We start from the raw sequence: 57333 nt of genomic DNA, 5'->3' as shown, positions 1-57333 counted from the left end.
GCCGACCAGGCAGAAATTGAGTGCGTATATGAGATAGCACCCCAGTACGGCAGCGGGGGTGAGCCTGAGCTGTGGTGCTGTGTAATCGGCATCGCCACGCTTTCTGGCGCGATAGCGCGCCAGCCAGGCGGCGATGCGCGGCGCCAGCATCAGCGCGACGGCGGCACCCAGGGTGACGGCCACGAACAGCGGCAGCCGATACTGCATGATGCTCCAATGGGCCATCGAGCCGGGGGGCGCCCATAGCAGGGTGATGGCACTGACGTGCGAGCAGGCGACCAGCATCAGCAGCATCTCGTAGGCCATCGAGAACAACAGCGCCGATAGCGGGATGTCCAGTTGCCGTGCCAGCGCGACCCGCCCGATATGCTGTGCCACATTGCCGGGCAGATACTTGCCGAACTGGGTCGTGGCCATGATCGCCAGCAGACGGGTATAACCCGCGCTCTGTTGCATGGTTCGCAGCAACCACTTCCAGGCCACCACGGTGGTGGGAATCAGCAGTGCGTACAGCGCGATCAGGCCGAGCAGCGCCAGCAGCGTGGAGCCATTCAGTAAGGTGGACAGGTGCTTGCCCGCCAGCGCGCGGTGAGCGTAAAGCACGAAATACACCCCCGCGCCGATGGCCAGTACCAGCCCCAGCACTTTCAGGAGCAGCGCTTTCATCGGACACGTGCCCGCAGCAGATAGCCGTTGCCCAGGGGCAGGCGACAGGTCAGCGCCTGCGCAGCGAAAGCCGCATGCAGCGCCAGGCGTCCAGGAAGCGAGCGCATCATCGGATACCAGCGCAAGACGTGATTGCGCTCGATGCCGCTGCGGTCGCTGTTGGCCTGGTGGTCACCCAGGTCCTGATCGCGTTCGGGCAGTCGGCGACGTATGCCGCGTGCCTGCATCTGTTCGGTGAGGTTGCCCAGCGGGAAGCCGAAGCACTCGATGTGTTCGATCTCAAGGCCGGCAGCCTGGATGGCCTCGATCAGGCCGGCACGTGTATAGCGCCGGTAGTGGCCGGCCCAGACATCGGCAGCGTTCCAAAGCCGTGGATGCGCCGGTACCGACATCAGCAGGGTACCGCCGGGAGCCAGCCACGAGGCCCACTGCCGAAGCGCCTCGTGGTGATGCTCGATGTGCTCGAGTACCTCGAAGGCCATGACCAGCGGGAACGTGCCCTCCCACGAGGATGACGGGGCTTGCGCTATGTGAATGTCGTGCCCGGTTTCTGTGGCCACCTTCTCGATGAGTTGGCGTGCCTGGGCGGAGGTTTCCAATGCGGTGCACTCAAAGCCGCGACTGGACAGTTCCTGCAATAGCATGCCGGCGCCGCATCCGATTTCGAGCACTTTGCCGGGTGCAAAGCGCTGCAGCTGCCTGAGAATGCGGCGTCGCCGCAGCAGGTAACGTGGCGCCGGAACCCAGCCGTTTTCGGGAGACGCGGGACCGAGGAGAGGCGTGTATTGCATGGGTTCAATGTTCCATTGGCAGGCGTCGCTCAAGCAGCGACATGCACTGCAGACCGATGGCCTCGGGCGTGATGTCTGCCTGTATCCGTGTATGGCAATCGAGCTTTGCCTGATTGCCTCCTTCCTTGAGCATGGCACGCGCGGCGTCGGCAAGCGCCTGCGCGTCCCCGGCGGGGATAAGCTGCGCGCAGGGAAATGCGTCATCCAGCAGTTCCCGGATGGCCGGCGAGTCTCGCGTGATCAGCGGGCGCCCCATGGCCACGATCTGGAATACCTTGTTGGGAATGACGCTGGCAGCCTTTTCCGAGCATCCGAAGATGCCCAGGCACACATGCGCCTGCTCGATGCGCCCGGGCAGTGCTTCATAGTCTACCCATGTATCCCAGCTCACGTTGGGCAGGGGCTGCTCGTCGAGCATGGCCCTGATCTTTTCGGCCTCCTGGCCGGTGCCGATCAGTTGCCACTGGATGCGATCGCCCCGTGTGATCCGTGCCGCCTGGACAATGGTTTCGATGCCATGCAAAGGGATGAACTGCCCGTAGAAAAGTATTCGCAGGGTCTCAGCATCGGGCGTATCGACGGTTTCCGTTGTTGTCTCCGCCGCGTGCGTACGCGGGGTAAAGCAACCGGTTTCCGTGCCGACCCACACCGAGCCGGCGTGTCCATTGGCCAGTCCGAACAGCCGTTCGACGCGTCTGGCATGGGCGGCGGTGTCGAGAAACACCAGGTCCGCCCGGCGCACCGCGAAGCCCTCCACGGCATGCAGCACACGCGCTGGCAGACTGCCCTTGCGCCAAAGCTTGCGGTCTTCGACCACCGTGTCATAAAGGGACATGAACATGTCCCACGCCAGCGGGATGCCGCGCAGACGCGCTATGGGGGCGGCGATCAGTACGTCCAGTACCCCCGGGAAACCGATCAGCAACACGTCCGGCTTGGGGGCGAAGGCCAGTGACCATACCAGCCGGGGGTAGGCGCCGAGCCAGCGCACTGCCAGACCAAGGCGCCGCCACAGGCCACGGACCTGGGATTTGTCGCGCACGCCCTGCCATATGTTGGCGTGATGCCGGCATACCGTGGCACCGGCAAGGCCCAGCCCATCCAGCAGGATGCGGGTTCTGGGCTTGCCGGTATCGAAGGTGCCCCAGCAAAGGATTCGCATCAGTGACGACTCTGGGGCAGAACCTGGGTTCTCACCCGAGCGCGGCCTCGAGCTCCGGGATCACCTTGAACAGGTCACCAACCAGGCCGATGTCGGCGATCTCGAAGATCGGTGCGTCGGCGTCCTTGTTGATGGCGACGATGGTGCCGGCGTCCTTGATGCCAGTCAGATGCTGGATGGCGCCGGAGATGCCGAAGGCCATGTACAGCTCGGGGGCGATGATCTTGCCGGTCTGGCCCACCTGCATGTCGTTGGGCACATAGCCGGCATCCACCGCCGCGCGCGAGGCACCCACGCCTGCGTTGAGCTTGTCGGCCAGCTTGAAGATGATCTCGAAGTTTTCCTTCGAACCGACGCCGCGGCCGCCGGAGATCACGCGTGGTGCACTTTGCAGGTCCGGGCGATCACTCTTGTCCTGCTTCAGTTCCACGAAGCGAGTGTGCGAGGGCAGCTCGGCGTCCACGCTCAGCGCCTCCGCCGGGGCGGCGTTGTCGGCGTTGCCGACGGCGGGCCACGAGGCGGTACGCACAGTGGCGACCACGGTCTGGTCGGCCGGGGCCTCGACGGTAATGATGGCGTTGCCGGCGTAGATCGGGCGCGTGAAGCTGTGGCTCGACTCCACGCTCATGATGTCGCTGACCTGGGCTACGCCCAGCAGTGCGGCCACGCGCGGCATCAGGTCCTTGCCGCTGGTGGTCGAAGCGCCGAAGACGTGGCTGTAACCCTCGGCGGCCTTGGCGATCTGCGGCGCGGCCGTGGCCGCCAGCAGGTGCGCGTTTTCGGCGCGCTCGACCGTCAGCACGCGGCTGACGCCATCCAGCTTGGCGGCCTGGTTGGCCACCTCGCCGGCCTGTTCGGCCAGCACCAGTACGTCGATGTCGCCACCCACGACCTTGGCCGCCGCCACGCAACGCGCGGTGGCCGGATTGAGCGCACCGTCCAGGTGCTCGGCAATGACAAGAATCTTGCTCATGGCTTTATCCTCGATTCGGTAGTCTGGCCTGCGGGTGGGCGCGGGCGCCGTGCGGCTGCTGCAGCGCGTTCACACGCAGGGCCGGGCAGGCTGCTTACAGCAGGCCCTTCTGTTTGAGTGCGTCGATCAGCTCGGCCGCATCGTTGACCATCACGCCCTTGCTGCGCTTGGGCGGCGGCGCGTAGTGGGTGGTCGTAAGGTGATCACCCGAGGTCACACCCAGCGAGTCGAAGTCGATGGCGTCGATGGGCTTGGACTTGGCCTTCATGATGTCCGGCAGCTTGATGAAGCGCGGCTCGTTCAGGCGCAGATCGGTGGTGACCACGGCCGGCAGCTCGGCTTCGATGGTCTCCAGCCCGGCATCGACTTCGCGCGTGACCGTGGCCTTGCCATCGCCCACCGACAGCTTGCTGGCGAAGGTCGCCTGCGGGCGGCCCCAGAGCGCGGCCAGCATCTGGCCGGTCTGGTTGGCGTCGTCATCGATGGCCTGCTTGCCCAGGATCACCAGACCGGGTTCTTCCTTTTCGATCAGCTTGAGGAAGGTGCGCGCCGCCGTCAGCGGCTGCAGCGGTGCGTCGGTGGTGACGTGGATGGCGCGGTTGGCGCCCATGGCCAGGCCGTTGCGCAGGTGCGCGGTCAGGTCGGCCGGACCGATGCCGACGATCACCACTTCCTCGGCCACGCCCTGCTCGCGCAGGCGCAGCGCTTCTTCCAGCGCGATGTCATCGAACGGGTTGGCCGACAGCTTGACGCCCTCGGTCGCCACGCCGGAGCCGTCCGGCTTGACCTGCACACGCACGTTGTAATCCACCACGCGCTTGTAGCCGACAAGGATTTTCATCAGCGATTCCTTTACCTGGGGGCGCCAGTAGTGTGGCGCCATGTATCAAACATCTATGGTAACCCGAGCATGCGGCTATGCCGAATCGGCATGGCCAACGGATACGGTGTTTACTCTTTATCTGTTCAGCTAGGTTTTGCCATGGCAAAGCGCCGATGAGCGGCTCTAGTCACCACTGCTGGTGTGCCGGTGGTCAGGCCGTGGCGAACGGTACCGTGCCGCGCCCGGTATAGGCGTCGTCCACGGTGAGTCGTTCAGCCCAGCTACCGGCCTGCCAGGTGCCGTCGGCCAAGCAGGCCAAGGGTATTTGAATGTGGTCGCGATCAAAGCTCAATTCGATCGTGTCGGCGCCGGTAACTGCACAGACATCACGGACGAACGCTTCGACACCGTCGTGAATACGTGAGATGACCGCCCATGTGGCGGGCGATGGCCCAGTATCCACATACACCGGTCGTGGCCCATCGGCGGCCAGTTCCATATGAGAAAATTGTCCTTCGGGCGCTGTGAGCACGGCCTCCATGAGCAGGTCGTGGCGCAGAATGGCCGGTACCGGCTGCGCTGCATCGGTGCGCGCGTCGTACAAGCGCGCGCGTGCCCAGCCTGCGTAGAGTTGTGTTTGTGTAATGCCTTGGTTCACGGCGAAATAAGCGCCGCCGATGGTTTGACCTGTCAATCGGGCCAGGTTGGTCTGGATCGATCCCGCGTAACCTAAGTCGGCCACGATGACGTTTCCCGTGCCAGCATGCTGGCGCCAGTAAGCCATATAGGCTCGCCGTTCTAGGTCGGCGATGTTTCGTATGTCCTTGAACAGTGGCCGTAACATCTCCTCTACCTGTTCGCGCATGTCCGGCAGGAAGATCTCCTGATCACACTGTCGGCCTTGCAGCGTGCTCCGCGCGAGGTCGGCAATGGCCGCACCGAGTCGGTGACGCAAGAATCCTTCCAGTGATCCGGTATACGGGCTTTGCAGCACACTTTGCAGATCGTCCATCTCGCGCAAGGATGGTGTGGTAGTGCCGCGACGCGAGGCCAACAGATAGCTTGCTTTTATCGACCCCAGAGATGGCGCGGCTTCTTGCAGCACGCGGAAGATGCGTTGCAGCAGGACGCCTTCGCGGCTGAGGAACAGAATGTTGGTGTCCACTTGGTCTTGTGCCAAGCGCGCGAGCCAAGCGACGTAGTCAAGTATCAACGGGCCGTAGACCACGTACCCGAGAGTCTGCGCATCGTCGATCCGCAGGGTATCGCTGAAGGCGGTCGGATGGGTGTCGGCAAGTTCACTGAAACGGTTGGAAAGTAATCCCAGCCACAGCTGGTCTTGCCAGCGTCGCTCAACGGCCGCCGGTGGGCGCAAGCGGCGTAGTGGAGGTGCTACTTGCAATAGCGCGGCGGGGCGTAGCACATGCACCGGGTGGATGAAGCCCAGCTGTTGCGGCAGTTGCACATCGGCATGTTCGTTGTCGCCGATATGCAGCCATTGTTCGGCGGCGAGGTCTTCCTTCTCGGGAAGCTGCTTCCAGGCTTCGGCGGTATCTTTGCGCCAGCCCGTGTCGCAGGACACGTAAAGTTGCTGCAAAGGTTTGCTGACCGTCGTCGGCAGGATCGCTTTCAAGGTTTTGGCGTCGAGATACATATCGGACACGGCGATCAGCCGCCTGTCAGCGGGAATGGCGGCCAGAGCATCGAGTAGCGCGACGCGCGGACGCATCAACTGTTTTTCCAGCGCAACCTCGAACGCATACAGTTCGTCGATCGGGACGTGTTTGATCTCCGGCAGCGTGGCCATGGCGGCGTAGATGGTGTCCAGATCAACATCTTGCTCGGCTTTGGCGCGTGCCAGGGCTTCAGCGCGCTCGCGAAGTTCCATGAAACGAGGTATGCCGAACTTCGCCTGGATGCGATGTGCGGCATACACCCGGGCGCCCCACGGGGACAGGAATGGGCGCAGGACGAGGGTGTCGAATATGTCCAGTGAGATAACGCGCGCATCGATGCATGCGTAGGCGATTTTTTCCTTGAGCGGTTGTTCGACGTAATTGCTCCAGGACTTAAGCCCCTCTGCTTGCAGTGCCAGTGATCCGTCGGCCGGCAGCACTCCCGTGAGCAATCCCTGGTGGCGCGTGACCATGCCCAGCATGCGTTCGAGGGTGTGCTGCAAGGTGCCATCGGTCTGGCCTACTTCTTCGGGGAAGTCCTCAAGCGTCAGTTGCAAAGCAAACAGCGGGCGTAGTGCCGCAACACGGGCCCAAAACATGGAGCCTGCGGGAAAATCGATGTAGGAATGGGCGTCGATACCGATGCCAAGCCTCGCCCCCAGTTGCCTGGCGTGCGTCAGGTTGCTCAGCCAGGTGTGCGCCCACAACGGCACCGAGGAAGACCCATCGGGATACACCATGCCAAGGGCTGGATTGGCTTGCAGCAAACCGAGAAGGGCTGTGACTCGTTGTTGTGAACCGAGCAGTGCATCAAGCATGTGTCGACGCCACTGCGATTGCTCACGGCCGGTGTAAAGCGATTTTTTCGTATGGATGTGACAAATCGCGTCCAGGGCGAGTATCTCGTCCCGGAAGGTCACAAAAAAAGGCGCCAAGTCACGTCCGCGATTGGGGACCACGCGCACGTGTAACTGCTGCACGGCATCGAGTTTCTGCAGGCGCTCAGTCACCTGTTGCTTTGCCAATGCATCCACTACCGACACTAGCAAAGTGAACGGTTGTGGAATGTGGCTGAGGTAGTGGGCCAGTTCGTCGGTCAAATCCGGATAGAAGATATGCGCCATGACGCCCACGCGAAGCGTGATGGCGCCCGCTGAGGTGGCAGGCGCCAGTTTGAGTGTCTCCGGCGGGGAGGGGGGCGGTATTAAACGCGCCCTTGAGGCGCGAAGCCGGTCGGCAAAGCCCTTCCATCCGATGGCGCGCAGCACGCGAAAGGCACGTCGGGCCACCGCATGCGTGCCACGCCATCCGCCACCGTGCCGGTTGATCGTCTCGCGCAGATAGGACCAAATCCGTTCAAGTGGTTGGATCATCGTGACTGTGAGTCAGTTAAAGATTCTGGTAGTTCGGCCCCGAGCCGCCTTCGGGGGTGACCCAGTCGATGATCTGGTACGGGTCCTTGATGTCGCAGGTCTTGCAGTGCACGCAGTTGGCGGCGTTGATCTGCAGGCGTTTGCCGGCGCCGTCCTCGTCGTCGACGATCTCGTAGACGTTGGCCGGGCAAAATCGCGTGCAGGGATTGCCGTACTCGACCGTGCAACGCTCGATGCAGATGCTGGTGTCGGCCACCTTCAGATGCACCGGCTGGTTCTCGTCGTGCTCGGTGGCGGCAAAGTACACCGAGGCCAGGCGGTCGCGCGGCGCCAGCTCGCGATTGACGTAATCGCGCGAGGAGGAGGTCACCTCGTCGAGCTTCTTCAGGGCCTTCCAGTCGGCGTGGTTGCTCAAGGTCCAGGGACTCTTGCCACCGGTCACCGTCTCCCAGGCGGCATTGGCCATGCCGAAATTCAGGCCCTTGTTGAAGCCGGGGCGGATGTTGCGCACTTTTTTGAGCTCTGCCATCACCGGCGAGGCACGCAGCGCTGCATCCCAGCCGGCAGACGAGCCGTGGCTGGCGAAGTGCTCGGCGGCCAGCATGCCCGAACGCATGGCCTGATGGGTGCCCTTGATCTTGGGCACGTTGAGCAGGCCGGCGCTGTCGCCGATCAGCAGGGCGCCCGGCATTTCCACCTTGGGCAGCGACTGGTAGCCGCCCTCGACCAGCGCACGCGCGCCGGCCGAGACGATCTGCCCGCCTTCGAGCAGCTTCTTGATCATCGGGTGATGCTTGAGCTGCTGGAAGGCCTCGAACGGCGAAAAATTCGGGTCCTGGTAGTCCAGCCCGGCAACAAAACCGATGGCGACGCGATCCTTGTCCAGGTGATACAGGAAGCTGCCGCCGTAGGTGTTGCTGTCCAGCGGCCAGCCCAGCGTGTGCACGATCTTGCCCGGCTCGACACGGCCTTCCGGCAGCTGCCACAGCTCCTTCATGCCGATGCCATAGGTCTGCGGGTCGGCATTCTTGTCCAGCTCGAAGCGCTTGATCAGCTGCTTGGAAAGATGCCCGCGGCAGCCTTCGGCCAACACGGTGAGCTTGGCGTGGATGTCGATGCCCTGCGTGTAGCCGGGTTTTTCCGAGCCGTCGCGCGCCACACCCATGTCGCCGATGCGCACGCCGATGACCTTGCCGCTGTCATCGAACAACGTTTCGGCGGCGGCAAAGCCAGGGAAGATGTCCACGCCCAGTGCCTCGGCCTGCGGCGCCAGCCACGCGCACATGGCACCCAGGCTGACGATCACGTTGCCGTGGTTGTTCATCTGCGGCGGTGTCGGCAGCTTGCGCGCACCGGCCTTGCCGGTGAGCTGCCAGAACTCGTCGCTCTTGGCCGGCACGCAGATCGGTGGCGGGTTGTCGCGCCAGTTCGGCAGCAGCTCGTCCAGCGGAGCTGTTTCTATCACCGCACCGGAAAGGATTTGCGCGCCGATGGTGGAGGCCTTTTCGATCACACAGACGTTGAGCTCGGCGTTGAGCTGCTTCAGGCGCATGGCGAAGGCCAGGCCGGCCGGGCCTGCGCCCACGGTGATGACGTCGTATTCCATGATGTCGCGATCGCTCATCGTGGGGCCTCCTCCTGCGGTCTGACTGATGCCGATGATGATGCATGATGGCCACGTCATGCGTGAGCGTGCCGTGGCCGAAGAGCGACGATTGTCGATGTTCGCGTCGTGCCCGGCAAATGCGCTGCAGCATCCGGAGGTGTCGCAACCTCCAGGTGAGCGCGATGAGTCGACTGTGTTACCAATGAATACCCATGGTCGAGCCAAGCGCGTTGACGCGTTTCATCGGCTGCTAACACCGGCCCGGTGCATAATCGGGACCGTCATGCTTTAAGAAGGAAAGGGAACGCATGAGCGCTATGTCGCCGCTTGAACCGATTGATCTACGCCGCGCCAGCCTGTGCCAGATGCTGCACTGGCTGGCGCTTGGGCGGACCACGCCGCAGGCGCTGGCCGATGCCTATCAGGAGGCGATCGATCGCTTCAATCCCTCGCTCAATGCCTTTGTCGATGTGCGCGCCAGTTTGTTGCAGGAGCAGGTTGACGGTGCCGAGCGTCGGCGTCGCGGTGGCGTGATCGGACGCCTGGACGGTGTACCGCTGGCAATCAAGGACAATTTCGACATGGCCGGTTGGCCGACCCGCGCCGGGCTGCCGGCGCGCGAGACCCCGGCCAAGCACGATTCGCACGTGGTGGCACGGCTGCGCGCCGCCGGCACCGTGTTGCTGGGCAAAACCAACATGGACGAAGGTGCGCTGGGCGCGACCACGCTGAACCCGCACTTTGGTCCGACCCACAATCCGCACAAGCACGGTTATGTCGCCGGCGGCTCGTCCGGTGGCGCGGCGGCGGCGGTGGCGGCGGGTCTGGCCGTGGCGGCGATTGGTTCGGACTCGATGGGTTCGGTGCGCATTCCGGCCAGCTATTGCGGTGTGTTCGCGCTCAAACCCACGCATGGCGAAATTTCCGCACGTGGCCTGGTGCCGGCGGCGCGTCGTCTGGATTCGGTGGGCATCCTGGCGCGCTGCGTGGACGACCTCACCGTGCTGCTGCAGGTGCTGGCCGGTTACGACGCCGACGATCCGCGTTCGCGTCATCGCCGTGTGGCGCTGTCGCCGCCGGACTGGGAGCCGGGTCGCCTGCGTACCGGCCTGATACCCAACCTCGCCGACATCGGCGTGGAACCGGCGGTGATCGAGGTATTCGAGAATGCTTTGGCCGGCCTGCCGTATGAACTGGGCGAGCGCCGCCAGGTCGATTTCGACGACTGGGATTTTGGTCGCGCGCGCCGCGCCGGCCTGTTGCTGATGGAAGCGGAGATGCTCGGCACCTTTGCCGAGGATCTGAGACAGACCGAGAGGCCGGTGTCGGAGACCTTCCGCGGCATGCTCGACTACGCGGCAGGAAAATCGGCCGCCGACTACGCTGCCGCCGATCGTGTGCTGGATATGGCCACGCTGAAGATGCGCCGGCTGTTTTCGCAGGTGGATGTTCTGGTCTTGCCGACCACGCCACAGGGAGCGTTTCCGATCGATGGTCCGGTACCGGCCAACCAGGCCGATCTGACCAGCTTTGCCAGCCTGGCCTCGTGTCCGTCGGTGTCGATCCCGATGGGCAAGTTGGCCAATGGCCTGCCGGTGGGCCTGCAGTTCGTGGGTCCGCGCGGTTCGGATCTGCGCCTGCTGGAACTGGCGCAGGTGTGTGCCGCCACGCTGGACGCGGCACCGGATTATCCGGTCGAACCGGTCTAAAGTCAGCGCCATGGAGCAGCAGGCACTGGAGCTTCCGTCGGGCGAAGAGCTTCGTCCGTCGCTGCCCGGCGCCCGCTTGCGCCTTTGGCCGCATTGGCTGGCACCGGCCGCGGCCAGCGAGCTTCAGCGCACACTGACCGACACCTTGCCGTGGTCTCGCCATCGCGTGCATGTATTCGGACGCTGGATCGATGCGCCGCGGCTCAGTTGCTGGGTCGGCGACGCCGACGCCGTCTACAGCTATTCCGGTGCGCGTTTCGAGCCGGTGCCATGGACGTCGGCGCTGGCGGCCGTGCGCGATCGGGTCAGCCAGACGTGCGGTGAAGCTTTCAACAGTGTGCTGGTGAACCTGTATCGCGATGGCGAGGATGCCATGGGCTGGCACAGTGACAACGAGCGTGAACTGGGCCCGGAGCCGGTGATCGCCAGCCTGAGCCTGGGTCAGCCGCGCAGTTTCCGGCTGCGTGCCAGGCACGATCACACCCGTAAGCTGGAACTGCGCCTGGGCGAGGGCGCCCTGCTTTGTATGGCCGGTGCCACGCAGCGGTTGTACCAGCATGCCGTGCCGCGCAGCCGCCGCGATGGCGGCACGCGCATCAACCTGACCTTCCGGCGCATTCAGCCCGCCGCGCGGATTTAGCGCAGTCGGCGCGCGCGCCTTGGCTTCGGCTGGCCGCCGACGCGATAATGGCGCTTTTACGCCAAAAGGCTCGCAAGGTCATGACCGACAAGACCGTCCTTAATGAAGCCCACCGCGCGCTGGGTGCGCGCATGGTCGATTTTGGTGGCTGGGACATGCCGCTCAACTACGGCTCGCAGATCGAGGAGCACCATGCCGTGCGCCGCGACGCCGGCATGTTCGATGTCTCGCACATGACCGTGGTCGACCTGAAGGGCGAGCGCGTGCGCGAGTTTCTGCGCCATCTGCTGGCCAACAACGTCGACAAGCTCAAGAAGCCGGGCAAGGCGCTTTACACCTGCATGCTCAACGAGCGCGGCGGCGTCATCGACGACCTGATCGTGTATTTCCTGGCCGAGGATTTCTTCCGTGTGGTGGTCAATGCCGCTACGCGCGAGAAGGATCTGAAATGGATCACCGAGCAGGCCAAAGCGTTTGAGGTGACCGTCAGCGAGCGGCCGGAATTTGCCATGATCGCCGTGCAGGGCCCCACGGCTCGCGAAAAGGCGCTGTCGGTGATGGACGCGGCCACCGCCGAGGCGGCTGCTGCGCTGGGTAAATTCGCCGCCGCCCAGGGCGCCGACCTGTTCGTCGCGCGCACCGGCTATACCGGCGAAGATGGTTTCGAGATCATCGTGCCGGCCGAACAGGCGGCCGCGCTGTGGCAGAAGCTGCTCGATGCCGGCGTGGCACCGTGCGGTCTGGGCGCGCGCGACACGCTGCGCCTGGAAGCGGGCATGAACCTTTACGGCCAGGATATGGATGGGGATGTCACCCCATGGGAGGCCAACCTCGGCTGGACCATTGCCATGGACGAAGGGCGCGACTTCATCGGTCGTGCGGCCCTGGAGAAGCAGAAGGCCGACGGCGTTCCGCGCCGCATGGTCGGTGTGGTCATGGACGACAAGGGTGTGCTGCGCCACGGACAGACGGTGACCACCGCCAACGGCGAAGGCGAGATCCTTTCCGGGGCGTTCTCGCCCACCCTGGGCAAGGCGATCGGCTTTGCGCGCATTCCGGCCGGCGAGCCCGGTGATGTGCGCGTGCAAATTCGCAATCGCGAGTTCGCACTGCGCATCGTCAAGTATCCGTTCGTGCGCGACGGTGAGCCGCAGCCGGGTATTTGATTTGACCCCTCCTCGCGGGGCGATATTTGCGTCTAGAATGACGTCCCGTGAACCCGTGCCATCTGTTTAAGGACTAAAAAGCCATGAGCGAGATCCCCGGCGACCTGAAGTTTCTCAAGTCCCACGAGTGGGCCCGTGTCGAAGACGACGGCCTGGTACGCGTGGGCATTTCCGAGCATGCCCAGGGCCTGCTGGGTGACCTGGTGTATGTGGAGCTGCCGGAAGTGGGTGCCCACATCGATGCCGGCGACGGCTGTGCCGTGGTTGAGTCGGTGAAGGCCGCTTCGGACGTCTATTCGCCTGTGTCCGGCGAGGTGGTGGCCGTCAACGAGACGCTCAATGACGCGCCGGAAACCATCAACGAAGACGCTTTTGGTGAAGGCTGGATCTTCCAGGTGAAGATCGACAACAAGGCCGAGCTCGATGACATGCTCGACCCGGCCGCCTACGCGCAGATGCTGGAAGACGAAGCGCACTGACGTCACTCTCTCCGCATGATGGAAAAAGCCCGGCCGTGTGCCGGGCTTTTTTTTGCGCGCTTGTCGTAGGCAGCACCATCGCGCGTTCAGCGCGCGGTGCAATGAGGATGCCTTTTGCCGGCCTGTCATGCATGGTGTATCGGCGGCCGGTGGAAAGCCCGTCTGCCGAATGCCTGGTCGTGGAATGCGGTAAGCGCATGGCGAGAACGGCCGATTCATCCCCGAGAAAAGGCTTTTACCATCAATACCTAAGATGATTTCATGCGGGCTCTTGTGTTTTCTTTTTGGACGTCCATACGTCCATGTTTCCAGCGATTCCGTGCCATCTTTTTACTGGGGTGAGAGGCTTCTGCGAAGCGCCTTTACCAGTACTCGCAAGGCCTTAATTTGTGTGGCGAAATTTATTGACACCACGTGTGTACAGGTCTAGCTTTTGCGCCCAATGATGGAGTGATTTAAAAAACGATGGCGGAAAAAAAATACATCAGGCCTTACGTTGAGCACGGCCAGAAGGCAGGGGCGGTCCGCAAGATCACCGTGTCGGTTCCTGTGCATGTGCTTCGACTGCTTTCCGATGAGCGTACGCGTCGACAGGTGAACAACCTGAGGCACGCCACCAACAGCGATTTGCTGTGCGAGGCGTTCCTGCATGCTTTTACTGGGCAGCCACTGCCAACTGATGAGGAGCTGAGACGAACCATGGCTACGACCAAGAAAGCCGTAAAGAAACCGGCGGCCAAAAAAACCGCCAAGAAGACCACTGCCAAATCCGCCACCGCGGCCAAGAAGACCGCCGCCAAGGCCACCACCGGTGCACGCAGCACCGCCGCCAAGAAGCCGGCCGCGAAGAAGGCCAGCACCAAGGTGGCTGCCAAGAAGCCGGCCGCAAAGAAGGCCACGGTGAAGAAGTCCGCGGCCAAGAAGGCGCCGGTGAAGAAGGCGACCGCCGCGGCCAAGAAGTCCACTGCCAGCAAGACCGCCGCCAGCAAGCCGGCCGCAAAGAAGGTTGCCACGACCAAGAGCGCGGCCAAGAAGACCACCGCGGCCAAGGCCAGCAAGAAGAGCACGGCTGCCAAGAAGGCTCCGGCGAAGAAGGTCGCTGCCAAGAAGCCGGTCGCGAAGAAGGCATCCACAGCGAAGAAGGCGGCGAGCAAGAAGAGTGTGGCCGCCAAGAAGAGTCCGGCCAAGAAAGCGCCTGCCAGCAAGAAGGCCACTGCCAAGAAAGTGACGGCCAAGAAATCTGCCGGCAAGAAGGCGCCAGCGAAGAAGGCCGCTGCCAACAAGCCGGTCGCGAAGAAAGCGTCCACGGTGAAGAAGGCCACGACCAAGAAGGCCGCCGGCAAGACCGCTTCCAGCAAGTCGGCGGCGAAGAAAGCACCGGCGAAGAAAGCTGCCGCCAAGAAGTCTCCAGCCAAGAAAGCGACGGTGAAAAAGACCGCTGCCAAGAAGGCGCCGGCAAAGAAGACGCCAGCCAAGAAGGCGGCGGTGAAGAAGACCACCGTCAACAAGGCCGCGACGCCAGCACCGGTGGCAGCCGCCTCCACGGCTGATCCGGACAAGACCACGGCTGCTTCGCGTGTTTCGCGTGCATCACGCTCGTCCCGCGTGCGCAGCCGCAAGAAAAAATAATTCGCCGCAAGGCACGCTTGCTCCCTTGGCTTCCTGCGGTTGCCCAGCGCAGGAAGTGATCTGACAAGGGATGACTATTCGCCCCGGATCTTCCGGGGCGTTTCGTTATCGGCCGGCGCAAAAAGCCACCTGGTTCGCATGCGGCGATAATTCCTATTGGCATTGCGCGGCAGGAACGGTACCTTCGGGTTATCCGCGCTGAGTGGGCTCACCACACAACGTTCCGGGGGGAGCAAACAGGGGGCGCGGGTATCAGTACATGGTGTTACGGCAACCTGTGGATACCCGAATGACAGCAAGCAAGCGAGGGCGGGCGAGCGGCGCCTCGACGCCCATGATTCTGGCCATCATCGCCATTCTGGTGGTGTTGGGTGTGGCCGCGTGGTTCTTGATCATCAAGCCCAACCGCGAGGCCGGCGCGCCGGCAATGAAACAGTCCAGTGCATCGCAGGGGGCGCCATCCAGTGCCTCGTCGGCGCCTGTGAATGTGGCGTCCCTGACTACCGACCAGCTGTTGGCCGAGGCGCGCAAGGCGCTCAACGACCAGCGTCTGCTGGCGCCGGCCGGCAACAATGCGTTTGAGTTCTACCTGAAGGTGCTGGAGCGTCAGCCCAACAATCAGGTAGCTCGGGATGCATTGCGTGAAACCTTCCCGTTTGGTGCCAACGCCGCGGAGCAGGCGATCAATCAGCGTGACTTCGGCGAAGCGCAACGGGAAATCGATCTGCTTTCCAAGGCCGATCCGGAGAACTACACGCTGACCATCCTGCGCTCCAAGCTCGATGCCCAGCGCAAGCTGCAGGATCACGAGCAACAGGCCGAAAGCGACAAGCTGGCACAGCAAAAGCGTCAGGCTGCCGCCCAGCAAGCGGCCGCCGAGCAGGCCGCGGCGGCCAAGGCTTCCGCGCAGCCGAGTCTGGCCGAGGCGCAGGCGGAAAAGGCGCGCCAGGAAGCGGCAGCGGCAGCGGCCCAGCGCAAGCGCGAGCAGGCCAGCGCCGCCAAGGCACCTGCCAAGCCAGCCCCGGTCAGCATCCAGGATGCGGTGCTGACTCATCAGGTGAAACCGCGCTATCCGACCGCCGCGGTGCGCTCCAGCCAGGAGGGTTGGGTGGATGTCGAGTTCACCGTGGGCACCGATGGCAAGGTCAACGATGCGCATGTGGTCGAGGCCAAGCCACATCATGTGTTCGACCGCTCGGCAGTCGATGCCGTCTCCAAGTGGCGCTACAAGCCGGCGTTGCGCAATGGCAAGCCGATGGCCGTAACCATGCGCCGACGCATCGTGTTCACGCTGGGCCGCCAGCGTTGATCATCGGTACGCGGTCCAGATAAAAAGCGGCGCCTTCATGGCGCCGCTTTTTTGTCCGTCAGGGTCTAGCGGGTCGAGGCGGGTGGCGCTGGCCCAGGCCCAGGCGACCTTCAGTGATGGCGGCGACCCAGTTGCTTGAGCCCGGCCCAGTCGCGGTGCTGCAGTCCCAGCATGTCGTCCAGCACCATTGGTACCAGCCCGGCCGGGACCACGCCGCGTGAGTTCCACATCGAGACGATGCCGACCTGGTCCTCGGGGATGAAGGCGATCATGGTGCGATAACCCTCCACCGCGCCGGCATGGAAGATCACGCGGTGGCCGGCGTAGTCGTACACGCGCCAGCCCAACGCGTACCAGGCCTTGCTGACGCGCGCGCGGCGCCATGGCGTGGCCCAGGTTTCCGAAGGCGTCTTGATGCCTGGTGCATGCAGTACGTTCAGCAGCGTGGCCGGCAGCACGTCGGGACGGTAGCCCATCTGCGCCAGCAGCCACTGCTCCATGTCACGCAGACTGGCGTTGACGCCGGCGGCCGGTGCGACGCGATAGTAGTTTTCGTTGGGCATGAACGGCACCCAGCCGCGTCGCGTGCGCCGATGCGGGCGCGCCCAGCTCTTGCTGTTCTCCAGCCCTTGCAGGCCGTAGGTGGCGGTGGTCATTCCCAGCGGCAGGAACAGGCGCTTTTCCACCTGGTGGGCAAAGAAATCGCCGGTGCGGGCGTAGATGACGTCACCGATCAGGCTGAAGGCGACGTTCTGATAGCCGTAGCACTGGCCCACCTGGCAGACCAGCTTCACCTTGTTGAGCTGGCGGACCAACTGCTCGTAAGGGACTTCGTCCTCCAGCTTGAGGTCGAAGGTGTTGCGCGGCAGCCCCAGGCGTTGTCCGAGAATATCGCCCACCGTGGCCTGCGCGGCCTGCTGCATGTTGATCAGCTTGAAGAACGGCAGCAAGTTGATCAGCTTGCTGTCCCAGCTCAGCCGCCCGTCGCGAACCAACAGGCCGGCGGTGGCGGTGGCGAAGGCCTTGGATAGCGAAGCCAGGCGGAACACCGTGGTCGGCTTGACCAGCTCACCCGAGCGGGTGTCGGCATAACCCAAGGTGCGCTCGTAGCGCACGCGGCCGTTGACCACGATGGCGGTGGCCAGTCCTGCCACCGCCTTGTGCCGTTCGATGATGCTCAACCAGCTGTTGTAGTCGTGCAGCACCTTGCGGATGCGCGCGTTGGGCAGCGCATGGTGATCGGGCTGGTTGCTGACGACCTTGGTTTGCGGCGGCGGCGGAACGGCCTGGGCGGGGATGGCGGCGGCGAATGCGCCGGTGACAAGAAGCAGTAGGGATGCGATGCGTGGGGCCATGCTGTGCTGCGTGCGGCGAGGCGCGAGCCCGCGCGTTGAGGTGGAGGGGCAGTGGATAACGCATCCGCGCCCAAGGGCGTGGACATGTTTTATCCATTGTCGGTCAGTTGACGGGCGCCGACAACGGCCCGCGTGGATACGGTCGGCCTGCCGTTCACGCATGCTAGGCTTTGCGCTCTCTATCAAGCGAACGATGGTTCATCAACGTGTCGTGGCGATCCCAGATCCGTGCCGGTGAGGAATCGACGCTGCTGATGTCGGCGGCGGCATTTTTCTGCATCCTGACCTCGTACTACATCATCCGGCCGGTGCGCGATCAGTTGAGCGGCGCGGTGGGCTCGGTGTCGTTGCCGCTGTTTTACGGGGCCACCTTTATCGCCATGCTGGCGCTGACGCCGCTGTTTGGCATGCTGGTGGCGCGCTTCCGGCGTGATCGGCTGGTGGCCTGGAGCTACAGCTTCTTTGTGCTTTGCATGCTGGCCTTCGTGCCGGCGTTCATGGCCCAGGATCGCATTGGTGCGCGCGAGCTGGGCGTGGTGTTCTTCGTTTGGAGCAGCGTGTTCAACCTGTTCGTGGTGTCGCTGTTCTGGAGCTTCATGGCCGATATCTGGAGCAGCCTGCAGGCGCGCCGGCTGTTTTCGATGGTGGCCCTGGGCGGCACCGCCGGGGCCATGGCCGGACCGACCATCACCTCGCTGCTGGTCGAGCGCATCGGCGTGGCGCCGCTGCTGGTGGTCTCGGCCGCGCTGCTGGGCTTGGCGCTTTGGCTGATGCTGCGCATTTCACGCCTGATCGGCTTGAAGCGACCGGCGCGCGATGAGGATCAGGCCATTGGCGGTTCGCTGTGGGCCGGCATCAAGCAGACGCTGACCCATCCGTTCCTTCGCAACATGGCGCTGCTGATGCTGCTCAGCGATGGCATCGGCACGATTGCCTATGCGCTGGTGGCCGATTACGCCAAGGCGCATTTTGTCTCCAACGCCGATCGCACCGCGTTCTATGCGCACATGGACCTGGCCATCAATGTCACCGCCGGGCTGATGCAGGTGACGCTGACGCGCTGGCTGCTGGTGCGCGCCGGTGCGGTGTGGGGATTGATGGTTACCTCGGTGGTCAACGTGGCGCTGATGCTGATGCTTGCCTGGTTCGGCAGCGGAGAAGTGCGCCTGTTCGGTATCGGGCTGTCGCTGCTGGCACTGGTGCAGGTCGGCACGCGCGCCATGGCCTACGGCATGGCCAAGCCGGCCAGCGACGCGTTGTATACCCGCGTGGCCCGCGAAGCGCGCTACAAGGGCAAGAACTTTGTCGAAACCACCGTGTGGCGGCTGGGGGATCTGTTGGTGACCAGTGGCCTGAGCGCCCTGCGCGCGGCAGGAATCACCGTCACAGCCACCGCAGCGCTGGCAGCAGGTCTGTCCTCGGTAGCCGTGTACGTGGCCCGCCAGGCCGGCCGCGCACCGGATCTGGCGCCGGACGAGCCGGCACCCGACGGCGCCGAACCCGCACGCTGACGTTCTTTCCAGCCAGGGCTCAGCCGGCGATATAGGTTTGCAGCTGGTCGATGGCCTGCGCCTGCGCATCGATCACCGCGCGTACCAGATCACCAATGGACACCACACCAATGACGCGTTCACCGTCCATCACTGGCAGGTGGCGAATGCGGCTGTCGGTGCAAAGGCGCATGCAGGCCTCGACGCTGGTGCGTGTATCGACGGTGATCGGCTGGTCGCTCATGATTTCACGCACGGGCGTGTCGGCCGAGGTGCGTCCGCTCAGGGCCACCTTGCGCGCATAGTCACGTTCGGAAATGACCCCTTCCAGCCGTTCGTCGCGCATCACCAGCAGTGCGCCCACATTGTGCTCGGCCATGCGTTCGAGCGCCTGACGTACCGGCGCATCGGGATCGATGGCATGGACGGCATGGCCCTTGAGGGCCAGAAGTTCGTTCAAGAACTGCATAGGTGCCTCCCAGGACGGCCGCGGGAACGGGCCGTTACAACGTGAAGTCTACTGCGCCCAAACGCGCGCAGATGAACGCCAGTGGCGTGACGACAGGTTAAGGACAACCTTTGCTCAGCGCGGCGGGCGGTGGCTTTGCACCAGATACAGCGGGCGCTGCTTGGATTCGGCGTACATCCGACCCAGATATTCACCGATCACACCCAGCGCCAGCAGCTGCACGCCGCCCAGGAAAAGGATCACCACCATCAAGGTGGGGTAGCCGCGCACCGGATCGCCGAAAATCAGCGCCTTGAAGAACACCCACACGCCATAGGCGAACGCCAGCACCGAGGTGCCAAGGCCCAGATACGTGGCCAGCCGAAGCGGCGCCGTGGAGAACGAGGTGATGCCCTCCACTGCCAGGTTCCACAGCCGCCAGTAGTTCCACTTGCTGGTGCCGGTGTGGCGGGGATCGCGCCGGTAGCGCACCGCCGCCTGCGGGTAACCGACCCAGGCAAACAGACCTTTCATGAAGCGCTGGCGTTCGCGCAGACCGCGCAGCGCTTCCACCGCGCGTCGCGAAAGCAAACGGAAATCGCCGGTATCGCGGGGCACCGGCGTATCCGAAAGCTGCTCCATGACGCGATAGAACGCGGCCGAGGTGAAGCGCTTGAAGCGGGTCTCGCCATCGCGGCCCTCGCGCGTGGCGTAGACCACGTCGTAGCCGGCCTGCCACTGTTCGATCAGCTGCGGAATCAGTTCGGGCGGGTCCTGCAGGTCGGCGTCGATGACCACCACCGCATCGCCGTCGGCATGGTCCAGGCCGGCGGTGAGCGCCGCTTCCTTGCCGAAGTTGCGCGACAGGCGCAGACCACCGGCGCGGGGGTCGGCATCGCCCAGTTGTTCGATGATCTGCCAGGTGTCATCGCGGCTGCCATCGTCCACGTAGAGCACCCGGCAATGCATATCCAGCCCGTCCAGCACCGCGCCCAGGCGCTGATGAAAGTGGCTCAGGCCGCTGGCTTCGTTGTAGGCCGGCACGACGACGGTCAGCTGCAGCATGAATTCCCCTTCGGTGGTGCGCATCGCCCATAGCATAGGCGTTTGGGTGCGGCCGTGCTCGACCCGGCCTGTCGCCTAGCGGCGCAGGTTGCGCGGTGGTGTCGGATGGTCGGAGGTGACATAGGCGGTGCCGCCAAGCTGGCGCATCTGGCGCTCGATCCAGGCCGCTCGGTGTTGGACATAGGCTGATGGCCTGGCCGCATGCAGACGCTTGGGGTTGGGCAGCACCGCGGCCAGCAAGGCGGCCTGGTGTTCGCTCAAGCGGGCCTGGTCGGTGCCGAACAGCTGCTGGCCGGCCGCGCCCACGCCGTAGACGTTGTCACCCAGCTGGCAGATGTTGGCATACACCTCAAGGATGCGATGTTTGGGCCAGGTCAGTTCCAACAGCACGGTGAAATAAGCCTCCAGCCCCTTGCGCACGAAGTTGCGTCCGCCCCACAGGAAAAGGTTCTTGGCCGTCTGCTGGCTTATCGTGCTGGCACCGCGCAGACGCCCGCCATCCTCGGCGGTGTCGATGGCCTTGTGGATGGCGTGGAAATCAAATCCGTGGTGGAACGGAAAGCGCTGGTCTTCCGAAGCCACCATGGCCAGCGGCACCTGCTTGTTCATGGCCCGCCAAGGCACCCAGTGCTGGTGCAGCTCGAAGTGTTTTTCTCCGTGCCGCCAGGCGGCGAAGTGGCGTTCGATCATGAAGGCGCTGGTCGGCGGTGGTACGAAGCGGAAAATCACCACCGGCAGCCAGGTCAGCACCAACCAGGCGCCGATCAGATAGATCAGCCAGCGCAGCCAGCGACGGCGGGGACGTTTGAGGAGGGCAGGCATGGGCCAGAGTGTAGATCACCCCGGCTTGGGAACGGCGTGAAGATGCCCCATCTAGGGACGCTCCGGTAAGCTTTAGAGCATCGCCTGGTGTCTGCTGGCACCGGCGCCGGGTTTCCTTTCTTGGCTTTTCGCGTGACTCATCGTGAGCGACCACAACGACCTGCTGTATCGATTCCTGCTTGAGCGCGCCGGCGTGCGCGGTGTGCTGGTGCGTCTGGGCGACAGCTGGCGGGAGGTGGCGCAGCGCGCCGACTATCCGCCACAGCTGCGTCAGCTGCTGGGTGAAAGCCTGGCTTCGGCGGCGCTTTTGACCGGCAACATCAAGTTTTCCGGAAGCTTGACCCTGGAGCTGAAGACACCTGGCGCACTGCGTCTGGTATTCACCGAGGCCACCGAGGGCGGGCGACTGCGCGGTCTGGCGCGGTTCGATGCCGAGCGTGGTGTGCCCGATCCGCTGGCGTTGAACGAGCTGGCGCAGGCGGTGCTGGCCATCACCATCGGCAGCGCCGAGCGTGGCCATCGCTATCAGGGGCTGATCGAGCTGTCGGCGCCGGATCTGGCCACTTCGCTGGAAGGCTACTTCACCCAGTCCGAGCAACTGCCGGCGCGCATTGTGCTGGCGGTGAACGGCGATCAGGCCGTGGGTCTGATGCTGCAGCGCCTGCCTGGCGAGGGCGGTCACGATGCGCCGGAAGTGGACGCCGATGCCTGGGACCGCGTGCTGCACCTGACGGCCACGCTGAGCGACAAGGAGCTGCTTGAGCTGGCGCCTGAAGAGGTGTTGTACCGCCTGTACCACGAAGAATCGGTGCGCCTGTTCGATCCGCGCCCGCTGGCTTTCGGCTGCAGCTGCTCACGCGAGCGCGTGGTGCAGATGCTGCGCTCGCTGGGACGCGAGGAAGTGGAGGCGGCACTGGAGGCCAACGACGGCGAGGTCGAGGTCACCTGCGAGTTCTGTGCCAGCCAGTACCGTTTTGATCGCGTCGATGCCGAGCAGGTGCTCAGCGATGATCCGCGCGCGCCGGGCTCGGATACCACACACTGATCCACGGCGGCCGCGCGCGGCCTGACGCGCCCGCGACCCACAAAAAAGCCCGGCATGCCGGGCTTTTTTGTGGTGACCGTATGGCGTCGAGCTCAGTGGTTTCGCTCAGGTCTTGGCCTTGACCGGCTCACTGGGCGGCTGGCCGGCGGCATGCGGTTGCGCCAGCCAGTGTTCGGCGGGGCGGGCCTGCGAGAACAGGAAGCCCTGACCGAACTTGCAGCCGATGCGCTGCAATGCCACGCGCTGGGCCTCGGTCTCGATGCCCTCAGCGATCACCTGCATGTGCAGCGAGTCGGCCAGCGCCTGGATGGCGCGCACGATGGCCGCGCCCTGGTCGTCGGCGTCCTTGCTCAGGCGTATCACGAACGAGCGGTCCACCTTCAGTACCTCGATCGGGTACTGATGCATGTAGCTGAGCGAGGAGTAGCCCGTGCCGAAGTCATCCAGCGCAATGGTCAGCCCGGCCTTGCGCATGGCATCGAGGCTGCGCTTGATCTGTTCGGGATTTTCCAGCAGCGTGCGCTCGGTCACTTCCACGCGCAGGCTCTTGGGCGGTACGTTGTGTTCGGCCAGCAGGTCCAGCAGGCGGCGGTCGATGTCCGGCGAGCGGAAATGGCGGCCGGACAGGTTGATGCTGATGAAGCCGCTGGTGCCTACCAATGAGCGCGCCTGCTTGCAGACATGCTCGAAGATCTTCCAGTCGATGGCTTCCGAGCAGCCGCTGTCCTCGGCAACGGTGAGGAATTCACCGGGCGCGAGCAGGCCGCGCTCGGGATGGCGCCAGCGCATCAGCGCCTCGTAGCCGAGGATGCGGCCATCGGCCAGGCGCACGATGGGCTGGTAGAACGGCTCGAACTCGTTACGCGTCAGCGCACGGCGCAGGTCGCCCTCGACTTCCAGCTGCGACACCGCATTGCGGCGCAGGCGATCGTCGAACACTTCCGAGCGATGGCGGCCGCCGGCCTTGGCGCTGTACATGGCCGAGTCGGCATCGCGCAGCAGCTCTTCGGCGCGGCGATAGTGCGGTGCCGCCAGGGCGATGCCTACCGACGCCGATGTGAACAGCTCCTTGGCACCGATGCGGAACGGCGTGTGCAGCTCGCCGATGACGCGCTCGGCGATGCGCTGAATGGAGCGGGCGTCACCGATACCTTCCACCAGCACGGCAAATTCGTCGCCACCCAGCCGTGCCACCAGATCCCGCGTTTTCAGGCAGGCACGGATGCGCCCGCCGACCTGGAACAGCAGGTCGTCGCCGATCAGGTGGCCGACCGAATCATTGATCACCTTGAAGCGATCCAGATCGATGAACAGCACCGCGAACATCTGCCGGCGATCGGTGTGATAGCGCTGCAGCGCATGCTCCAGGCGTTGCAGCAGCAGCGCGCGGTTGGGCAGACCGGTCAGCGAATCGTGCAGGGTCTCGTATTTCAGGCGGCGCTCGACGCGCTCGCGCTCGGCAATCTGTTCGCGCAGGTCGCGGTTGGCCAGCGCCAGGGCACGCGTGCGCTCATTGACGCGTCGCTCCAGGCCGGCGTAGGCCTGTTTCAGCGATTCGGCGCTGCGCTTGCGCTGCAGGGCATTGGCGATGTGGTAGCTGACAAAGGTCAGCAATTCCTGGTCGCGAGAGGTGTACTGGTGCTCGGGCGAGTAGCTTTGCACGGCCAGCACGCCGTTGACCTGGTCATCGCAGACCAGCGGCACGCCCAGCCAGCAGTGCGAGGTGGCACCACTTTGCACCAGGTCGCCTTGGCCGACCATGCGCTGGATGTCGTCGTGGCCGACCAGCAGGGGCTTGCCGTGGCGAAGCACGTATTCGGTCAAGCCGTGGCCGAGCGCGCGGGGTTTGCGGAAGCTGTCGAACTCGTCCACCGAATAGGGGAAGCTCAGCTCTTCGCGATCTTCTTCCTTCAACGCCAGATAGAAGTTGCGCGAGTAGATAAGGCCGCCGATGACCCGGTGCACGGCGGCGTAGAACTCGTCGATGCTTTCGGTGGTGTTGGCCAGCTCGGCAATGCGGAACAGCGCCGCCTGCAGGCGCTCGCCGCGCTGGCGCTCGAGCACCTGCTGCTGCAGCACGCGGTTGGCCTCGCGCAGGGCCTCGGTGCGTTCATTGACGCGCCGTTCCAGGTCGGCGTGTGCCTCGCGTCGTTCCAGCGCAGTCTGCACGTGCTGGGCGACATAGCCGAGCAACTCCTGATCCTGTCCGGTGTATCGTGCTTCCTCGCGGTAGCTTTGCACCACCAGGCCGCCGACCACTTCACCGCCACGCAGCATCGGCACGCCCAGCCAGTCCACGCAGGTCGGGCCGGTCGGGGTCAGCGGGCCATCCACCTGGGTGGCCAGCTTGTCCATGCCACCCATCATCGGACGGCCGTCCCGGATCAGATACCAGGTCAGCGTGTTGCGAATGGCGTCGAGCGGCATCGACTCGTTGCTGCCGGGGCCATCGGTATCGGTCGTGTCGGCGAAATAGGCGAAGCGGATGCGCTTGCGGCGACGGTCGTACAGCGCGATGTAGAAGTTCTCGGCATACATCAGACTGCCGACGATGCCATGCAGCGAACGCATGACCTCGTTCATGTCGCGGTCGGTACGGGCCTGGTCGGCGATGGCGTACAAGGCACGCTGTAGGCGCTCGGCCTGGGCCAGGCGCGAGACGGCATCATACAGGTGGACTGTTTCGTCCTGCTGGCGCAGGCGCATGCCGGCGATGCGGCCCAGCCAGTCCAGGTGTGCGGCCAGTGGCTCCGGATCGATGCTTTCTGGCAGTTGCACCTCCAGCACGCGCCCCTGACGCGGGTCGCTGGCCAGCATGCGTGCGTGCGGGCTGTCGGAGCGCTCGCCCTTCTTGCACCAAGCCGTCTGCGCTCCCTCGACCATCGAGGTCAGGTAGGTATGGCAGGCAACGGCAACTGCATCGGCGTCCTGGGCCTTGAACAGGCGTTCCACCACCTGGTGCATGGCCAGCTGGTGCTCATGTTCGGACGCCTGCGGGTCCGCCGCTGGCATTGTCGATACAGGCGCCGTCATAGGTGCTCTGCTCGGTCCTTCCGATCCCTTGGATACAGCAGTGTATACCGGTTGCTGCGGCACGTCGCCTGGTCCCCTGTGTGCCCCAGCCGTCACCATATACGGATAATGTGAATGTGAACAGCGGTAATACTTCACATAATGCGTGCTGTTAGCAAAAGGTAAAATGACCTATACTGGCGCCAATGCCGGATCAACCTCGGGGGGAACCTGCGTGGGTCCGGGGGGTCCAACTGTTTGTATTCGGGATTCGTTTCTGCTGATGCGCCGCCTGCTCGCCAGCCTTAGTCTTGCGTTGCCGCTTGTTGCGGGCGCCCAGGTTCTGCCTGGGCCGACGGGTGCGCCGGCGCCGCTGCCGTACGAGTCGCTGCGCGCGCCAGGTCAAGGCAGCGGGCTGTTGATGCCACTGTGGCGCTCGGCGGACGGGCGCATGCTGGCCCTGGCTACGCACGCGGGCAGCGCGCCGGCGGCCGATCCTACCCGGGCGCCATCTTCGTTGGACTTCAACGTGGTCGATGCCAGCCAGCTGATGCGCAGCACGCTCAGTTATGACGTGGCCGCCCGTCTTTCCATGCACGTTTCGCTGGGGCAGCGCCTGTGGCCGATGACCTCGGCGCATCTGGGCGATGGTTCCAGCTGCACGCCGGGCGCGAACATCGGTTGTCTGAACGGCACGCTTTCCTCACCGCTGCGCATGATCAACGGTGAAGTGGGGGCCACCTACCATGGCAGTCATTACACCGTGGGTGTGGCGGTCAACCAGAGCAAGCCGATAGCGCCGCTGGCACCAGCCATGTTGCCGCGCGTGGTGCCCAATGCACCGGTGACCAGTAGCGGTCTTTCGTTCTCCTCGCTCGGTTCGAGTACCGATTTCTCCGCACACGGGCGGCTTGCGCTGGGTCACCAGAGCGGCCTGGATCTGGGCGCCAGTGTCGGTCGCATTCGCCTGCTGCCGGGCAATGTGCTGGGTGGCGTGGGCGAATTGGGCTCGAAGTCGCTGAGCCTGGGCGTGGACAGCGGCGGTATCAGCGGCAATATCGTCGGCCATATGGTACAGCCGGAAACCGGTGCGGCCAGCAATCTGTTGGGGCCGGATCGGCGCTGGACCAGTATTGATCTGGGCGTGACCGTGCGCCTGCCCTGGCAGGGGCAGTTGTCCTTCGGTGCGCAGAATGTGTGGTCCTCGGGGCAGACGCCGGCGCCGGTGAATGGTCCGGATCCTGATCAGTCGCGTATGCCCTACGTGCAGTATCACCAGGATCTGTGATCGACGATCAGCGTCGGAAGCTCGTTGCCTGTCAATGAAAACGCCGCAGCGCCCTTGAAGGCCCTGCGGCGTTTTGCTGTCTGCCCTGTGTCCGTCGGCGGTGGCGGTGCCTGCCCCCCAATCGATCGAGCCTTACTGGCCGCTGCGTACGCGTAGATTGCCGGAGAAGGTTTCCACCTTGATGTTGGCATCACCGTTGCCGATGCGCGTGTCCAGCTTGGAACCGGGGCCATGCTCACTGTGCGAGACCTGGCCGACGTCGCTGCGCAGCGCGCCGCTGAAGGTGGAGGCGTGCATTCGCGCCGAGGTACCGGCGGGCAGGTTCAGGCGCACGTCGCCGCTCATCGAGTCGATGTCGACATCGCCGTCCTTGTCCGGTCCGCCGTCGAGCTGAAGGTCGCCGGAGACCGTACTAAGTGACACTTTCTCGAACGGGCCACCGCCGACCCGGGCATCGCCGGATACCGTTTGCACCTTGGCCACGCGGGCCACTTTCGGCGCCAGCACATCGCCGCTGACCGTTTCCAGATCGGCCCGCTTCACAGTGCCATCAAGCTGTACGTTGCCGCTCACCGAGTCCACGCTGACCGACGGGCTCTCGGCATCGACGTGCACCCGGCCACTGACGGTGTCGATGTCGATGCGCCCGCCCTTGAGGCCGCTCATGCTGACCTCGGCGCTGACCACATCCACACTCAGCGAGACACCGCTGGGTACCTGGATGTTGAGCGCGGTCGGGCCCATGTGGGTGTCGTTGCCCCAGCTGAACCAGCCCGAGCTCGATGGGCCCTGCACCTTGATCGAAAGGTCGTGGCTGTCACCGCTCACCTTGAGCGGCTGGGCGCCATCGCCGAGGGTGCCGGTGATGCGGATCTGGTTGCGATCCCAGGCGGTGACGGTCACTTCGCCCTTGACGTTGTCGATGCTGACATGGGCATCGGCGTCGAGCTTGCGGCTCTGGTCGATGGGCGTGTCGGCCATGGCCTGGCCCATGCACAGCAGCAGGCTGGCGGCCAGCAGGGTTCGGTTGATGGACTTCATGGTGCTCTCCGCAGGGCAGTGGGGGCGTGCTCAGCCGGCCTCATTCTCAAGGCGGCGCAGGCGCATTTGTTGTTGTTGGGTACGATGCATCAGACGGTGCAGATAAGGCGAATCAGGCGCCTGCTGCATGGCCTGGGCCAGCTCCAGACGCGCGGCCTGCAGCTCCACCGCGGCCCCGCTCAGACGGGGATCCTTGGGCTGCCAGGACCTTGCCAGCGCCGGCGTGGCGGCCACGGAGCCGGCGCTGACACCGGCGCTGCGCTGGGCCAGGCCGATGGCCAGTACCGAGACCGCCGCTACCGAGGCGGCCATGGCCCACGGCAGCAGGCGGGAGCGGCGCACGGGTGGCGTCAGCGTGTGCAAGGTGGCGGCCGGGGCGGACGTATCGGCGTGCTCGTCAGCTCGTTCCAGACGTGCCGCAATCGCCGGCCAAAGGTCGCGTGAGGGCGGTTCGGGTTGGGCCAGATCACGCATCTGGCGGTGCCATTGAAATTCGTTCATGAGCGTTCTCCAAGCGCGCGGCGCAGCAGGCCTCTCGCGCGGTGCAGCTGGGCCTTGGACGAACCGACGGCCATGCCGGTTTCGCGGGCAATGTCCTCGTGACGCCAGCCTTCCACATCGTGCAGTACCAGTACCACGCGCGCTCGTGGCGGCAGCGCGGCAATGGCCTGTTCCAGTTCACGCCGTTCGGCGGGGCAGAAGGGCTCTTCGCCCACATCCGGCGGGCCATCCTCGCCGGCGTCGTAGATCGGGCTCGATGCCTGTGAGCGCAGTGCCATCAACGCGGTATTGACCGACAGCCGGTACAGCCAGGTGCCGAAGGCGCTCTCGTGGCGGAAGCTGCCCAGTTTCTGCCAGGCCTTGACGAACGCTTCCTGTACCAGCTCTTCAGCGCGTCCGTGGTCGTAGCCGACCAGTCTCAGCACGGCACCGTGCACCCGACCCACGTGGCGCCGATACAGCGTCTCGAAGGCGGCGGTGCTGCCACGCAGCGCGTCGCGTGCGAGCTCGTTGTCGGTCGCTTGCGCCGTGGGCGTGGGCGGCATGAGGGTTCCGATGCTTTGGCAGGCTGCGTCCATGTTGCCAGCTTGGATGCAACATGGCGCGGAAAGGTTTAGTCGGCCGCGTGCATCGGTTCGCCCTGGCCTGTGATCGCCTTGCGCATGTTGGCCAGCTCGTCGGTCAGCGCCTGCGGCAGGCGTTCGCCAAAGCTGGCCAGGTGACGCTCGATGGCGGCCAGCTCATCGCGCCAGGCCTCAGTGTCCACCGACAGCAGCGCCTCAAGTGCGCCATCGGCCAATGGCAGGCCGTCCAGGGGCAGGTCGTCGGCATGGGGCAGTCGGCCCACCGGCGTTTCGCGGGCTTCGACCTGACCGCTGACACGCGCCAGAATCCATTCCAGCACACGCATGTTGTCGCCAAACCCGGGCCACAGGAACTGGCCCTCGTCGTCGCTGCGGAACCAGTTGACGTGGAAGATGCGCGGCAGCTCGGCATCGTCATGCGCAAAGCTCAGCCAGTGTTCGAAGTAATCGCCGAAGTGATAGCCGCAGAACGGCTTCATGGCCATCGGATCACGGCGGGTGACGCCAACCTTGCCGCTGGCGGCGGCGGTGGTTTCCGAGGCCATCGAGGCGCCCATCAACACGCCGTGGGTCCAGTCGCGTGCCTCCAACACCAACGGCATCAACGAGGCGCGTCGGCCGCCGAAGACAATGGCCGAGATCGGCACGCCGTGGGCCGCTTCGGCCTCCGGTGACCAGCTCGGGCATTGCGTGGCCGAAACGGTGAAACGTGCATTGGGGTGTGCTGCCGGCCCGTTGGCCGGATCGTAGGGGCGGCCCTGCCAATCGGTTTTGGGCTTGCCCGGAAGGCCTGGCCACCAGGGTTTCTTGTCAGCGGTCAGGGCGACGTTGGTGAAAATGGCATCGTGACCGAGCATGGCCAGCGCGTTGGCATTGGTGGCCTCGCTGGTGCCCGGCGCCACACCGAAGTAGCCCGCTTCCGGGTTGATCGCCCAAAGGCGTCCATCTGCGCCCGGCTTCATCCAGCAGATGTCATCGCCGACGGTCCAGATTTTCCACCCCTTGTTGCGATGGCCTTCGGGCGGAATCAACATCGCCAGATTGGTTTTTCCGCAGGCGGAAGGGAAGGCGGCGGCGATGTAGTGGATGTCGCCGGCGGGTGTCTGCACACCAACGATCAGCATGTGTTCGGCCAGCCAGCCCTCGTCGCGGGCCTGCCAGCTGGCGATACGCAGCGCATGGCATTTCTTGCCGAGCAGGGCGTTGCCACCATAGCCCGAACCGTAGGATTCGATGGTCGCCTCTTCCGGGTAGTGCATGATGAAGCGGCGTCTTGGATCCAGTTCGCCGGTCGAGTGCAGGCCGCGCACGAAGTGACCCTCGCGCTCGATGCGTTCCAGCGCCGCCTTGCCCATGCGCGTCATGATGCGCATGTTGGCCACCACATACGGGCTATCGGTCAGTTCCACGCCGCAGCGTGCCATCGGCGAGCCCAGTGGCCCCATGCAGTAGGGCACCACGTACAGCGTGCGTTCGCGCATGCTGCCATCGAACAGCGCATCCATCTGCGCATGCGCCTCGGCCGGATCCATCCAGTGGTTGTTGGGGCCGGCGTCATCGCGTTCCTCGGTACACACGTAGGTCAGATGCTCGACGCGAGCGACATCGTCCGGATGCGAGCGGTGCAGATAGCAGCGAGGGTGCGTCTTGGCATTGAGCGCAATCAGTTCGCCGCGGGCGAGCATGCCCTCGACCAGTGTGTCGTACTCGTTGTCCGAGCCGTCGCACCAGTGCACATGCTTGGCGCGTGTGCGGCGGCGGACCGCTTCGACCCACTGATTAAGCGCTGACAGGGAAGAGCTCACGGCAACGACCTCGCGGTAATGCTATCGCGAGGCCGAAAGTAGACGGCCGATGCCGTCAATGCAAGACATCGTGCGCCCGGCGGCTCACTCGGGAACGAGCGTGCGAATCATGTGCTCGACGTATTCGTCGAATGCCTCATGGCCCAGCTTGGGCAGACCCAGGGTCAGGTTCAGCTGCAGAAAGCCGACGTAGGCGGCATAGGTCAGGCGTGCGCGGTTAAGGGCATCGGCCTCGGCCAGTCCCGCCTCGCGGTAGGCGCGGGTCAGAAATGCCATGCGCTGGCCGGAGACGCGGGCCATCAGCGGCACGACCACCGGCTGGTCGAGCGCCTTCAGCAATGCAGCGTAGATGCGTGCGTGCATGTTCTCGCGGGCCACGCGATGGAACAGCTCGCGCAGGCGCTGATGCGGTTCGGCGATGGTTTCGATCTGTGCCAGCACGTCGCGTTCTTCGTAGCGTTCCCAGCGCTCCAGCGCCGACAGCAGTAGCGCCTCGCGGGTGCGGAAATGCCAGTAGAAGCTGCCCTTGGTGACGCCCAGACGGCGAGCCAGGGCCTCCACGGCCAGCGCGCCGATGCCGGACTCGGCAATCAGCTCCAGTGCGCCCAGCTCCCAGTCCTCGGCGGACAGGCGGGTGCGCTCGGGTTTGGTTTCGGCTTCCATCCGCTGATGGTAGCCGCTCGCGCGGCGGATGCAATCACCATGCCGGTGCAAGCGCCCTCCAAATGCTTGATTTGCGGGCCATGGATTGACCATACGCCAGCGCATTGACAAGGCCGTCGGGACACTTACATACTCCAGCGTATGGTTGCCCTTTCCGACAAGCTGGATGACGCGCCGGTACGCTATCTCAAGCGTGCGGACGGTGTACGCCTGGCATGGCGCGAGCTGGGCCCGCGCCAGCAGCGCAGCGTGTTGTTCGCGCACGGTTTTGGACAGACCCATCAGGCCTGGGCCGGGTCCATGCAGGCGCTGGCCGACACCGGCATGCACTGCGTGGGTTTTGATGCGCGCGGACATGGCCTGAGCGATCGCCAGCCCGGCGGCGACTATGCCATGCGCACCTTCATCGACGATCTGGACGCGATGGCGCGCGCGCAAGCGCAGCCGCCCGTGCTGATTGGCGCCTCCATGGGCGGTCTGCTGGGGTTGGCCGTGGCCGGGGAATGCTCCTCACCGCCATTTTCAGCATTGGTACTGGTGGACATCACACCGCGCTGGCGGCCCGAGGGCGTGGCGCGCATTCTCAGCTTCATGCGCGCCTACCCGGACGGCTTTGCCAGTCTGGAGGAAGCAGCCGAGGCGGTGGCAGCCTACATGCCCCATCGCGCCGCTACCAAAACGCATGCCCAGCTGTCACCGCTGTTGCGTGAAGGCGCGGATGGGCGCCTGCGCTGGCACTGGGATCCGGCCTTGCTCGATACCGTGGCCGAACAGGGCGAAGCCCATCAGCCGCGACTGATGGAAGCGGCGCGTGCCATCCGCATGCCGGTGCTGCTGCTGTCGGGCGGGCGCAGCGAAGTGGTCGGCGAAGACCACGTCCAAGAATTCATGCAGCTGGTGCCGCACGCCCGACACGTGCAGTTGCCGGCGGCAACGCATATGGTTGCAGGTGACGCCAATGATGCGTTTACCCGCGAGATCACGAAGTTCGTAAGGTCGCTGGATGGTGCCGGCGATACGAAGTCCCGAGGTGACAAGTCATGACTGCCGTACTTCCCCTTCTTGCCGCACTCATCGTTTCACTGGTGTGCGCCTATCTGCGCATCGGTCTGCGCCTTTGGTCATTGCTGACAGCGGCGGCCATCGTCGTGGTCGGCCTGCTGGCGGCGGCGCCGGTGGCCATGGTGGTGACGCTGATCGTGTTTGCCATCATCGCCGTGCCGCTGAACCTGGACGGCCTGCGCCGCCAGCAGATCAGTGCACCGGCGCTGAAAGCCTTCGCCAGGGTCACGCCCAAACTGTCCGACACCGAGCGCACGGCGCTGGAAGCGGGCACGGTCGGTTTCGAGGGCGAGCTGTTCTCGGGCATGCCGGCCTGGCGCCAGCTGCTGGAGCAGCCGCGGCCGCAGCTGTCGGCCGAGGAGCAGGCCTTCATGGACGGCCCGGTCGAGCAGTTGTGCGCGATGATCGATGACTGGCAGATCACCCACGAACTGGGCGACCTGCCGCCGCAGGTGTGGGAATTCGTCAAGGCCAACAAGTTCTTCGGCATGATCATTCCGAAGGAATACGGTGGCCTGGGCTTCTCGGCGCTGGCGCATTCGGCGGTGCTGCAAAAGCTCTCCAGCGTCTCGGCAACGTTGTCTTCGACCGTGGCCGTGCCCAACTCGCTGGGTCCGGCCGAGTTGCTGCTGCACTACGGCTCGGACGAGCAGAAGAACCATTACCTGCCGCGCCTGGCCGACGGCCGCGAAATTCCGTGCTTCGCGCTGACCGGTCCGCAGGCCGGTTCCGACGCCACCTCGCTGCCCGACTACGGCATTGTCTGCAAGGGTATGCACAACGGCGAGGAAGTGCTGGGCATTCGCCTCTCGTTCGACAAGCGCTACATCACGCTGGCTCCGATCGCCACCATCGTCGGCCTGGCCTTCCGCATGTACGACCCGGACCAGCTGCTGGGCCACACCGAAGATCTCGGCATCACGCTGGCGCTGATTCCGCGCGAAACGCCAGGCCTGGAAATCGGCCGCCGTCACTTGCCGCTGAATATCCCGTTCCAGAACGGCCCGGTGCGCGGCAAGGATGTGTTCGTGCCGATGTCCACGCTGATCGGCGGCGCGCACATGGCCGGGCAGGGCTGGCGCATGCTGGTCGAGTGTCTGTCGGTGGGGCGCGCCATTTCGCTGCCGTCCAATGCCACTGGCGCGGTCAAGGCGTCGGCGGCAGCCACCGGTGCCTATGCGCGCATCCGCAAGCAGTTCGGCCTGGCCATCGGCCGTTTCGAGGGTGTGGAAGAAGCGCTGGCCCGTATCGGTGGTCACAGCTACGCCACCACCGCGCTGTCGCTGGCCACCGCCTCGGCGGTCGATCGCGGCGAGAAGCCGGCTGTGCCCTCGGCCATTGCCAAGTATCACGCCACCGAGTGGAGCCGCGAGGTGGCCAGCGATGCCATGGATGTGCACGGCGGCAAGGCGGTACAGCTGGGGCCCAGCAACTACATGGGCCGTGGCTGGGCCAGCGTGCCGATCGCCATCACCGTGGAAGGCGCCAACATCATGACGCGCAGCCTGATGATCTTCGGTCAGGGTGCGATCCGCTGCCATCCTTACGTGCTCAAGGAAATGCAGGCGCTGTCGGTGGCCGATTACGGCGACAAGCTGCGCCAGTTCGACAAGGCACTGTTCGGCCACATCGGTTTTGGCATCTCCAATGCCGTGCGCGCCTTCGTGCTGGGGCTCACCCACGCCAAGATCGGCCGCGTGCCGGGCGACGACTACACGCGCCGTTACTATCGCAAGCTCAACCGTTATTCGGCGGCACTGGCGCTGTGCGCGGATGTGTCGATGGGCGTGCTGGGCGGCAAGCTGAAGTTCAAGGAGAAGCTTTCCGCGCGCCTGGGCGATGTGCTGAGCTATCTCTATATCGCCGCCTACATGCTCAAGCGCTACGAGGACGAGGGCCGTCCGGAGAGCGATCGTCCGTTGCTGGCCTGGGCCTTCCACGAGTGCGTGTGGCGCATGCAGATGGCGCTAGATGGCGTGATCCGCAACTTCCCGGTGCGCCCGGTGGGCTGGTTGATGCGCGTGCTGGTGTTCCCGTTCGGCCGTCGTGAAGTGCCGCCGTCCGATCGCCTGGGGCGCCGCGTCGCGGCCATTCTCACCGCACCCAATGAGGCGCGCGATCGCATGCTCAACTGGATTTACCTGTCGCCCTCGGACAACAATGCCATCGGTCGCATGAACGCGCTGTTGCCGGAGGTGATTGCGGCCGAGCCGGTGGAGCGCAAGTTCCTGAAGGCCATGAAGTCCGGCCAGATCACCGCGCACGATTACGAGGCGCAGCTGGCGCAGGCGGCCGAACTGGGCGCGATCAGCGAGGCCGAGCGCGATCAGCTGGCGCACATCCGCAAGGTCACCGCCGAATTCATCAACGTCGATGATTTTGATCCGTCAGAGCTGCGCGCCGCCGTGGTGCGTGGCGAGAACAGTGCCGGCGTGGCGCAGGACACCACCCAGCAGGCGGCCTGAACGCCGAACCTTTCGTAACGTCCGTAGTGAAAACGAAAACGCCGCGATCCCTAAGGTCGCGGCGTTTTTAATGGGGCAACGCCTCGTTCAGTCGGCGAGCATGCGCGCGTGGTGGCGCAGGTGGTCGGCGATGAAACTGGCGATGAAGTAATAGCTGTGATCGTAGCCTGGCTGCATGCGCAGGGTCAGCGCCTGGCCGGCGTCGCGACAGGCGCTGGCGAAACGTTCCGGCTGCAGCTGGGTGTCCAGAAAACCGTCCGCATCGCCCTGGTCGATCAGGATCGATCCGCTGACTCGGCGCCCTGCGGCCATCAGTGCGCAGGCGTCGTAGGCTTTCCAGGCCTCGCGGTTTTCGCCCAGGTAGCGCGGGAAGGCTTTTTCGCCCCACGGCACCTGGCTGGGCGCGACGATGGGCGCGAAGGCCGAGCAGGAGCGGAAAATTTCCGGATAGCGAAGCGCCATCACCAGCGCGCCGTGGCCACCCATGGAGTGACCCAATACACCGCGACGCGCGCTGTCGGCCGGAAACCGGGCTTCGATCAGCTTCGGCAGTTCCTCGGCAATGTAGCGGTGCATGTTGAAGCGCTGGGCGTAGGGCGCTTGCGTGGCGTCCAGGTAGAACCCCGCGCCCTCGCCAAATTCCCAGTCGCCGGTGGCCGCTTCGATGCCGGTGTCGCGCGGGCTGGTATCGGGCATCACCAGCATCAGCCCCAGTTCGGCTGCCAGACGTTGCGCGCCGGCCTTGATGGTGGCCGTTTCCGGCGTGCAGGTGAGTCCGGCCAGATAGAACAGCACCGGCACGCGAGCGGCGCCGGCTTGCGGTGGTGTGTACACGGCAAAGCTCATCGGCCCGTCGCAGGCTGACGAGTGGTGCCGGTAGAAACCCTGCGTGCCGCCGAAGCAGCGCTGCTCGGAAACCGTTTCGATGCCGTCGTGCGCCATGAGTCCTCCTCGTGCCGATGATGCGGAACGCGCCGCGGCCAACGCCACGGCGGATGTCAAAGTCTAACGCGCCGGCTTTGCCGGTCCGACCCGTGAAGGCTCAGCCGGCTACCGCGGTGGCGTGTTCGCGGGTGGCCTCGAAGCGCACCTTGGGCCAGCGCTCCTGGGTCAGCTGCAGGTTGACGCGGCTGGGCGCCAGATAAACCAGCTCGCCGGCGGCATCCAGTCCCAGGTTCATGGCGTTTTTCTCGCGGAACTCCTCGAGCATCTTTTCATCGTCGCAATGCACCCAGCGCGCGGTGACCACGCCGACGTTGTCAAAACCGGCCTCGACGCCGTATTCGTCCTTCAGCCGGTAGGCGACCACATCAAACTGCAGCACGCCGACCGCACCCAGCACCAGGTCGTTGCTCATCAGCGGGCGGAAAAACTGCGTGGCGCCTTCCTCGGACAACTGCGCCAGGCCTTTCTGCAAGGCCTTCATCTTCAGCGGATCGCGAAGACGGGCGCGCCGGAACAGCTCGGGAGCAAAGTTGGGGATGCCGGTGAACGACAGCGCCTCGCCCTCGGTGAAGGTGTCGCCGATGGAGATGGTGCCGTGGTTGTGCAGGCCGATGACGTCACCCGGATAGGCCTTGTCGACGATCTCGCGGTCCGAGGCCATGAAGGTGAGCGCATTGGCAATGCGCACATCCTTGCCGGTGCGCGTTTGCAGCATCTTCATGCCGGCGGTGTAGGTGCCCGAGCAGATGCGCATGAAGGCCACGCGATCGCGATGTGCCGGGTCCATGTTGGCCTGGATCTTGAACACGAAGCCGGAAAGCTTCTCTTCGCCGGCCTCGACGGTGCGCGTCAGTGTCTCGCGCGGCTGCGGGCCGGGCGCCTTGTCGACAAAGAAATCCAGCAGCAGCTGCACGCCGAAGTTGTTCACCGCCGAGCCGAAGAACACCGGGGTCTGCATGCCGGCCAGGTACAGCGATTCATCAAACGGCTCGGCCGCACCGGTCACCAGTTCCAGCTCGTCGCGCAGTTCCGCCAGTGCGTTGTCGCCCAGCAGCCCTGCCAGCTCGGGGTTGTCCAGGCCCTTGATCACGCGCGCCTCCTGGCGCTCGTAGTTCTTGCCGGCCTCGTACAGGTACACCTCGTCGCGCAGCAGGTGGTACACGCCCTTCAGGCGCTTGCCCATGCCGATGGGCCAGGTGATCGGCGCGCACTGGATCTTCAGCACCGATTCGACTTCATCCAGCAGCTCCAGCGGCTCGCGACCCTCGCGGTCGAGCTTGTTGATGAAGGTCATGATCGGCGTGGTGCGCAGGCGACACACGTCCATCAACTTGATGGTGCGTTCCTCCACGCCCTTGGCGCAGTCGATCACCATCAGCGCCGAGTCGACCGCCGTCAGCACGCGGTAGGTATCTTCGGAGAAGTCGGCATGGCCTGGGGTGTCGAGCAGGTTGACGATCTTGCCGCCATAGGGGAACTGCATCACCGAGCTGGTCACCGAAATGCCGCGCTCTTTCTCCAGCGCCATCCAGTCCGAGGTGGCATGGCGCGCCGCCTTGCGGCTTTTCACCGAGCCGGCCATCTGGATGGCGCCGCCAAACAGCAGCAGCTTTTCGGTCAGGGTGGTCTTGCCGGCGTCAGGGTGGCTGACGATGGCAAACGTACGCCGGCGGATGGTTTCGGTGCGTGGCTCGGTCATGGCTTGCGCTGGGTCTGGGCGGGCAAACCCGTCATTTTACAGGCAAGCCCGGGTGGCGGCGAGCGTGCGCCCCGCGGCACACGGCTTTGGGCTTGGCGATGAAAGACCTGCGCCTCTGGCGCTGCCTGGCGTAATGAGCCGTTCGTACATGCCGTTTTGGATATATAGACATCTATACGTCTATTGACAGTGTGCCAGCAGGGGCATAGAGTCGGCTCTGCAAGCTCATCGAGACCGGCGGAGGGACAGGCCCTTTGATGCCGGGGCAACCCGCGGAAAGCCTTGGAAAGGGCCTTTCGCACGGTGCCAACTCCTGCGGCAGGCCCTTGCGGCCGTGACCGGAAGATGAGTCGACGCACGCCACGGCCTCATCTTCGGCCACGTGCCCACCGACCCTCCATCTCTCGCTCTCCGCAGGCTGGCGCCACAGGCACAGCACCCAAGCGGAGATTGATCGAAGATGGCTCTGGAAGTGGTTTCCTCCACCCCTGTTGATGCGCCCCAGGCGACGCCGTTGCCGGTGCGTTCCGGTTTTGGCTGTCAGCGTGGCCGGCGCCGGGTGCGCATTACGCCGCACTATGGCGATGCCGTGCGCGAGGTGGAGGTGAGCTATCTGTGGGCCGGCGCGCCGGGCGCACCCACGGTGATCGTGCAGGGCGGTATTTCCGCCGATCGTGATGTCTGCGCCAGCGATGCGGTCAGCGAGGGCTGGTGGTCGGGTCTGGTAGCGCCGGGCGCCGCGGTGGACCTCAATAGCTATCGTGTACTGGCGATCGACTGGCTTTCAGCCGCTGATCTGGGCACCTCGGCGGTTTCCAGCCACGATCAGGCCGCGGTGTTGGCAGCCCTGCTGGATGATCTTCGTATCGCCCGTGTCGCAGCGTTTGTCGGGTCGTCCTACGGTGCCATGGTCGGGCTGGCCTTCGCTGCCGATCACGGGCATCGCCTGGAGCGCCTGGTGGCGTTGGCCGGCGCGCATCGCCCGCATCCCTTGGCCACCGCACAGCGCGCGGTACAGCGCGGCATCCTGCGTTTTGGTCTGGAGTCGGGCGATGTCGCCCAGGCCATGTCGCTGGCGCGCCAATTGGCCATGACCACCTATCGCGGCGCGGATGAGTTCGCGCAGCGCTTTGCCGGTGAGCCGGCCTTCCGCGACGGGCGCTTTCGCCGCCCGGTCGAGGATTACCTGGAACACGCCGGTGCCCGCTTCGTCGGCCGCTTCGACGCGCGCCGCTATCTGAGCCTTTCCGAGTCGATTGACCTGCACGAGGTCGATCCGGCCGCCATTCGCGTGCCGGCCACGCTGATCGGCTTTCCGTCCGACCGCCTGGTGCCGCTGGCCGATCTTTGCGAGCTGCAGCGTCGTCTGGGTGCGGGCGCCTCGCTGGAAGTGGTCGAGTCGCTGTATGGCCACGATGGCTTCCTGAAAGAAATTCCCAGCCTGGCGCCGCTGTTGCGCGAGGCCCTCGAATGTTGTGGAGAGTGACATGAGCATCCCGTCCGCCAGCACCACCCGCGCGGTTCGCGCCGGCATCGAAACCGATACCCAGCATGGCGCCGTGGTCCCGCCGCTGCACCTGTCCACCAACTACACCTTCGAGGATCTGGGCCAGAAGCGCGCCTACGATTATTCGCGCAGCGGCAATCCGACCCGCGATCAACTGGCCGCGGCCTTGGCCGACCTGGAGCAGGGCGCTGGTGCAGTCATCACCTCCAGCGGTATGGCCGCGATCTCGGTGACCTTGGAACTGGTGCCGGCCGGCGGCCTGGTGGTGGCCGCCAATGACTGCTACGGCGGCACCTGGCGCCTGCTCGACGCCTGGGCCAGGAAGGGACGGTTCCGGGTCATCTTTGCCGATCTGACGAACCCGGCCACGCTGGCCGAGGCGCTGGCTGAAAACCCTGACCTGGTCTGGGTGGAAACCCCGTCCAACCCGCTGGTGCGCATCACCGATGTGCGCCACGTGGCGCAGGCCGCGCATGCGGTGGGCGCGCTGTGCGTGGTCGACAACACCTTTCTTTCGCCGGCGCTGCAGCAGCCGCTGACGTTGGGCGCCGATGTGGTGGTGCATTCAACCACCAAGTACATCAATGGTCACAGCGATGTGGTCGGTGGCGCCGCCATCGGCGCCACGCCGGAGCTGGCCGATCAGCTCAAGTGGTGGGCCAATTGCCTGGGCATGACCGGCGCGCCGTTCGACAGCTTCCTGACCCTGCGCGGTTTGCGCACCTTGGGCCCGCGCCTGCGCGCGCACCAGGAAAATGCCGCACGTGTGGCCGAGCTGCTGGATGGCCATGCGGCGGTGCAGGCGGTGTATTACCCGGGGCTGGCTTCGCATCCGCAGCATGCCCTGGCAGCGCGCCAACAGTCCGGATTCGGCGCCATGCTGAGCTTTGAGCTGGAGGGTGGCGAAGCGGCGATCCGCGCCTTCCTGGATGGTCTGGCCTATTTCTCGCTGGCCGAGTCGCTGGGTGGCGTGGAAAGCCTGGTGGCGCATCCTGCGTCGATGACACACGCGGCGATGACGCCCGAAGCGCGCCACGCGGCGGGTATTGCCGATGGTCTGTTGCGCCTGTCGATCGGTATTGAGGATGGCGACGATCTGATCGCCGACCTTGAAGCCGGTCTCAAGCGCGCGCTGGCGGTGAAACAGGCCACGCTCAAGCAGGTCAGTGCATGAGCGCGGTGCTGTCTGAAAAATCCGCGGACGTCGCAGCGGCGCCTGTGCAGGCGCAGAGCATTGCCATGGTGCTGTTGGGTACCGGTGTGGTCGGCGGCGCGTTCTTGAAAATGCTCAACACCCCGGCGGCCGCGCATTTGCGTCTGGTCGGCGCTGCCAACTCGCGGCGCCAGCAAACCGAGCCCGAGGCGCTGGCACGTAGGGGTCTGCGCGAGGAGCTGCGCCAAAGTGGCCAGCCTCGGGATGATGCGGCCCTGCTGGCCGCGCTCGATGCCAGTGACGCCGCGCACAAGGTGGTGATCGATGCCAGCGCGTCGGCAGAGCTGTGTCAGCGCCACCCGCAGTGGCTGGCCGCCGGCTATCACGTGGTCACCGCCAACAAGGCGCTTTCCGGAGGCTCGCTGGCCGGCTGGCGAGCGTTGGAGTCGGCGTTGAACAGTGGCGCGCGTTACGGCGGCTCGGCCACGGTGGGCGCCGGGTTGCCGGTCATTTCCAGCCTCAAGCGCCTGAAGCGCTGCGGCGATGCGCTGCTGACGCTGGAGGGCGTGTTTTCCGGCTCGCTGTCGTGGCTGTTCAATCAATATGATGGTTCGCAGCCGTTCTCGGCGTTGTTGCAGCGGGCGCGCGAGCTGGGTTTTACCGAGCCCGACCCGCGCTCGGATCTTTCCGGTGACGATGTCGCACGCAAGCTGCTGACGCTGGCGCGCCACGCCGGCTTTCACCTTGCCGAAGACGAAGTGGTGGTCGAAAGCCTGGTGCCCGAAGCGCTGCGCGAGCTTTCCACCGCCGACTTCCTGAACCGGGCGCAGGCGCTGGATGCGCCGATGGCGGCGTTGCTGGCCGAGGCGCGCGAGCGCGGCGGTGTGTTGCGCTATCTGGCGCGGCTCAACCAGCGCGGCCATGCCCGCGTCGGTCTGGTCACCGTGCCCGGCGATCATCCGGCGGCGCGTCTTTCCGGTACCGACAATCAGTTCGCCCTGACCACCACGCGTTATCACGACACGCCACTGGTCATCCAGGGCCCCGGCGCCGGCCCGGAAGTCACCGCGCAGGCGCTTTTGGGCGACGTGCTGGAGCTGGCGGGCGTCTAGGCTTCTGGGTGGCCAAAAGCCGCCCCTGCACCGCGGCCCTGTAGTTTCTCGTTCCGGTGCTCTCTCGCCTAGACGTACCGGCTCGACCTCATGATCTGGGTGGATCGGTTGCCGATTCATCCAGATGGAAAATGGCCTCGACCGGTACACCGAAAACGCGGGCCAGACGCAGGGCGAGCACGGTAGAAGGCACGAATACCCCGCGCTCGATGGTATTGATGGTCTTGCGGGTGACGCTGGCGCGTTCGGCGAGCTCGGCCTGGGTCCAGTTTCGTTCGGCGCGCAGCACCTTGAGGCGGTTGCCAAGCCCGGGGCTCATTCGGCGGCGACCCGGTCCAGGACGAGAAAGACGATGGCTGGTGTCGCCGTGGCTATAAGCAGCCCCAGATGCAGCCAGCCCATGGCCACCATGCGTACGGCGTGTATCTGATCGGCCAGCTGGATCACGAGCAAGTAGGTTACCGTGGTGAGATAGCCCCAGATCGTGCTTCGTCTGCGCAGGCTGACGGCGTACTCATCGGCCCATGCGGCAGCGACGATGGGGTCGTGTTTGGCCTGCCTTTTCAGCTTGAGGACGCGCGTTGCGTAGACCATCGAGCCGATCGCTCCCACCAGGCTACTGATACCCAGCAACCCCTGGGCCCATGTGGCGACAGGGTGGCCGAAGAATTCGCGCATCACATCAGGTGTCTGGAAGGCCAGCCAGAACAGGAGCCAGCCCCACATCAAGTGACGATAAGTGGCGCTGACGCGGTCGATCGAGACGCCAGCGGAACGGGTTTCCATACCAACGAACCTAAAAGTAACTTGTAGGTTACAAAATAGGTCGCATGGGTGACGCCGTCAAGGTGCGGCCGTTGTGCTCGTGCGTAGACTCCTGCATCAGCACTAGCGAACGGCTACTGCCCAGCGTGTGTCGCGCGCCTGAAAGCACATAAAAAAGCCCCGCCAGCGCTGGCGGGGCTTCGGTGACACGTATTTACGGCGCTTACTTGCCGTGGTGCAGCTGGTCGGCGATGGCGCGGGCGTCATCGTCTTCCGGCGGCGTATGCGGCGAGTCGGGCGAGAGTTCGGCCTCGAGGCGAACCGCCTCGATGGTCGGTGTGCGCCAGCCGGACTTCACGCCCCACAGGTAGAACACCAGGCCGATGACGGCCACCACGCCCAGGTCCCAGCCGTAGGGGATGATGTTCATGCCGCCAAATTGCGAGGAACCGATCAGCGACACGGCGGCCAGGGCGATCAGATAGAACACCAGCCACCAGGCACCCTTCATGTGGCGACCGAAGTCCTTCCAGCCCTGCTTGGCCTGGTAATAGAAGTAGATCGGCAGCGCCACGACCATCAGCAGGATGATCTCGCCGGTCAGCGGCCACTTGGCCCAGTACAGCAGTTCGGCCGACATGATGAAGGCGACGCCGGCGATCATCGACAGGCCGCGCAGGCGGAACGGGCGGGCCAGTTCCGGCGCGGTGCGGCGCAGCGTCATCACGCTGACCGGACCGGTCAGGTAGGAGATGATGGTGGCCACCGAAATCACCGCCGCCAGCGAATCCCAGCCGCGGAAGAAGAACAGGAAGATGAACGCCACCACCAGGTTCAGCCACATGGCCGGACGCGGCGTGCCCCACTTCGGATGCACGGTGCCGAAAATCTTCGGCAGGGTGCCGTTGCGCTCCATGCCGTAGATCATGCGTGCGGTGGAGGCGGTGTAGGTCATGCCGGTGCCGCTGGGGCTGACGAAGGCGTCGGCGTACAGCAGGATGGCCAGCCAGTTCAGGTTGACGATCACCGCGAGCTCGGCGAACGGCGAGCTGAAATCAATGCCATGCCAGCCGGCCTTGGCCAGCATCTGCTGCGGCACCGAGCCCAGGTAGGCCACCTGCAACAAGACGTAGACGATGGTCGCCAGCACGATGGCGCCGATGATCGCCAAGGGAATGTTGCGGCCAGGGTTGCGCGCTTCGCCGGCCATGTTCACCGGACTCTGGAAGCCGTTGAAGCTGAACACGATGCCGGCCGTGGCCACCGCCGTCAGAATGGCCGCGAAGTCGTTGGTGTGCGAGCCACCGTTGACGCCGACGCTGAAATTCTCGTGATGGAAACCGCTGGCGATCAAGCCGATGCCGGTCACCGCCGGAATGAACAGCTTGACGATGGTGATGGCCGAGTTGGAGCTGGCGAACAGCTTCACGCTCCAGAAGTTGAGCAGGAAGTAGATCACCACCAGCACCGCCGCCAGCATCAGGCCGACGCTGGACAGCTCGCCGACGCCGTTGCTCACGTGATACAGGCTCTGCGCCCAGGGCCACTGCCAGCCGGACATGTACTGCACCGAGGCCTCGGCCTCGACCGGAATCACCGAGACGATGGCGATCCAGTTGGCCCAGCCGGCAATGAAGCCGACCAGCGAACCGTGCGAGTAGTGACCGTAGCGCACCATGCCGCCGGTTTCCGGAAACATGGCCCCCAGTTCGGCGTAGGTCAGCGCAATGGTCATGATGATGGCCGCACCGAGCACCCAGGCCCAGATGGCCCCGGGTCCGGCCAGTTTGGCCGCGTTCCAGGCGCCGAACAGCCAGCCCGAGCCGATGATCGAACCCAGGCCGGTGAACATCAGCGCCCAAGGCCCGACGTCGCGGCGAATCGATGATTCGTTGGACATACCGTTTCCTTCACAGCGTCCGCTCGAAGCGCGGACCAGCATGACAAAGCGAACGATAGTCGCAGAGCCGCGGCAAGATGTCATCCGGCACAGGTCATGGGTCGTCGCACGTGATGCTGCGACAAAGGTCGCCCTTGAGATACGCCGTGACGCGCGCATTTCTTAAAGGATATGCCTTTGACAAGGCGGCCAGTTCGTACAGCGATTTGCAAGGAGACTGACATGGCTTTCACCGGTGAAACCGCTCCCGGAGTGCGCCCCGCGCCGCAGGCCACCGATGGCTTCCGGCTCAACCACAGCATGCTGCGGGTGAAAGATCCCGAGCGTGCGCTTGGTTTTTACAGTCACATCTTCGGTATGCGCCTGCTGCGCAAGCTGGACTTTCCCGAGCTGGGCTTCTCGCTGTATTTCCTGGCGCAGCTGGGACCGGACGAGCAGCTGCAGGTACCTGACGAAGCGTCGGCGCGCACCGAGTGGACGTTTCGTCAGCGCGGCATTCTGGAGCTGACCCACAACTGGGGCAGCGAGGACCGGGACGACTTTGCCTACCACAACGGCAACGATGAGCCGCAGGGCTTCGGGCACATCTGTTTCTCGGTGCCTGATCTGGATGCGGCGGTGGCCTGGATGGACGTGAATGGTGTGGAGTTCGTCAAGCGCCCGGAGCAGGGCAAGATGAAGGATGTGGCCTTCGTGCGTGATCCGGACGGCTATTGGATCGAACTGGTCGAGGCGGCCCGTCTGGGCCAACTGGGGCTGGGCTGACAAGGAGTCCCAAGTGATGACCGGTGCCACCGACACATTGCTGGAGCATTGTCGCCAGCACCTGGGCCGGCGCCATGTGCTGACCGGTGACAGTGCCACGCGACGTTTCCGCCAAGGGTTCCGCTACGGCAGCGGGCCGGTGCTGGCGGTGTTGCGTCCCGGTTCGCTGGTGCAGCTGTGGCAGGTGTTGCAGGCCTGTGTCGACGCCGATGTCGTGATCATCATGCAGGCGGCCAATACCGGCCTGACCGGCGGCTCGACGCCGGATGGCGATGCTTACGGGCGGCCGGTGGTCATCATCAGCACGCTGCGCATCGGCGCCATCCATCTGCTCGACGGCGGGCGGCAGGTGTTGTGCCTGCCAGGTGCCACGCTGGACCGGCTGGAGGCCAAACTGGCACCGCTGGGTCGCGAGCCGCACTCGGTAATCGGCTCCTCGTGTCTGGGCGCCTCGGTGGTCGGTGGCATCTGCAACAACTCCGGCGGCTCGCTGGTGCGGCGCGGTCCGGCCTACACCGAAATGGCGCTGTATGCGCAGCTGGGCGCCGATGGGCGGCTGCGGCTGGTCAATCATCTGGGCATGGCACTGGGTGACGATCCGCTTGAGCAGCTCTCGCGCATCGATCGCGGACAACTGCCACCGGTGACGGCCAAGGGCTCGGCCTGCGGTTCGGATCACGATTACGCCGAGCACGTGCGCCAGATCGATGCCGACACGCCGGCGCGCTTCAATGCCGATCCCCGGCGCCTGCGCGAGGCTTCCGGCTCGGCCGGGCGTGTGGCGGTGATGGCGGTGCGGCTGGACACCTTCGCCGCCGAGGCCGACACCCGTGTGTTCTACCTGGGCAGCAACGACACCCGCGCCTTCACCGCCTTGCGCCGGCAGATTCTGGGCCAGTTCAAGCATCTGCCGATTGCCTGCGAATACATGCATCGCGATGCCTTCGACATGGCCGACCACTATGGCAAGGACACCTTTCTGGCCATACGCCATCTGGGCACCCGGCGGCTGCCGCGTTTCTTCGCGCTGAAAAGCCGTTTCGACAGCATCGGTGAGCGCCTGCACCTCGGCGCCGCCCTGAGCGACCGGATACTGCAGCGTCTGTCGCGCCTGGCCGGCGATCATCTGCCGCATCGCCTGCGTCAGTGGCGCGAGCGTTACGAGCATCATCTGATGCTGAAAGTTTCGGCCGGGGAAGAGGCCGACACGCGAAAGGCACTGGAAGCGCTGTTCTCAAGCCATGATGGCGGCTGGTTTGCCTGCAGCGCCGACGAAGGGCAGGCGGCATTTCTGCACCGTTTTGCTGCGGCGGGGGCAGCGGTGCGTTATCGCAGCGTGCACCGCGATGAGGTCGAAGACATTCTGGCGCTGGATATCGCCCTGCGCCGCAACGACCGGGACTGGTTCGAGCAGTTGCCGGCTGATATCGCCGCACCGATCAGCCATCGCCTTTACTACGGACACTTCCTTTGCCATGTGCTGCATCAGGACTACATCGTGCGCAAGGGCACCGATGTGCATGCGCTGGAGCAGCGCATGCTGGGCATTCTGGATACGCGTGGCGCGCGTTATCCAGCCGAGCACAACGTGGGGCACCTGTATCCGGCGGCCGAATCGCAGCAGCGCTTTTTCCGCGAGCTGGATCCGTGCAATCGCTTCAATCCGGGCATTGGCCATACCTCGCGTCAGCCGGATTGGGCGCCGCAGAACGCGTCACAGTGACCAGCGCGCGCCGATCGGCATCAACCGGAAATCGGCGCTGGACACGCCATGTTCGCGCAGCGCGCGCTTGAGCTGGCGGGGCGGTTCGTCCAGCGCATCGTCGGCCAGTTCGAAGGCGCCCCAGTGGATCGCCAGCGAGCGGCCGATGCCCAGCTCGCGATGCAGCTGTACCGCCTGATTCGGGTCGATGTGCTGCGATGACATGAACCAGCGCGGCGCATAGGCACCGATCGGCAACGCGGCCAGATCGATGGGCCCAAGACGCTGGCCAATCTCGGCCAGCTGCGGCGCGTAGCCGGTGTCGCCGGCGAAATAGAAACTCAGCCGATGATGCTGCATCACCCAGCCACCCCATAGCGTGCGGTTGCGGTCCCACGGCGTGCGTGCGCTCCAGTGCTGGGCCGGCACGCAGGTAAAGCGCGTGCCGCGATGCGTGTGCGACTGGTACCAGTCCAGTTCGAAAACATGCTGCGCTCCGTGTCTGCGCAGCCAGCGGGCCAGTCCCAGAGGGACCAGGAAACAGGCCGCCGGAAAGCGGCGAACCAGTTGCCGCACGGTGGCGCGGTCCAGGTGGTCGTAATGGTTGTGCGAGATCAGCACCACGTCGACCGGTGGCAGTTGTTTCACCCGCGCGGCGGGTGGCGTGCGCCGGCGCGGGCCGGCAAACGATACCGGAGAGGCTCGTTGGCCCAGTACCGGGTCGGTCAGTACGGTCAGGCCGTCCAGCCGCAGCAGCACGCTGGCGTGGCCCAGCCACCACAAGGCATCACCGTGTCCATCGAAGTCGGCCTCCTGCCACCAGCGTTGTTCGAACGCAAGATAGCCCTTCTCGGGTGGTTTCGGGTGCTGCTCTTGGCGACGCTCGCGCTGCCAGCGGCGAAAATCACCGGGTCCGTTCGAAAATGGCTGCAGGGCACGAAAGCCGTCTTCGGTGTGGTGCGACTTGTCGGGATCGAAATAACGGTTGCGGCGCATGAGTGGCGAATCGACAGGGCGTTGAAACCTTAGTGGGGAGCCGTGCGCCGTGTTGCAAGCGCTGCGGTTTGTGACCGCTTGCGGCAGAATGACTGGCGGCACCGGCATGTGTCGGTGGTTTTGGTGTGCGCATGCAGTGGCGTGTGGCGCTGGGCTGAACAGGGGACGAAACGTGCGTTGGCGCATAGGGCGAGCCATGAATGCCGTAGTGCGGGTGCTGGTGGCCGGCCTCGGGTTGGCGGCGGCGTGCGCTGGGGCTCAAGCGCCGGTGCGGCCGCAGCAGGATATCGACCTGCAAAGCTTTACCCAGGATCAGGGTCTGGCCAGTCTGGCCACCAATGTGATGCAGCGTGATGCGCATGGCGTGCTTTGGGTGGGCACCGACGCCGGCCTGTTCCGGTTTGATGGCCACATGTTCGTGCCGGTCGATACCGGACTGGATCCGTTGGATCTGCGCGTGAACGGCCTTCACCTGGCGCCGGATGGCAGTCTTTGGGTGGCCACCTCACGCGGCCTGTACCGTTGGCGCGACGGTGGCCTGGAACAAGTGGCCAAGTTGCCGGTGGATGATCGCTATCGCCTCACCGGCGACGGCGCCAATGGCATCTACCTGCGGCACCAGCGAGCGCTGTGGCATGTCAATGCCAGCGCGCTGACAGCGGTGAAATGGCCGCGCGCGTTGACACCTGGCGCGCTGACCGACGGTCCGCTGCAATGGTTCGAGGGGCACCTTTGGACCAGTTGCGGCGCCGCGTTGTGCGAGCGTACCGGTGCCGGCACCCGTGTCTGGGACATCTCCAAAGGCGTGCCCGATGACACGTGGATAAGCATGCGTGTGGCAGCCGACGGCAGTTTGTGGGTGGGCGGATTGCACCATCTGCTGCACCGCACGCCCGGTGCCGGGCATTTTCAGGCCGTTGCCAGCGTCGATCCGGTCGAGCATCTGCTGGTCGATGCGCGCGGCCGCGTGGTAACCGCCGGACGCGGCCGGTTGCAGCGCTGGAACGGCCAGAGCTGGCAGGTGTTCGGTGATGATGAACACCTGCAGTCGGCGCAAGTCCACGACATGGCGTTTGGCAGCGATGGTGCGCTGTGGCTGGCCACTGCCGGACGCGGCGTCATGCGTTGGCGTGGCTATGGCCGCATCCGCAACTGGACCCGTGCGCAGCACCTGGACAGTGTGCCGACCTGGGCCATCGCGCGTGACGCCGATGGTGTGCTGTGGCTGGGCAATCAGCGTTATGGAAATCTTCTGCGTCCGGGCCAGACCACGCTTGCGCCCTGGCCCAAGGCCTTGCTCAGGCGCGACTGGATCGATGCCATGGCGTTGCTGGCGCAGGGGCGGCGCATGTGGATTGTGCTCAATCATGGCACCGTGCTGCGCTACGACCTGGACACGCACAAGGTAAAGCGGGTTGCTCGCGAGCTGGGCTGGGCCAAATTTGCGCTGTTCGGCCCCCACGGACAGCTCTGGCTGGGGACCCATGGCGCGCTTTATCACATCGACGCCACCGCTTCGGATGCGCCGCAGGTGCAAAGTGCCGATACGGGGTTGCCGCCGGACACCAACTATCTGGGTGCTTGCCGTGACGCGGCGGGCAGATTATGGCTGGCTACCAGTCACGGCCTGTTGCGATGGACGCATGATCGCTTCACCCGGATCGGGTTGCACGGCGCCGGTGTCTGGAGCGGGCTGGTCGATGTGGCGACCACGCCCGATGGCCGGCTGTGGCTGGCCTCGGACGATCGTGGATTGGGCTGGGCTTCGCTATCGGATGGAGCAGACCTCAAAGTGCATGCCGTGCATGACCAACTGCTGGCGCACACGGCGCTCTACGCGCTGGAGGTGGATGGCGATGGCCGTCTCTGGGCGGGCAGCGATGCCGGCATGGATGTGCGCACCCGACATGGCTGGCGGCGACTGGATCGCGAAGATGGCCTGGCCTGGAACGACATGTCGCCGGGGGCGTTTCACGTCGACGCCGATGGTTCGATCTGGATTGGCACCAGCGGCGGCGTCTCGCACTTGCTTGACCCGGCCACGTTGATTCCCGATGCCATGACCGCGCCGGTGATGCTGAGTGCCCGCTATGGTCATCGCATGTTGCAGGGGCGATCAGCCAGCGCATTGCCCTGGAATGGCGAGGCCTTGAGCGTGAATCTGGCGCGCACCGGCTTGGCCCATCCGGGTTCACAACAGCTGCAGTACCGTTTGCTCGAGGCGGGTGAAACGTCCGCACCGTGGGAGAGCACACGCTTGCAGGCGGTGCGTTTCGCCGCGTTGCGTGCGGGCAATTACCAATTCCAGGCGCGTTGGCAGGATCCGGCCTTGCGTGCCCATTCGCCGGCGATCGCGCTCAGCATCGCGATTACGCCGCCGTGGTGGCGCAGCCGCTGGGCCTGGGCGGCCTATGGCCTACTGGTGCTGGCGGCGTTTTGGTGGCTGGCGCGATTGCGCCATGCGCACCTGTTGCGCCGTCAGGCGGAGCTGGAGCGGTTGGTCGAGGAGCGCACGCGTGCATTGCAGGCCGACAAGCATGCCCTGGAGGCGGCGCGTCAGGCTCTGCAATACGAAGCCAGCCACGATGCGCTGACCGGCCTGCTCAACCGGGGGGCGGTGGTCGAGGCGCTGGTCGATGCCATGGTCGGCCACGCCGGCGACAGGCGCCCGCTGGCGGTCGCATTGATCGACCTGGATCATTTCAAGCGCATCAACGATACCTACGGCCATCTGGCTGGTGATGCGGTGCTGGTGCAGGGCGCGCAGAAGCTGCGCCAGCTGGTCGGCAGCGGGGTGGCGCTGGGCCGCTATGGCGGTGAGGAGTTCCTGCTGGTCTGGCCGGGGTTGGATCTGCGCGAGGATCTGGAGGCGCTGTTCGCGCCGGTGATCGAGGCGATCTATCTGGACGGCGATACGCGCCTGGCCGTGACCTGTTCCATTGGCGTGGCCTGGGCGCGCCATGGCGACGATGTCAGCAGCCTGCTGCGTCGTGCCGACGAGGCGCTTTATCGGGCCAAGCAGACCGGCCGTGCGCGCGTGGTGCAGGCCGACTAGGGCTGGTATTTGCCGCCTCTGCAGCGTAGTTTCAAAGGCCACCATCACATCGACCGGCAAGGAGGCAGGGATGTCCTCACGTACGTTGGGTCTGGCAGCGGCATTGGCGCTCGTCCTGAGTATCGGCTCGGTGCCGACGCAGGCCGAAGTTTCGGCATCGCTCAAGGCGGTGCATCAACGCGCTGAGCAGGGCGATGCCCAGGCGCAGGTGGCCTGGGGTCGGCATTTGGTCGAGGGCAGCAAGGCCGACAAGGCCGCCGCCACGGCATGGTTCCGCAAGGCCGCGCTGCAGGGCAATACCGACGGCGAATGGATGCTTGGCTCAGCCTACATGGGCGGGACCGGCGTGCCGCGCGATATGGCCAAGGCGCTTAAGTGGATGCGCGCCAGCCTTGCCGACGGCTCGGCCGAGCACATGGCCACCTACGGGGGGCTGCTGTTTTCGCAGGGCATGCTCGAGGGTCATCGCCAAAAGGGTGTGGCATGGTTGCACAAGGCCGCCGACAAGGGCTCGCCGGCGGCCATGATGTTCATGGGCATGGCACGCCTGAGCGGCACGTTTTCTTTGCCCAAAGACCAGGTAGAAGCCCGCCACTGGTTTGAGCGCGCCGCGCAGACCGGCAATCCCGCTTCGGAGAAAGCGCTGGGTGTGTTCTATCTCAAAGGCATGCTGGGGCAGGTTGACATACCCAAGGGGCTGCATTGGTTACGGGCCGCCGCCGCGCAGGGTGATGCCAGTGCCGAAGGTACGCTGGCGGTGTACCTGGTCAGCGGTCAGGACAAGGTGCCCAAGCAGCCCTTGCAGGGGCTGGCATGGGCGCGCAAAGCGACCGCCCAGCACGATGCCTACGGCTATTACGCGTTGGGTCTGGCCTATCAAGACGGTGAGGGCGTCACCGCCGATCCCGCCAAGGCCTGGTACAACTTTGCCGTGGCCCAGCGGCTTGATAGCAAGCACAACCTGACGCATGTGGCCGATCACATGTCCGATGTGGCTACCGGCTTGAGGCTCAAGCAGCTGCACCAGCTGCGCGATGAGGTGGCCAAGGTGCCGGTGCCGAAAAAACACGGCGAAAGCTGAAACAGGGAGTATGGGCGTCGGCAAGACGCCCAAGCGATCCGCCGGCTGTTGTGGGGCCTCTTTTCGACGCGGGGCGGCCGCAACGCCGTGGCTATCGGCACGAGTCGGCAAAGCGTTGGACGGTGGACGGCATTTGAGCCTCAAGCCTTGGCTGCTTTCGCGCCTTTGAAAGAAAAAGGGCCGGCATGACCGGCCCTTCTCTTCAAGCGGTTTCCTTAGGCATGGCTCAGCACTCGATCACGTTGACGGCCAGGCCGCCGCGCGAGGTTTCCTTGTACTTGTCTTTCATGTCGCGACCGGTGTCGCGCATGGTCTTGATGACCTTGTCCAGCGACACGCGGTGCTTGCCATCGGCGCGCAGCGACATGCGGCTGGCGTTGATGGCCTTGACCGAGGCCATGGCGTTGCGCTCGATGCAGGGAATCTGCACCAGTCCGCCGATAGGGTCGCAGGTCAGGCCCAGGTTGTGCTCCATGCCGATCTCGGCGGCGTTTTCGATCTGCAGCGTGCTGCCGCCCAGCGCGGCGGTCAGGCCGCCGGCGGCCATCGAGCAGGCCACGCCGACTTCACCCTGGCAGCCGACCTCGGCACCGGAAATCGACGCATTCTCCTTGTACAGAATGCCGATGGCGCCGGCGGTCAGCAGAAAATCCAGAATGCCCTGGGTATCGGACTTCGGACAGAAGCGGTCGTAGTAGTGCAGTACCGCCGGCAAAATGCCGGCCGCGCCGTTGGTCGGTGCGGTGACCACGCGCCCGCCGGCGGCGTTTTCCTCGTTGACCGCCAGCGCGTAGAGATTGACCCAGTCGAGAATGGTCAGTGGATCCTTGAGGCTGGCTTCCGGGCGCTCGCGCAGCTCGTCGGCCATGGCCGGGGCGCGACGATTGACCTTCAGGCCACCGGGCAGGGTGCCGGGCGAGCGCAGACCGCGATTGACGCACTCCTGCATGGCCTGCCACACCGTAAGCAGGCCTTCGCGCGTTTCCTGTTCGCTGCGCCACACCTGCTCGTTGGCCAGCATCAGCTCGGGGATGCTCAGGCCATGCTGCTCGCACAGCGCCAGCAGCTGGTCACCACTGCTGAATGGATACGGCTGCGGCGTGGTGTCGGCGACGATGCGGTCTTCGGCCGCTTCATCGTGATTGACCACAAAGCCACCGCCGACCGAGTAGTAATCGCGGCTGGCCAGCTCGTTGCCTTCGGCATCGTAGGCGCTGTAGCGCATGCCGTTGGTGTGGAAGGGCAGCTTCTGGCGCTTGTTGAAGATGAGGTCGCGCTTTTCCTTGAACTCGATCTCGTGCTCGCCATGCAGCTTGAGCCGGCCTTGCTCGCGGATGCGCGCCAGCGTGGTGTCGATGCCATCGGGGTCCACGCGGTCGGGCCATTCGCCTTCCAGGCCCAGCAGCACGGCCTTGTCGGTGCCGTGGCCGCGGCCGGTCATGGCCAGCGATCCGTACAGCTCGCAGCGCACGCGACTGACCCGCTCCAGCAGTCCCTTGCCGGCCAGCCAGTGTTCGGTGAAGCGGGCGGCGGCGCGCATCGGACCGACCGTGTGCGAGGAGCTGGGGCCGATACCGATCTTGAAGAGGTCGAAAATGCTGACTGCCATACGAAAAAGACGTTCAATGCGGGCGATCGGCCATTGTACGCCTTGCCGGTGGCACTCCAACCATGCGCCGCAGCAATCGGGGCACGGGGCGAGGCCGCCCGATGCGCCGCCCCGCACCCCGATGGGATGGCCTAGAAGTGCCAGTCCACGCGCAGCGACCAGTGCCGCGGCGGGCCGTAGAAGTTCTGGTCCCAGTACAGGCTGTTGATGTACTTGCGGTTGGTGAGGTTGTCGACGTTGAGCGTGAGCTGCCAATCCGGCGCAAGCTGAAGATTGGCCATCAGGCCGACCAGCAGATAGCTGGACTGGCGCGTGAAGATCTCGCGGCCCTGGGTGTCGGTGGCGGCCTGGTCGCGATAGATATCGCCCTGCCAGCGCAGGTTGGCGCCCACCTTCAGCGCCGGTACGCCGGGGACGCGCAGGCTGGTGGCCAGGTGGGCGGTGCGCCGTGGCACGTAGGTGCGCACATTGGCGTCATCGTCGCCGACGATGCCCAGTTGCGTGTAGCCGCCGGTGAGTTGCCAGCCGGGTGCCAGGCGGCCGGCGATTTCCAGCTCGTAGCCACGCGAGGTGGCGTTGATGCCGCGGTAGTAGCTTTGCCCGGTATCCGGATTGAAGCCGGCCTGTTCGGCGGTGTGGTTCTGGCGCGTGCGGAACACGGCCAGGCTGGCGTTGAGGTGCTGGTCGAACCAGGCGCCCTTGATGCCCGCTTCCAGGTTGCTGCCGGTGATTGGTGCCAGCACGCGGTTGTCGGCGTCGATCTCGGTCTGCGGGCTGAAAATGCGCGCGTAACTGGTGTAGGCCGAAAGGTGCTGGTCGATGTCATAGACCAGGCCGGCGAACGGCGTGTTGCGGGTGCTTTGGTAGCGATGCGGTACGCCGTAATTGGCCCCGGTGCTCTGGATATGGGTGAGGCTGTCGCCGGTGATCAGTTTCCAGGCGTCGGCCAGATTCCAGCGCGCGGTGAGGTAGGCGCTGCGGCGGTGGATGTCGAAGTTCGCGCCGTCGCTGGAGGCATTGAAGGCCGGCTTGGGATAGTCGCCGTCCCAGCCGCTCAGCGGCGGCAGTGGAGTACCTATATCGTTGCCGTAGCGGGAAATTTCATCGTCGCGATCACGCGCCCAGTTCACCCCGGCCACCAGCTGGTGCTGGCGCCCGCCGAGGCTGAAGTTGCCGTGAGCCGAGACGTCGACAAAATCCTGCTTTTCGCCATCGGAGTAATGCGAGGGGTAGCTGAAAAGGCCCAGTCCGGTCTGGCGATCCGGCGTGCCGTAGACGTAGAAAAGATCGCTGACATCGGTAAAGCGACGGTGACTGGCGGTGGCTTTCAGCGACCAGCCGTTGGCGAAGTGGTGCTCCAGTTCGGCGAAGGCGCGAAGGTCGGTGTTGTTCCAGTACGACCAGTCGGCGGCGGTGCTGGCCGAACGCGCGTAATGGGTCGGGCTGCCGTCGGTGTAGTACAGCGGCAGCGCGCCCCACATCACGCCCTTGGGCTGATTGCGCTGGTAGGTGATGCCGCCGCTGAGCGTGGTGTCGGCGCCGACATCGGCCTCCAGCAGTCCGGAGATCACCTGCTTGTGCAGCGAATAACGGTCCAGGTAGCTGTCGGTGTGTTCGTCGGCGGCGATCAGGCGTCCGCGCACGCTGCCGCTTTGGTTCAGCGGGCCTGAAAGATCCAGGTCCAGTCGGTGGCGGTTCCAGCTGCCCAGGGTGAGCGAGGCGCTGCCCTGGAAATCGGCGGTCGGGCGCTTGCGTACGAAGTTGATGGTGGCCGAGGGATTGCCGGTGAACGAGAGCAGGCCATTGGCACCACGCAATACCTCGACGTGATCATAGAGGGCCGTATCCATGTCGCCCCATTGCGCGCCGTTGACCAGCGGCATGCCGACGCCATCGACCAGGAAATTGGTGATGTCGAAACCGCGCGCGCTGTAGTAGATACGCGTGGTCTCGACCTTTTCCACGTGCACGCCGGTGGTATTGGCCAGCACCGAACTGGCGTTGTCCAGGCCGAAGTCGTCCATCTGCGCGCGGGTGATCACGCTGACCGTCTGCGGTGTCTCGCGCAGGGAAAGTGGCAGTCGCGTGGCGGTGGTTTCGGCGGCGCTGGTGTAGCTGCCGCTGCCTTCGGTCATCATGCCGGCCACGGTGGCCGTGGTGTGCACGCCACCCAGGTTCTGGGCGTTCAGGGCGCGTACCTGCCAATGGCCGCGCACACGTCCAGCGACGACCAGGCCGCTGCCCGCCAGCACTTGCTCCAGCGCCTGCCGCGGTGAGGCGCCGGCGCGGCTGCCGGGGCTTTGCCGGTCGCCGATGGCGGCGTGTTCAAGGTCGAGCGTTTCGCCGCTCAAGGCTTGCCAGCGCGCCAACGCCTGGCGCAGCGGGCCGGCGTCGATGGCCGGCAAGGCCTGCGCGCGCACCGCAGCGGCGGGCTTTGCGAAGGCGGGTGCGATGCCGGCCAAACCCAAGGCCAGCGCGAAAAGGGAAGGAGAAAGCACGCGCGCGCCGCGGCGCCCCGTGCAAAGACGGTGGATGGACATCAGATTGTGGCCCCTGGATGGTGACGAGGAGGCACCGCGGCTGGCGTCGGCTGGCACGGCGAACGATTAAATGATAACGATTCTTATTTAATGTCACAATCGCCGCGTGTCGAAGGGCGCCACGACAAGAGCGTGCGGCGCCGCTAAGCTGGCTGCATGAACGCACCGCTGCTGATTCAACGCGATCACTGCCCCCTCTGCGACCAGGCGCTGGCGATACTGGCCGAAGCCGGCGCACCCGAGCCGGAGCATCAGTGGATTGACCAGGACGATGCGCTGGAAGCGCGCTACGGTATTCGCGTGCCGGTGCTGCGCCGCGCCGATGGCGCCGAGCTGGACTGGCCGTTCGATGCTGCGGCGGTGCGGGCCTTTCTGGACTAGGCCTGACGTTGGCGCTTCAGGCGCGCGATGATTTCCTCGCGTGCCTCGCGCAGAATCGAATCGCGATCCAGCGAGGCCACAATATCGGCCACTGCGCGCTTGGCGCCGTGCTCGCCCCAACTCTTGCCGTGGATCAGGTAATGCTCGGCGGCGCGCCCGATCAGCACCGTGGCGTACCAGGCCAGCGCGCCCTGGGCGGCGGCGGTAATCAGCACCGATAAGCCGGCGCTCAGGCCCTTCAGCGCCGAGGCGACCAGGTGCATGCCCCACACGGCGCCCATCAGCGCGACCAGCTGCGCGCAGATGGTCGCGACCAGCCGGCCCGATTCGCTGCGCGTCAGCGGCAGGCCATACACGCGCGAAAGCTGCACCACCATGGCTGCATCCAGCCCGGCAGCGGCCAGCAGATCGGCCACGGGAATGGGGTTGAGCGCCACCATCACGCCCTTGGCGATGCAGTACTGGCGAATCACCCGGCTGGCCAGTTCGCGGCGGCTTTCGGCGATGCGCGTGTTGACCTGATCGCTGAGCCGGCTGGCAAAAAGGCCGGCGTTGATGGCCGACAGCGTTTTGCCCTCGGCCTCGGCAATGGCCAGCAGGCGCTGGCGCAGCGTGGCCACATCGGGCGGGCGCGGCTCGTGGATGTCGATCTCGCTGCCGTCGGCCTGTTCGCGCAATACGCGTAGCGGTGCTGGCTGTGCGGCCACGGCGATGATGTTTTGCGGCTGCACCTGGCCCTGACATCGTGCACGCAGTTGCGCCAGCAGGTCGGCCAGGGTGTCTTCGTCGTAACGGTCGGCCTTGTTCAGCGCCAGCAACAGCGGACGCTGGGTTTGCGCCAACACGGCAAGGGCATCGCGCTCGTCACGAGTCAGGTCACCATCGGCGACAAAGATCACAAGATCGGCCACTTCGGCCACTTCAAACGCCAGGCGCTCGCGCGATTGGCCGTCCAGTTCGTTGATGCCCGGCGTGTCGATCAGCACCAGGCCTTCGTGGCCGGCTTCGTCCAACGGCGCGTGCGCGGCCTGTGTAGTGGTGCCGTGCAGCACGCCGACCTCGAACGCGGCGCGGCCCAGCAGCGCATTGCACAGCGCTGATTTGCCCGCCGAGACGCGGCCGAATACCGCCACGTGCAGTTCCTCGCGGCCAAGCTTGTCCAGCATCAGCTCGATGCGACGGAACTCGCCGGCCAACTCGCTGCGCAGTGGCGGGCTGATGTTGGGATCGTCCAGCAGTGCGCGCAGGCTGTCGGCCACACGGGTATGCCGGCCCGGTTCACCGCTGGGCGCCACCTGCGGCGTGGTGGCCTCGGGGCGGCGCCAACGCAGGCGCCGCCATAGCGCGTCGATGCTTTTCATGGACACAGCGCGGTGGTGAAACTCATGCCTTCACCCTAGACAGTCGATGCTTAAGTGCCGCTGGCCGGGCTGAGGGCGAGCGTGGCCTTGACCGCCACCTGTTTGCCGATGGCA

General features: G+C 65.0%; 46 protein-coding genes, 1 pseudogene and 1 riboswitch (2 of these 48 running past the window's edge). Of the genes and pseudogenes, 20 read left to right on the top strand and 27 right to left on the bottom strand.

Translation table 11 applies throughout. The annotated features are described in order from the left end of the window. The 7 genes from HBF24_RS15775 to HBF24_RS15745 all read right to left on the bottom strand — a co-directional run. Positions 1-666: the 5' portion of a lysylphosphatidylglycerol synthase domain-containing protein gene (locus tag HBF24_RS15775; RefSeq protein WP_167175054.1), read on the bottom strand. Its footprint begins 306 nt before the window's first position; 666 of the gene's 972 nt are visible here — the first part of the coding sequence; the start codon lies at positions 664-666; the stop codon falls past the left edge of the window. After that, complete coding sequence (locus tag HBF24_RS15770) at positions 663-1457, bottom strand: class I SAM-dependent methyltransferase (RefSeq protein ID WP_167175051.1); 795 nt, start codon at positions 1455-1457, stop codon at positions 663-665. The genes HBF24_RS15775 and HBF24_RS15770 overlap by 4 nt, the downstream gene beginning before the upstream one ends. 4 nt (positions 1458-1461) lie before the next feature. Further along, positions 1462-2619 carry a glycosyltransferase gene (locus HBF24_RS15765; protein WP_167175048.1) on the bottom strand — a complete coding sequence of 386 codons (1158 nt, stop codon included), beginning with the start codon at positions 2617-2619 and terminating at the stop codon, positions 1462-1464. Positions 2620-2650: 31 nt separating this feature from the next. Then, positions 2651-3592, bottom strand: coding sequence for an electron transfer flavoprotein subunit alpha/FixB family protein (locus HBF24_RS15760; protein ID WP_167175045.1), 942 nt, complete (start codon positions 3590-3592; stop codon positions 2651-2653). 94 nt (positions 3593-3686) lie between these two features. Then, a complete protein-coding gene (locus HBF24_RS15755; RefSeq protein ID WP_167175042.1) occupies positions 3687-4433 on the bottom strand; it encodes an electron transfer flavoprotein subunit beta/FixA family protein in 747 nt (248 codons plus the stop codon). A gap of 193 nt (positions 4434-4626) precedes the next feature. Beyond that, positions 4627-7464 (bottom strand): rhamnan synthesis F family protein, encoded by a 2838-nt coding sequence (locus HBF24_RS15750; protein ID WP_167175039.1) that lies wholly within the window; start codon positions 7462-7464, stop codon positions 4627-4629. 16 nt (positions 7465-7480) lie between these two features. Then, positions 7481-9088 (bottom strand): electron transfer flavoprotein-ubiquinone oxidoreductase, encoded by a 1608-nt coding sequence (locus tag HBF24_RS15745; RefSeq protein WP_167175036.1) that lies wholly within the window; start codon positions 9086-9088, stop codon positions 7481-7483. A 290-nt stretch (positions 9089-9378) separates the two neighbouring features. On the opposite strand from HBF24_RS15745, the gene HBF24_RS15740 reads away from it, so the two are divergent. From HBF24_RS15740 to HBF24_RS15715, 7 genes and pseudogenes are all read left to right on the top strand, one after another. Further along, positions 9379-10779 (top strand): amidase, encoded by a 1401-nt coding sequence (locus HBF24_RS15740; protein WP_167175034.1) that lies wholly within the window; start codon positions 9379-9381, stop codon positions 10777-10779. A 10-nt stretch (positions 10780-10789) separates the two neighbouring features. After that, complete coding sequence (locus tag HBF24_RS15735) at positions 10790-11419, top strand: alpha-ketoglutarate-dependent dioxygenase AlkB (protein ID WP_167175031.1); 630 nt, start codon at positions 10790-10792, stop codon at positions 11417-11419. Between the two features lie 80 nt (positions 11420-11499). Then, positions 11500-12585, top strand: coding sequence for a glycine cleavage system aminomethyltransferase GcvT (gene gcvT / locus HBF24_RS15730; RefSeq protein WP_167175028.1), 1086 nt, complete (start codon positions 11500-11502; stop codon positions 12583-12585). 83 nt (positions 12586-12668) lie between these two features. Further along, positions 12669-13064: a glycine cleavage system protein GcvH gene (gcvH, locus tag HBF24_RS15725; RefSeq protein ID WP_167175025.1), complete on the top strand. Its 396-nt coding sequence runs from the start codon at positions 12669-12671 to the stop codon at positions 13062-13064. A gap of 465 nt (positions 13065-13529) precedes the next feature. Further along, positions 13530-13730 (top strand): annotated as a pseudogene (gene metJ / locus HBF24_RS17380) (met regulon transcriptional regulator MetJ); the annotation flags it as partial. A 33-nt stretch (positions 13731-13763) separates the two neighbouring features. Beyond that, positions 13764-14693: a histone H1-like repetitive region-containing protein gene (locus tag HBF24_RS15720; RefSeq protein WP_240922628.1), complete on the top strand. Its 930-nt coding sequence runs from the start codon at positions 13764-13766 to the stop codon at positions 14691-14693. Between the two features lie 289 nt (positions 14694-14982). After that, on the top strand, positions 14983-16002 hold the full coding sequence (locus tag HBF24_RS15715; protein ID WP_240922618.1) for an energy transducer TonB: 1020 nt from the start codon (positions 14983-14985) through the stop codon (positions 16000-16002). Positions 16003-16112: 110 nt separating this feature from the next. On the opposite strand, the gene HBF24_RS15710 is transcribed toward HBF24_RS15715, so the two are convergent. Continuing rightward, on the bottom strand, positions 16113-17357 hold the full coding sequence (locus tag HBF24_RS15710) for a serine hydrolase domain-containing protein (protein ID WP_167175019.1): 1245 nt from the start codon (positions 17355-17357) through the stop codon (positions 16113-16115). 251 nt (positions 17358-17608) lie between these two features. On the opposite strand from HBF24_RS15710, the gene HBF24_RS15705 reads away from it, so the two are divergent. Next, the gene (locus HBF24_RS15705) at positions 17609-18868 is read left to right on the top strand and encodes an MFS transporter (RefSeq protein WP_167175105.1); all 1260 of its coding nucleotides are present in this window, start codon (positions 17609-17611) and stop codon (positions 18866-18868) included. 19 nt (positions 18869-18887) lie between these two features. On the opposite strand, the gene HBF24_RS15700 is transcribed toward HBF24_RS15705, so the two are convergent. The 3 genes from HBF24_RS15700 to mtgA form a co-directional block, all read right to left on the bottom strand. Continuing rightward, on the bottom strand, positions 18888-19316 hold the full coding sequence (locus tag HBF24_RS15700; protein WP_167175016.1) for a CBS domain-containing protein: 429 nt from the start codon (positions 19314-19316) through the stop codon (positions 18888-18890). A 114-nt stretch (positions 19317-19430) separates the two neighbouring features. Beyond that, a complete protein-coding gene (locus HBF24_RS15695; protein WP_167175013.1) occupies positions 19431-20360 on the bottom strand; it encodes a glycosyltransferase family 2 protein in 930 nt (309 codons plus the stop codon). 75 nt (positions 20361-20435) lie between these two features. Then, entirely contained in the window at positions 20436-21182 is a 747-nt protein-coding gene (mtgA, locus tag HBF24_RS15690) for a monofunctional biosynthetic peptidoglycan transglycosylase (protein WP_167175010.1), read from the bottom strand. 142 nt (positions 21183-21324) lie between these two features. On the opposite strand from mtgA, the gene HBF24_RS15685 reads away from it, so the two are divergent. Beyond that, on the top strand, positions 21325-22227 hold the full coding sequence (locus HBF24_RS15685) for an Hsp33 family molecular chaperone HslO (protein ID WP_167175007.1): 903 nt from the start codon (positions 21325-21327) through the stop codon (positions 22225-22227). A 105-nt stretch (positions 22228-22332) separates the two neighbouring features. Here HBF24_RS15685 and HBF24_RS15680 read toward each other — a convergent pair whose 3' ends face one another. After that, the gene (locus tag HBF24_RS15680; RefSeq protein WP_240922617.1) at positions 22333-25239 is read right to left on the bottom strand and encodes an EAL domain-containing protein; all 2907 of its coding nucleotides are present in this window, start codon (positions 25237-25239) and stop codon (positions 22333-22335) included. Between the two features lie 283 nt (positions 25240-25522). On the opposite strand from HBF24_RS15680, the gene HBF24_RS15675 reads away from it, so the two are divergent. Next, on the top strand, positions 25523-26527 hold the full coding sequence (locus HBF24_RS15675) for a hypothetical protein (protein ID WP_167175002.1): 1005 nt from the start codon (positions 25523-25525) through the stop codon (positions 26525-26527). 132 nt (positions 26528-26659) lie between these two features. Here the strand turns inward: HBF24_RS15675 and HBF24_RS15670 are convergent, their stop codons facing one another. From HBF24_RS15670 to HBF24_RS15650, 5 genes are all read right to left on the bottom strand, one after another. Further along, complete coding sequence (locus tag HBF24_RS15670) at positions 26660-27568, bottom strand: DUF4097 family beta strand repeat-containing protein (protein WP_167175000.1); 909 nt, start codon at positions 27566-27568, stop codon at positions 26660-26662. A 30-nt stretch (positions 27569-27598) separates the two neighbouring features. Beyond that, positions 27599-28069 (bottom strand): hypothetical protein, encoded by a 471-nt coding sequence (locus HBF24_RS15665; RefSeq protein WP_167174997.1) that lies wholly within the window; start codon positions 28067-28069, stop codon positions 27599-27601. Then, positions 28066-28614, bottom strand: coding sequence for a sigma-70 family RNA polymerase sigma factor (locus HBF24_RS15660; protein WP_167174994.1), 549 nt, complete (start codon positions 28612-28614; stop codon positions 28066-28068). Before HBF24_RS15660 ends, HBF24_RS15665 begins: the two co-directional genes overlap by 4 nt. A gap of 68 nt (positions 28615-28682) precedes the next feature. Then, positions 28683-30458: a phosphoenolpyruvate carboxykinase (GTP) gene (locus tag HBF24_RS15655; RefSeq protein ID WP_167174991.1), complete on the bottom strand. Its 1776-nt coding sequence runs from the start codon at positions 30456-30458 to the stop codon at positions 28683-28685. 84 nt (positions 30459-30542) lie between these two features. Further along, a complete protein-coding gene (locus HBF24_RS15650; protein ID WP_167174988.1) occupies positions 30543-31121 on the bottom strand; it encodes a TetR/AcrR family transcriptional regulator in 579 nt (192 codons plus the stop codon). Between the two features lie 141 nt (positions 31122-31262). Between HBF24_RS15650 and HBF24_RS15645 the strand changes: the two genes are divergently transcribed. Further along, positions 31263-32165: an alpha/beta hydrolase gene (locus tag HBF24_RS15645; RefSeq protein ID WP_167174985.1), complete on the top strand. Its 903-nt coding sequence runs from the start codon at positions 31263-31265 to the stop codon at positions 32163-32165. Then, positions 32162-34648 (top strand): acyl-CoA dehydrogenase, encoded by a 2487-nt coding sequence (locus HBF24_RS15640; protein WP_167174982.1) that lies wholly within the window; start codon positions 32162-32164, stop codon positions 34646-34648. Before HBF24_RS15645 ends, HBF24_RS15640 begins: the two co-directional genes overlap by 4 nt. 87 nt (positions 34649-34735) lie before the next feature. Here the strand turns inward: HBF24_RS15640 and fghA are convergent, their stop codons facing one another. Next, a complete protein-coding gene (gene fghA / locus HBF24_RS15635) occupies positions 34736-35590 on the bottom strand; it encodes an S-formylglutathione hydrolase (protein WP_167174979.1) in 855 nt (284 codons plus the stop codon). Between the two features lie 100 nt (positions 35591-35690). Beyond that, a complete protein-coding gene (locus HBF24_RS15630; protein WP_167174976.1) occupies positions 35691-37292 on the bottom strand; it encodes a peptide chain release factor 3 in 1602 nt (533 codons plus the stop codon). 222 nt (positions 37293-37514) lie between these two features. Next, positions 37515-37644, top strand: a riboswitch (SAM riboswitch). Positions 37645-37752: 108 nt separating this feature from the next. Here HBF24_RS15630 and HBF24_RS15625 point away from each other — a divergent pair. Genes HBF24_RS15625 through HBF24_RS15615 form a run of 3 tightly spaced genes read left to right on the top strand, consistent with a single transcriptional unit; the run spans position 37753 to position 41064 of the window. After that, the gene (locus HBF24_RS15625; protein ID WP_167174974.1) at positions 37753-38778 is read left to right on the top strand and encodes a homoserine O-succinyltransferase; all 1026 of its coding nucleotides are present in this window, start codon (positions 37753-37755) and stop codon (positions 38776-38778) included. Between the two features lies 1 nt (position 38779). Then, on the top strand, positions 38780-39973 hold the full coding sequence (gene metB / locus HBF24_RS15620) for a cystathionine gamma-synthase (RefSeq protein WP_167174971.1): 1194 nt from the start codon (positions 38780-38782) through the stop codon (positions 39971-39973). Further along, entirely contained in the window at positions 39970-41064 is a 1095-nt protein-coding gene (locus HBF24_RS15615) for a homoserine dehydrogenase (RefSeq protein WP_167174968.1), read from the top strand. Before metB ends, HBF24_RS15615 begins: the two co-directional genes overlap by 4 nt. Before the next feature lie 88 nt (positions 41065-41152). On the opposite strand, the gene HBF24_RS15610 is transcribed toward HBF24_RS15615, so the two are convergent. The 3 genes from HBF24_RS15610 to HBF24_RS15600 all read right to left on the bottom strand — a co-directional run bounded on the left by HBF24_RS15610 (position 41153) and on the right by HBF24_RS15600 (position 43729). Next, positions 41153-41383: a helix-turn-helix transcriptional regulator gene (locus tag HBF24_RS15610; RefSeq protein WP_167174965.1), complete on the bottom strand. Its 231-nt coding sequence runs from the start codon at positions 41381-41383 to the stop codon at positions 41153-41155. Beyond that, positions 41380-41850 carry a hypothetical protein gene (locus HBF24_RS15605; protein WP_167174962.1) on the bottom strand — a complete coding sequence of 157 codons (471 nt, stop codon included), beginning with the start codon at positions 41848-41850 and terminating at the stop codon, positions 41380-41382. Before HBF24_RS15605 ends, HBF24_RS15610 begins: the two co-directional genes overlap by 4 nt. A gap of 202 nt (positions 41851-42052) precedes the next feature. Further along, on the bottom strand, positions 42053-43729 hold the full coding sequence (locus HBF24_RS15600; RefSeq protein ID WP_167174959.1) for an APC family permease: 1677 nt from the start codon (positions 43727-43729) through the stop codon (positions 42053-42055). 222 nt (positions 43730-43951) lie between these two features. On the opposite strand from HBF24_RS15600, the gene gloA reads away from it, so the two are divergent. Together gloA and dld are read left to right on the top strand one after the other, a co-directional pair. Continuing rightward, the gene (gene gloA / locus HBF24_RS15595; protein ID WP_167174956.1) at positions 43952-44494 is read left to right on the top strand and encodes a lactoylglutathione lyase; all 543 of its coding nucleotides are present in this window, start codon (positions 43952-43954) and stop codon (positions 44492-44494) included. Positions 44495-44510: 16 nt separating this feature from the next. Then, a complete protein-coding gene (dld, locus tag HBF24_RS15590) occupies positions 44511-46217 on the top strand; it encodes a D-lactate dehydrogenase (protein ID WP_167174952.1) in 1707 nt (568 codons plus the stop codon). Here dld and HBF24_RS15585 read toward each other — a convergent pair. After that, on the bottom strand, positions 46209-47192 hold the full coding sequence (locus HBF24_RS15585; protein ID WP_167174949.1) for an MBL fold metallo-hydrolase: 984 nt from the start codon (positions 47190-47192) through the stop codon (positions 46209-46211). The genes dld and HBF24_RS15585 overlap by 9 nt on opposite strands. Before the next feature lie 196 nt (positions 47193-47388). Here HBF24_RS15585 and HBF24_RS15580 point away from each other — a divergent pair, with 196 nt between their 5' ends. Then, positions 47389-50247 carry a diguanylate cyclase gene (locus HBF24_RS15580; protein ID WP_167174946.1) on the top strand — a complete coding sequence of 953 codons (2859 nt, stop codon included), beginning with the start codon at positions 47389-47391 and terminating at the stop codon, positions 50245-50247. Between the two features lie 70 nt (positions 50248-50317). Beyond that, positions 50318-51328 (top strand): SEL1-like repeat protein, encoded by a 1011-nt coding sequence (locus tag HBF24_RS15575; protein ID WP_167174944.1) that lies wholly within the window; start codon positions 50318-50320, stop codon positions 51326-51328. Positions 51329-51554: 226 nt separating this feature from the next. Here HBF24_RS15575 and HBF24_RS15570 read toward each other — a convergent pair whose 3' ends face one another. Together HBF24_RS15570 and HBF24_RS15565 are read right to left on the bottom strand one after the other, a co-directional pair. Then, positions 51555-52937 carry an L-serine ammonia-lyase gene (locus tag HBF24_RS15570; protein ID WP_167174941.1) on the bottom strand — a complete coding sequence of 461 codons (1383 nt, stop codon included), beginning with the start codon at positions 52935-52937 and terminating at the stop codon, positions 51555-51557. A gap of 131 nt (positions 52938-53068) precedes the next feature. After that, on the bottom strand, positions 53069-55435 hold the full coding sequence (locus tag HBF24_RS15565; RefSeq protein ID WP_343162782.1) for a TonB-dependent siderophore receptor: 2367 nt from the start codon (positions 55433-55435) through the stop codon (positions 53069-53071). A 198-nt stretch (positions 55436-55633) separates the two neighbouring features. Between HBF24_RS15565 and HBF24_RS15560 the strand changes: the two genes are divergently transcribed. Continuing rightward, positions 55634-55858, top strand: a complete 225-nt coding sequence (locus HBF24_RS15560; protein WP_167174938.1) for a glutaredoxin family protein — start codon at positions 55634-55636, stop codon at positions 55856-55858. Here the strand turns inward: HBF24_RS15560 and HBF24_RS15555 are convergent. Beyond that, a complete protein-coding gene (locus tag HBF24_RS15555; protein ID WP_167174935.1) occupies positions 55855-57219 on the bottom strand; it encodes a GTP-binding protein in 1365 nt (454 codons plus the stop codon). The two genes, HBF24_RS15560 and HBF24_RS15555, sit on opposite strands and share 4 nt — an antisense overlap. A 50-nt stretch (positions 57220-57269) precedes the next feature. Further along, positions 57270-57333, bottom strand: the 3' portion of a protein-coding gene (locus tag HBF24_RS15550) for a YceI family protein (protein WP_167174932.1). 503 nt of this gene lie beyond the right edge of the window; the window shows 64 of its 567 coding nt (coding positions 504-567); the start codon falls outside the window, past its right edge; it ends in the stop codon at positions 57270-57272.

The organism is Oleiagrimonas sp. C23AA (genome assembly GCF_011759385.1).
Classification (GTDB): domain Bacteria; phylum Pseudomonadota; class Gammaproteobacteria; order Xanthomonadales; family Rhodanobacteraceae; genus Oleiagrimonas.
The sequence above is the reverse complement of the archived record's forward strand: the minus strand, read 5'-3'. Positions and strand labels throughout refer to the sequence as shown.

What these genes read in the sequence shown, in the direction of transcription:
- metB (WP_167174971.1), top strand. Translation starts at nt 38,780, where the DNA reads ATGAGCATCCCGTCCGCCAGCACCACCCGCGCGGTTCGCGCCGGCATC.
- fghA (WP_167174979.1), bottom strand. Translation starts at nt 35,590, where the DNA reads ATGGCGCACGACGGCATCGAAACGGTTTCCGAGCAGCGCTGCTTCGGC.
- HBF24_RS15625 (WP_167174974.1), top strand. Translation starts at nt 37,753, where the DNA reads ATGGCTCTGGAAGTGGTTTCCTCCACCCCTGTTGATGCGCCCCAGGCG.
- HBF24_RS15575 (WP_167174944.1), top strand. Translation starts at nt 50,318, where the DNA reads ATGTCCTCACGTACGTTGGGTCTGGCAGCGGCATTGGCGCTCGTCCTG.
- HBF24_RS15670 (WP_167175000.1), bottom strand. Translation starts at nt 27,568, where the DNA reads ATGAAGTCCATCAACCGAACCCTGCTGGCCGCCAGCCTGCTGCTGTGC.
- HBF24_RS15770 (WP_167175051.1), bottom strand. Translation starts at nt 1,457, where the DNA reads ATGCAATACACGCCTCTCCTCGGTCCCGCGTCTCCCGAAAACGGCTGG.
- HBF24_RS15630 (WP_167174976.1), bottom strand. Translation starts at nt 37,292, where the DNA reads ATGACCGAGCCACGCACCGAAACCATCCGCCGGCGTACGTTTGCCATC.
- HBF24_RS15560 (WP_167174938.1), top strand. Translation starts at nt 55,634, where the DNA reads ATGAACGCACCGCTGCTGATTCAACGCGATCACTGCCCCCTCTGCGAC.
- mtgA (WP_167175010.1), bottom strand. Translation starts at nt 21,182, where the DNA reads ATGCCTGCCCTCCTCAAACGTCCCCGCCGTCGCTGGCTGCGCTGGCTG.
- HBF24_RS15735 (WP_167175031.1), top strand. Translation starts at nt 10,790, where the DNA reads ATGGAGCAGCAGGCACTGGAGCTTCCGTCGGGCGAAGAGCTTCGTCCG.
- HBF24_RS15760 (WP_167175045.1), bottom strand. Translation starts at nt 3,592, where the DNA reads ATGAGCAAGATTCTTGTCATTGCCGAGCACCTGGACGGTGCGCTCAAT.
- HBF24_RS15700 (WP_167175016.1), bottom strand. Translation starts at nt 19,316, where the DNA reads ATGCAGTTCTTGAACGAACTTCTGGCCCTCAAGGGCCATGCCGTCCAT.
- HBF24_RS15765 (WP_167175048.1), bottom strand. Translation starts at nt 2,619, where the DNA reads ATGCGAATCCTTTGCTGGGGCACCTTCGATACCGGCAAGCCCAGAACC.
- HBF24_RS15585 (WP_167174949.1), bottom strand. Translation starts at nt 47,192, where the DNA reads ATGCGCCGCAACCGTTATTTCGATCCCGACAAGTCGCACCACACCGAA.
- HBF24_RS15715 (WP_240922618.1), top strand. Translation starts at nt 14,983, where the DNA reads ATGACAGCAAGCAAGCGAGGGCGGGCGAGCGGCGCCTCGACGCCCATG.
- HBF24_RS15615 (WP_167174968.1), top strand. Translation starts at nt 39,970, where the DNA reads ATGAGCGCGGTGCTGTCTGAAAAATCCGCGGACGTCGCAGCGGCGCCT.
- HBF24_RS15605 (WP_167174962.1), bottom strand. Translation starts at nt 41,850, where the DNA reads ATGGAAACCCGTTCCGCTGGCGTCTCGATCGACCGCGTCAGCGCCACT.
- HBF24_RS15720 (WP_240922628.1), top strand. Translation starts at nt 13,764, where the DNA reads ATGGCTACGACCAAGAAAGCCGTAAAGAAACCGGCGGCCAAAAAAACC.
- gcvT (WP_167175028.1), top strand. Translation starts at nt 11,500, where the DNA reads ATGACCGACAAGACCGTCCTTAATGAAGCCCACCGCGCGCTGGGTGCG.
- HBF24_RS15660 (WP_167174994.1), bottom strand. Translation starts at nt 28,614, where the DNA reads ATGCCGCCCACGCCCACGGCGCAAGCGACCGACAACGAGCTCGCACGC.
- HBF24_RS15600 (WP_167174959.1), bottom strand. Translation starts at nt 43,729, where the DNA reads ATGTCCAACGAATCATCGATTCGCCGCGACGTCGGGCCTTGGGCGCTG.
- HBF24_RS15695 (WP_167175013.1), bottom strand. Translation starts at nt 20,360, where the DNA reads ATGCTGCAGCTGACCGTCGTCGTGCCGGCCTACAACGAAGCCAGCGGC.
- HBF24_RS15680 (WP_240922617.1), bottom strand. Translation starts at nt 25,239, where the DNA reads ATGCCAGCGGCGGACCCGCAGGCGTCCGAACATGAGCACCAGCTGGCC.
- HBF24_RS15640 (WP_167174982.1), top strand. Translation starts at nt 32,162, where the DNA reads ATGACTGCCGTACTTCCCCTTCTTGCCGCACTCATCGTTTCACTGGTG.
- HBF24_RS15750 (WP_167175039.1), bottom strand. Translation starts at nt 7,464, where the DNA reads ATGATCCAACCACTTGAACGGATTTGGTCCTATCTGCGCGAGACGATC.
- gcvH (WP_167175025.1), top strand. Translation starts at nt 12,669, where the DNA reads ATGAGCGAGATCCCCGGCGACCTGAAGTTTCTCAAGTCCCACGAGTGG.
- HBF24_RS15745 (WP_167175036.1), bottom strand. Translation starts at nt 9,088, where the DNA reads ATGAGCGATCGCGACATCATGGAATACGACGTCATCACCGTGGGCGCA.
- HBF24_RS15610 (WP_167174965.1), bottom strand. Translation starts at nt 41,383, where the DNA reads ATGAGCCCCGGGCTTGGCAACCGCCTCAAGGTGCTGCGCGCCGAACGA.
- gloA (WP_167174956.1), top strand. Translation starts at nt 43,952, where the DNA reads ATGGCTTTCACCGGTGAAACCGCTCCCGGAGTGCGCCCCGCGCCGCAG.
- dld (WP_167174952.1), top strand. Translation starts at nt 44,511, where the DNA reads ATGACCGGTGCCACCGACACATTGCTGGAGCATTGTCGCCAGCACCTG.
- HBF24_RS15755 (WP_167175042.1), bottom strand. Translation starts at nt 4,433, where the DNA reads ATGAAAATCCTTGTCGGCTACAAGCGCGTGGTGGATTACAACGTGCGT.
- HBF24_RS15665 (WP_167174997.1), bottom strand. Translation starts at nt 28,069, where the DNA reads ATGAACGAATTTCAATGGCACCGCCAGATGCGTGATCTGGCCCAACCC.
- HBF24_RS15675 (WP_167175002.1), top strand. Translation starts at nt 25,523, where the DNA reads ATGCGCCGCCTGCTCGCCAGCCTTAGTCTTGCGTTGCCGCTTGTTGCG.
- HBF24_RS15710 (WP_167175019.1), bottom strand. Translation starts at nt 17,357, where the DNA reads ATGGCCCCACGCATCGCATCCCTACTGCTTCTTGTCACCGGCGCATTC.
- HBF24_RS15650 (WP_167174988.1), bottom strand. Translation starts at nt 31,121, where the DNA reads ATGGAAGCCGAAACCAAACCCGAGCGCACCCGCCTGTCCGCCGAGGAC.
- HBF24_RS15580 (WP_167174946.1), top strand. Translation starts at nt 47,389, where the DNA reads ATGAATGCCGTAGTGCGGGTGCTGGTGGCCGGCCTCGGGTTGGCGGCG.
- HBF24_RS15570 (WP_167174941.1), bottom strand. Translation starts at nt 52,937, where the DNA reads ATGGCAGTCAGCATTTTCGACCTCTTCAAGATCGGTATCGGCCCCAGC.
- HBF24_RS15555 (WP_167174935.1), bottom strand. Translation starts at nt 57,219, where the DNA reads ATGAAAAGCATCGACGCGCTATGGCGGCGCCTGCGTTGGCGCCGCCCC.
- HBF24_RS15740 (WP_167175034.1), top strand. Translation starts at nt 9,379, where the DNA reads ATGAGCGCTATGTCGCCGCTTGAACCGATTGATCTACGCCGCGCCAGC.
- HBF24_RS15645 (WP_167174985.1), top strand. Translation starts at nt 31,263, where the DNA reads ATGGTTGCCCTTTCCGACAAGCTGGATGACGCGCCGGTACGCTATCTC.